Source organism: Sinosporangium siamense, assembly GCF_016863435.1.
Taxonomy (GTDB): Bacteria; Actinomycetota; Actinomycetes; order Streptosporangiales; family Streptosporangiaceae; genus Sinosporangium; species Sinosporangium siamense.
The window spans coordinates 172491-230161 of the sequence record NZ_BOOW01000008.1 but is presented as its reverse complement, the minus strand read 5'-3'; the positions used below and the strand labels follow the sequence as shown (position 1 = coordinate 230161).

43 protein-coding genes and 1 pseudogene (1 of these 44 only partly in view) are annotated in these 57671 nt (G+C 69.8%); 17 read left to right on the top strand and 27 right to left on the bottom strand.

Annotated elements, in window-relative coordinates; genetic code table 11:
- The first annotated feature begins 208 nt into the window (after positions 1–208).
- Positions 209–1840: a glycosyltransferase family 2 protein gene (locus tag Ssi02_RS07270; protein WP_204022470.1), complete on the top strand. Its 1632-nt coding sequence runs from the start codon at positions 209–211 to the stop codon at positions 1838–1840.
- Between the two features lie 213 nt (positions 1841–2053).
- On the opposite strand, the gene Ssi02_RS07265 is transcribed toward Ssi02_RS07270, so the two are convergent.
- Positions 2054–3406 (bottom strand): MFS transporter, encoded by a 1353-nt coding sequence (locus Ssi02_RS07265; RefSeq protein WP_204022468.1) that lies wholly within the window; start codon positions 3404–3406, stop codon positions 2054–2056.
- A gap of 118 nt (positions 3407–3524) precedes the next feature.
- Between Ssi02_RS07265 and Ssi02_RS07260 the strand changes: the two genes are divergently transcribed.
- The gene (locus Ssi02_RS07260) at positions 3525–4325 is read left to right on the top strand and encodes an SAM-dependent methyltransferase (protein WP_204022466.1); all 801 of its coding nucleotides are present in this window, start codon (positions 3525–3527) and stop codon (positions 4323–4325) included.
- Between the two features lie 53 nt (positions 4326–4378).
- On the opposite strand, the gene Ssi02_RS07255 is transcribed toward Ssi02_RS07260, so the two are convergent.
- The 9 genes and pseudogenes from Ssi02_RS07255 to Ssi02_RS07210 all read right to left on the bottom strand — a co-directional run bounded on the left by Ssi02_RS07255 (position 4379) and on the right by Ssi02_RS07210 (position 15958).
- On the bottom strand, positions 4379–6109 hold the full coding sequence (locus tag Ssi02_RS07255) for a glycosyltransferase family 2 protein (RefSeq protein ID WP_239128667.1): 1731 nt from the start codon (positions 6107–6109) through the stop codon (positions 4379–4381).
- Complete coding sequence (locus Ssi02_RS07250) at positions 6106–7212, bottom strand: glycosyltransferase family 2 protein (RefSeq protein ID WP_204022464.1); 1107 nt, start codon at positions 7210–7212, stop codon at positions 6106–6108. Before Ssi02_RS07250 ends, Ssi02_RS07255 begins: the two co-directional genes overlap by 4 nt.
- Positions 7213–7384: 172 nt before the next feature.
- Positions 7385–8680, bottom strand: coding sequence for a homoserine dehydrogenase (locus Ssi02_RS07245; protein ID WP_204022462.1), 1296 nt, complete (start codon positions 8678–8680; stop codon positions 7385–7387).
- Positions 8677–10059: a diaminopimelate decarboxylase gene (gene lysA / locus Ssi02_RS07240; protein ID WP_204022460.1), complete on the bottom strand. Its 1383-nt coding sequence runs from the start codon at positions 10057–10059 to the stop codon at positions 8677–8679. The genes Ssi02_RS07245 and lysA overlap by 4 nt, the downstream gene beginning before the upstream one ends.
- A 165-nt stretch (positions 10060–10224) precedes the next feature.
- A complete protein-coding gene (locus Ssi02_RS07235; protein WP_204022458.1) occupies positions 10225–10908 on the bottom strand; it encodes a DALR anticodon-binding domain-containing protein in 684 nt (227 codons plus the stop codon).
- 10 nt (positions 10909–10918) lie between these two features.
- Entirely contained in the window at positions 10919–11314 is a 396-nt protein-coding gene (locus tag Ssi02_RS07230; protein WP_204022455.1) for a hypothetical protein, read from the bottom strand.
- Between the two features lie 113 nt (positions 11315–11427).
- Positions 11428–12687 (bottom strand): hypothetical protein, encoded by a 1260-nt coding sequence (locus Ssi02_RS07225; RefSeq protein WP_204022452.1) that lies wholly within the window; start codon positions 12685–12687, stop codon positions 11428–11430.
- A 281-nt stretch (positions 12688–12968) separates the two neighbouring features.
- A pseudogene (locus tag Ssi02_RS38570) lies at positions 12969–13868 on the bottom strand (phosphotransferase family protein).
- Positions 13869–14050: 182 nt separating this feature from the next.
- Complete coding sequence (locus tag Ssi02_RS07210; protein WP_239128666.1) at positions 14051–15958, bottom strand: glycosyltransferase family protein; 1908 nt, start codon at positions 15956–15958, stop codon at positions 14051–14053.
- Positions 15959–15999: 41 nt separating this feature from the next.
- Here Ssi02_RS07210 and Ssi02_RS07205 point away from each other — a divergent pair, with 41 nt between their 5' ends.
- Entirely contained in the window at positions 16000–17679 is a 1680-nt protein-coding gene (locus Ssi02_RS07205) for an asparagine synthase-related protein (RefSeq protein ID WP_239128665.1), read from the top strand.
- Positions 17680–18017: 338 nt separating this feature from the next.
- Positions 18018–19709: a maltose alpha-D-glucosyltransferase gene (gene treS / locus Ssi02_RS07200; RefSeq protein WP_204022444.1), complete on the top strand. Its 1692-nt coding sequence runs from the start codon at positions 18018–18020 to the stop codon at positions 19707–19709.
- 54 nt (positions 19710–19763) lie between these two features.
- Here treS and Ssi02_RS07195 read toward each other — a convergent pair whose 3' ends face one another.
- From Ssi02_RS07195 to Ssi02_RS07185, 3 genes are read right to left on the bottom strand one after another with little or no spacing between them, the layout of a single operon-like run.
- A complete protein-coding gene (locus tag Ssi02_RS07195) occupies positions 19764–22220 on the bottom strand; it encodes an ABC transporter permease (RefSeq protein WP_204022441.1) in 2457 nt (818 codons plus the stop codon).
- Between the two features lie 4 nt (positions 22221–22224).
- Positions 22225–22971, bottom strand: coding sequence for an ABC transporter ATP-binding protein (locus tag Ssi02_RS07190; protein ID WP_204022437.1), 747 nt, complete (start codon positions 22969–22971; stop codon positions 22225–22227).
- 52 nt (positions 22972–23023) lie between these two features.
- On the bottom strand, positions 23024–23536 hold the full coding sequence (locus tag Ssi02_RS07185; RefSeq protein WP_239128664.1) for a PadR family transcriptional regulator: 513 nt from the start codon (positions 23534–23536) through the stop codon (positions 23024–23026).
- A 123-nt stretch (positions 23537–23659) separates the two neighbouring features.
- Here Ssi02_RS07185 and Ssi02_RS07180 point away from each other — a divergent pair, with 123 nt between their 5' ends.
- The 5 genes from Ssi02_RS07180 (at position 23660) to Ssi02_RS07160 (ending at position 29460) form a co-directional block, all read left to right on the top strand.
- On the top strand, positions 23660–24928 hold the full coding sequence (locus Ssi02_RS07180) for an ABC transporter substrate-binding protein (protein ID WP_204022431.1): 1269 nt from the start codon (positions 23660–23662) through the stop codon (positions 24926–24928).
- Between the two features lie 83 nt (positions 24929–25011).
- Positions 25012–26334 carry an ABC transporter substrate-binding protein gene (locus Ssi02_RS07175; RefSeq protein ID WP_204022429.1) on the top strand — a complete coding sequence of 441 codons (1323 nt, stop codon included), beginning with the start codon at positions 25012–25014 and terminating at the stop codon, positions 26332–26334.
- Between the two features lie 134 nt (positions 26335–26468).
- On the top strand, positions 26469–27683 hold the full coding sequence (locus Ssi02_RS07170) for a carbohydrate ABC transporter permease (RefSeq protein ID WP_204022537.1): 1215 nt from the start codon (positions 26469–26471) through the stop codon (positions 27681–27683).
- Complete coding sequence (locus Ssi02_RS07165; RefSeq protein ID WP_204022427.1) at positions 27680–28579, top strand: carbohydrate ABC transporter permease; 900 nt, start codon at positions 27680–27682, stop codon at positions 28577–28579. Before Ssi02_RS07170 ends, Ssi02_RS07165 begins: the two co-directional genes overlap by 4 nt.
- Positions 28580–28782: 203 nt before the next feature.
- Entirely contained in the window at positions 28783–29460 is a 678-nt protein-coding gene (locus Ssi02_RS07160) for a uracil-DNA glycosylase (protein WP_204022425.1), read from the top strand.
- Between the two features lie 90 nt (positions 29461–29550).
- On the opposite strand, the gene Ssi02_RS07155 is transcribed toward Ssi02_RS07160, so the two are convergent.
- Together Ssi02_RS07155 and Ssi02_RS07150 are read right to left on the bottom strand one after the other, a co-directional pair.
- The gene (locus Ssi02_RS07155; RefSeq protein ID WP_204022423.1) at positions 29551–30339 is read right to left on the bottom strand and encodes an SAM-dependent methyltransferase; all 789 of its coding nucleotides are present in this window, start codon (positions 30337–30339) and stop codon (positions 29551–29553) included.
- Between the two features lie 342 nt (positions 30340–30681).
- A complete protein-coding gene (locus tag Ssi02_RS07150; protein WP_204022421.1) occupies positions 30682–32082 on the bottom strand; it encodes a cryptochrome/photolyase family protein in 1401 nt (466 codons plus the stop codon).
- Positions 32083–32151: 69 nt separating this feature from the next.
- Here Ssi02_RS07150 and Ssi02_RS07145 point away from each other — a divergent pair, with 69 nt between their 5' ends.
- A complete protein-coding gene (locus Ssi02_RS07145) occupies positions 32152–33174 on the top strand; it encodes a MerR family transcriptional regulator (protein ID WP_204022419.1) in 1023 nt (340 codons plus the stop codon).
- 185 nt (positions 33175–33359) lie between these two features.
- Positions 33360–33878, top strand: coding sequence for an RNA polymerase sigma factor (locus Ssi02_RS07140; protein WP_204022417.1), 519 nt, complete (start codon positions 33360–33362; stop codon positions 33876–33878).
- Between the two features lie 123 nt (positions 33879–34001).
- On the opposite strand, the gene treZ is transcribed toward Ssi02_RS07140, so the two are convergent.
- The 6 genes from treZ to Ssi02_RS07110 all read right to left on the bottom strand — a co-directional run bounded on the left by treZ (position 34002) and on the right by Ssi02_RS07110 (position 42229).
- The gene (gene treZ, locus Ssi02_RS07135; RefSeq protein ID WP_204022414.1) at positions 34002–35729 is read right to left on the bottom strand and encodes a malto-oligosyltrehalose trehalohydrolase; all 1728 of its coding nucleotides are present in this window, start codon (positions 35727–35729) and stop codon (positions 34002–34004) included.
- The gene (treY, locus tag Ssi02_RS07130) at positions 35707–38001 is read right to left on the bottom strand and encodes a malto-oligosyltrehalose synthase (protein WP_239128663.1); all 2295 of its coding nucleotides are present in this window, start codon (positions 37999–38001) and stop codon (positions 35707–35709) included. The genes treZ and treY overlap by 23 nt, the downstream gene beginning before the upstream one ends.
- Entirely contained in the window at positions 37994–40099 is a 2106-nt protein-coding gene (gene glgX / locus Ssi02_RS07125) for a glycogen debranching protein GlgX (RefSeq protein ID WP_204022411.1), read from the bottom strand. Before glgX ends, treY begins: the two co-directional genes overlap by 8 nt.
- A gap of 119 nt (positions 40100–40218) precedes the next feature.
- Entirely contained in the window at positions 40219–40854 is a 636-nt protein-coding gene (locus Ssi02_RS07120; protein WP_239128662.1) for a DUF305 domain-containing protein, read from the bottom strand.
- A gap of 64 nt (positions 40855–40918) precedes the next feature.
- The gene (locus Ssi02_RS07115) at positions 40919–41398 is read right to left on the bottom strand and encodes a hypothetical protein (RefSeq protein ID WP_204022408.1); all 480 of its coding nucleotides are present in this window, start codon (positions 41396–41398) and stop codon (positions 40919–40921) included.
- Positions 41399–41665: 267 nt separating this feature from the next.
- Positions 41666–42229: a hypothetical protein gene (locus Ssi02_RS07110; RefSeq protein ID WP_204022405.1), complete on the bottom strand. Its 564-nt coding sequence runs from the start codon at positions 42227–42229 to the stop codon at positions 41666–41668.
- Positions 42230–42521: 292 nt separating this feature from the next.
- Between Ssi02_RS07110 and Ssi02_RS07105 the strand changes: the two genes are divergently transcribed.
- Both Ssi02_RS07105 and Ssi02_RS07100 read left to right on the top strand, forming a co-directional pair.
- Positions 42522–43160, top strand: a complete 639-nt coding sequence (locus Ssi02_RS07105) for a hypothetical protein (protein ID WP_204022402.1) — start codon at positions 42522–42524, stop codon at positions 43158–43160.
- A gap of 20 nt (positions 43161–43180) precedes the next feature.
- On the top strand, positions 43181–44074 hold the full coding sequence (locus tag Ssi02_RS07100) for a transporter substrate-binding domain-containing protein (protein ID WP_204022399.1): 894 nt from the start codon (positions 43181–43183) through the stop codon (positions 44072–44074).
- 292 nt (positions 44075–44366) lie between these two features.
- On the opposite strand, the gene Ssi02_RS07095 is transcribed toward Ssi02_RS07100, so the two are convergent.
- Positions 44367–46199, bottom strand: a complete 1833-nt coding sequence (locus tag Ssi02_RS07095) for a hypothetical protein (protein ID WP_204022396.1) — start codon at positions 46197–46199, stop codon at positions 44367–44369.
- Between the two features lie 416 nt (positions 46200–46615).
- Here Ssi02_RS07095 and Ssi02_RS07090 point away from each other — a divergent pair, with 416 nt between their 5' ends.
- Both Ssi02_RS07090 and Ssi02_RS07085 read left to right on the top strand, forming a co-directional pair.
- Positions 46616–49735 carry a DEAD/DEAH box helicase gene (locus Ssi02_RS07090; protein ID WP_204022393.1) on the top strand — a complete coding sequence of 1040 codons (3120 nt, stop codon included), beginning with the start codon at positions 46616–46618 and terminating at the stop codon, positions 49733–49735.
- Between the two features lie 14 nt (positions 49736–49749).
- On the top strand, positions 49750–50028 hold the full coding sequence (locus tag Ssi02_RS07085) for a hypothetical protein (protein ID WP_204022391.1): 279 nt from the start codon (positions 49750–49752) through the stop codon (positions 50026–50028).
- Between the two features lie 47 nt (positions 50029–50075).
- Here the strand turns inward: Ssi02_RS07085 and Ssi02_RS07080 are convergent, their stop codons facing one another.
- Both Ssi02_RS07080 and Ssi02_RS07075 read right to left on the bottom strand, forming a co-directional pair.
- Entirely contained in the window at positions 50076–50306 is a 231-nt protein-coding gene (locus tag Ssi02_RS07080; protein WP_373870092.1) for a DUF397 domain-containing protein, read from the bottom strand.
- 116 nt (positions 50307–50422) lie between these two features.
- Complete coding sequence (locus Ssi02_RS07075; protein WP_204022388.1) at positions 50423–51337, bottom strand: Sco1979 family transcriptional regulator; 915 nt, start codon at positions 51335–51337, stop codon at positions 50423–50425.
- Between the two features lie 180 nt (positions 51338–51517).
- On the opposite strand from Ssi02_RS07075, the gene Ssi02_RS07070 reads away from it, so the two are divergent.
- A complete protein-coding gene (locus Ssi02_RS07070; protein ID WP_204022385.1) occupies positions 51518–52096 on the top strand; it encodes an ATP-binding protein in 579 nt (192 codons plus the stop codon).
- Here Ssi02_RS07070 and Ssi02_RS07065 read toward each other — a convergent pair.
- Positions 52093–52695 carry a phosphatase PAP2 family protein gene (locus tag Ssi02_RS07065; protein WP_239128661.1) on the bottom strand — a complete coding sequence of 201 codons (603 nt, stop codon included), beginning with the start codon at positions 52693–52695 and terminating at the stop codon, positions 52093–52095. The two genes, Ssi02_RS07070 and Ssi02_RS07065, sit on opposite strands and share 4 nt — an antisense overlap.
- A 198-nt stretch (positions 52696–52893) precedes the next feature.
- Between Ssi02_RS07065 and Ssi02_RS07060 the strand changes: the two genes are divergently transcribed.
- A complete protein-coding gene (locus Ssi02_RS07060) occupies positions 52894–53553 on the top strand; it encodes a class I SAM-dependent methyltransferase (RefSeq protein ID WP_204022381.1) in 660 nt (219 codons plus the stop codon).
- Between the two features lie 5 nt (positions 53554–53558).
- Here the strand turns inward: Ssi02_RS07060 and Ssi02_RS07055 are convergent, their stop codons facing one another.
- Together Ssi02_RS07055 and Ssi02_RS07050 are read right to left on the bottom strand one after the other, a co-directional pair.
- Complete coding sequence (locus Ssi02_RS07055; protein WP_204022378.1) at positions 53559–55361, bottom strand: APC family permease; 1803 nt, start codon at positions 55359–55361, stop codon at positions 53559–53561.
- Between the two features lie 182 nt (positions 55362–55543).
- A protein-coding gene (locus Ssi02_RS07050; RefSeq protein ID WP_204022374.1) for a sensor histidine kinase crosses the window boundary here: on the bottom strand, positions 55544–57671 show its 3' portion. The gene runs 524 nt beyond the window's last position; only the last 2128 of its 2652 coding nucleotides appear in the window; the start codon falls outside the window, past its right edge; its stop codon occupies positions 55544–55546.

The window sequence follows — 57671 nt, the reverse complement described above, 5'->3', positions numbered from 1 at the left end:
GATGAATAGTCTTTGATCGTGAGCCATGTTCTACTCGACCGACGATCGACCGTCCGGCGCCACCGGCAGTGGCCGCCGCCGGTCGGATTCGCCGAGGCCGGCGCGACGCGCCAAGAGTGCGGGCCAGGCTCAGGCAACGATCAGTAACGATCAGCAGGGTCCAACGATCAATACGATCACCGGTGACTTTTAGGAGGAGTGTCTGACGATGACGGGTGGAGCGAGTCGCATCGCCGCGCCGGACTCTTCGCCGCCCGGCAGGCCGCAGGCTCCCCCGGGGCCGGGCACCCGCCGGGCCGGGCAGCCGCTGATCAGGCACAACGACTATTCGCCGATCTCGCCGCCGCCCCTGTCGGGCTGGACTCCCTCGCTCAGCGTCAGCGTCGTGGTGCCCGCCCACTGCAACCAGGAGGCGCTCGACCTCACACTCGCCGCGCTCGCCGCGCAGACCTACCCGGCGCATCTCATGGAGGTCGTGGTCGTCGACGACGGCAGCGCGCCGCCGCTGCGCCTCCCCGGGATCGCCCCCGAGCACACGCGTCTCGTCCGTCTCGGCCGCGAGGCCCGCGACGGCGAATGGGGCATCGCCCACGCGGTCAACATGGGGGTGCGCGCCGCCGAGGGCGAGCTGATCCAGCGCCTCGACGCCGACATGGTCACCTGCCGCGAGCACATCAAGGCCCTGGCCCGTTGGCACCACAAGGCCCACCACCTCGTGACCATCGGCATCAAACGGTTCACCGACGACGTGTCCCACTCACCGGGCGACGTGCACGACAAGGTGGCCATGGGCGCGTTCGAGGCGCTTTTCCCGGCGGAGTCCACCGTCCCCAGTTCGACGTCCGCGACCATCGCCCGCACCGACGGGCTACGTACCAGCCGCAATCCCTACCACGTGTGCACGGGTCCCACCCTGTCCCTGCGCAAGGAGACATTTCAGGCCGTGGGAGGGCTGGACACGCAGGTGCTCAGGGGGGAGGACACCGAGTTCGCCTACCGGCTCGCCATGCACGGGGTCGTGTTCATTCCCGACATGGCAGCCGACGCGGTCCATCTCGGGCTGCCCTCCCAGCGCCGCGAGCCCGGGCGGGCCGTCCGGGCCGTTGAGCCCTTCCTCGCGCACCGGGTGCCGCTCCGGCGCGATCTGCGCAAGGAGCCGGGGCGACACTGGCTTGTGCCGTACATCGAGATCGTCTTCGAGGTCGGCGGGGTGGCGCAGGAGGTCGTGCGCGAGGGGGTTGGCGCGGCGCTGAGCGGATCGTTGCAGGATGTGGTGGTGACGTTGATCGCACCGTGGTCGGCGCTGCCCGCGGGCCGCCGGCCGGTGCTGGAGGATCCGTCGTTCGACCTGCGCGCCCTGCGGGAGCACTACTCGCACGACGAGCGGGTGCGGCTGCGGGACGAGGTGGCGGTGAGCCCGTCGCCCGTGCCATACCGATATGTCGGGCCTGTCGACGTCCCGCTCGGGCGGCGGACCTTGGAGAAGATGGTGGAAACCGTCCAGCGGGAACGCCCGGGTGTGCTCGTGATCGACCTCCCCGGCGGACGCACCGCCACATTGGAGCGCACAGACGCCCTCAACCGCGCCCGCCTCCTCGCCGCCCCCGGCGACGACCTGCGGGAGATCGTCGACGCCACCCACGGCATACGGCGGAGCCAGGCGAGCGACTACTGGCCCGCGCCACGCCGTCCTGTGCCGGCCGCCGCCGAGTCCGCCGCCCCGGAGCGTGACGCAGCCAAACCCGCACCCTCCGGCGCCGCACAACCGCCTGCCGGGAAACGCGAGGCCCCCCCGGAGAGCTGGCTGGCCAAGATGCGCGACGCCCTTCAGCGCCGCTGACCCGCCGCCCTCCAGCGCCGCTGACTCGGCGCCGGACGGGGTGCGCCGATGCGGCCCCGCCGTACGGCTACCGCGAGGACGGGCGATCGCCGACGTCGACCGGCGGCGCGCGGTTTGGTCACCGGCGGTGCGCCGCACCCGCGCCGTGAGGACGGGCGATCGGCCACGTTATGGGATGGTCCGGCGAGTGCCCGGGGGTGGGCATCGCATTTCTTACGCCAGGCCGCTCGTCACAGGGGACGGCTGGGATTCGGGGAGGGGCCGGATGCGGCGGCGCACGATCAGGCCGAAGATCACGACGAGGAGGCCGAGGGTGCCTGAGACGACGAAGGGCGCGGCGGGACGCCACACGTCGTAGAGCAGGCCGCCGAGGGCCGAGACCGTGAGGATGCCGGCGGCGCCGCACAGGGTTTGCACGCCGAAGGCCGAGCCTCGCACGTCGGCGGGGGCCTGCTGGGCGAGGAGGGGGCCGGCGGTGACGATGCCGGCGATCTCCCCCAGGCCGACCAGCGCGGCGACGATCATCATGCCCGAGCCGAGGGGGTCGCTGATGAGCAGCGTGGACAGGTAGGAGACCGCCGCCACCGCCTGGGCCAGGATGACGACGTTCTGCCGCTGCATACGGTCGCCGAGCCAGCCGAACAGCGGCGCGGCGAGCAACGCCACGGTTTGAGCGATGCCGACGACGGCGCCGCCGCGGGCCAGGGCCTCGGCGGCCGACATGCCGCGCTCGTTGACCGCGTAGTCCTGCACCCAAAGCGTCATGAACCCCGCCACCACGGCGAGGTCGGCCCGGGCCACGAACGCGGCGGCGTAGGAGAGCGCGACGCCGGGGTCCTTGGCGAGGGCGACGCCCTCGGCGACCAGGCGGTGCAGGGGGACACGCGCGGCGGTGCGGCTGACCTGGGCCTTGGACATCGTCGACCACACCAGCGCGCCCACCGCCAGCACCCCGGCGGCGACGACGCCGAACGACAGGCGGGCGGCGGTCGCCGGGGCCATGCCGCCGGCTTCGAGCTGCTGCGGGATGCGCACGAGCACGAGGACGGCGACGAGCGCGCCGAGGCCGCTGAAGACCCCGATGAGGCCGTAGGACTTGCCGCGTGAGGAATCTCGCACGTAGTCGATGGCGACCGTGGACAACATGGTGGTGAGCGCGGCGACGCCGAGTGCGAACAGCACGCGCAGCCCCACCAGGACCGCCTCGTTGCCCGCGAAGGGGAACAGCGCCACCCCCGCGGCGCACAGGGTGAACCCGGCGATTACCACCGGCCTGCGCCCCACCCGGTCGGCGAGGGCGCCATACCACGCCAGGCTGGCGATCATGGCGATCTCCGCGGCCACCCCGAGCAGGCCGACCATGCGCCCCTTCTCCTCGGAGGACATACCGAGGAGCTCGGTGATCACGAAGGGCTGTGCCGCGGGCACGAAGGAGATCACCATCGTGGAGAACAAGGCCAGCGACAGACAGGCCGAGAGGTTGACTCGGCTGACCCCATCGGCCAAATCAAGCCCAAGAGCACGACGTGGTCGGACTTCGGGGGAATCGACGGTCTCGTCGGGCATGAAGGTGATCATTCCAGCTAAGAGTTCATATCTCCAGCCTCGATTTGATATCGCTCAAATCCCCACAAGCTATAAGATCCCGGGAAAGTAGGGACATCTACCGCCGAAGGGCAGGACTGTGGTCGAGCAGGGACCTCCTGGTGTCAACACGCGCATCCCCAACGTGGCGCGCATGTATGACTACTACCTGGGCGGCAAGGACAACTTCGCAGCGGACCGTGAAGCTGCGGAGAAGGTGCTCGCACTGGTGCCGGAGATCCGGTTCAGCACCCGGGAAAACCGCGCCTTCCTCGGCCGCGCCGTACGATTCATGGCGGATGCCGGGATCCATCAATTCCTGGACATCGGGGCAGGCCTGCCCACCTTGCAGAACGTGCACCAGGTCGCCAGGGCCGCCACCTCCGACTCGAAGGTCGTCTACGTCGACAACGACCCCGTCGTCGGCGTGCACGGCCGCGCGATCCTGGCCCGCGACGAGAACGTCTCCATGATCGAGGGCGACCTGCGCCGCCCCCGGGAGATCCTCGACAACCCCAAGGTGCGCGAGCTCATCGACTTCGACCGGCCGGTGGGCATCATGCTGCTGGCCATCTTGCACTTCATCGCCGACGAGGACGACCCCGCCGGCATCATCGCGACCTTGCGTGAGGCGATGGCCCCCGGAAGCTATCTGGTGCTCTCGCACGTCGCCATCGACGCGCGCCCCGCCGCCGCCCCCGGCGTGCGCCAGGTCTACAGCAAGGCGTCGACGCCCTTCATCACCCGTACGGAGGCCGAGATCGCCCGCTTCTTCGAGGGATTCGAGCTGGAGCCCCCAGGCATGGTGAACCTTCCGGAATGGCGTCCCGACGGCGGACACCCCGTGCTTTACCGGGGAATCGGCGCCTACTTCCTATGCGGCGTGGCCCGTCGCATCTGACCCGGCACGCCGATATGGCACGGCCCGCCACCCACCCGGCGGAAGACCAACGCTCACTTACGATCCAGACGTCCGTCACGCCGCAGCGCCCGCTTGACGGACGTCGCCAGCAACGCCCGCAGCCCCTTGTGCGCACGTTGCGCCGCACCCAGTTCGCGGCGCAGGGAGCCGACCTCACGCCGCAGCTCGACCGTGCTGCGGCGCCACTTGCCGGCCTCCTCACGCCAGCGCGCCACCTGCGCGCGCAGCCGTTCCACCTCTTTCACGCGCCGCGCGACCTCCGCCTCCGCCTCGACGCGCGCCCGGTAGGCGCTGCGCCTGCCGACGTACGGCGGCGCCCCCCCGGCGCGGTGGAACCCGCAAGACTCGGCGTCCACCCACATCACCCCGGCCACCTCGTCGACCACGTCGTCGAGCGGCTCCCCCTCGGCCCGCACCACCTCGGCCCTGGCGAAGGCCGACGTGCGCTCCAGCCTCGCGGCGTACACCTGCTCGTCGTCCTCGTCGAGCAGCACCGCGACCAGCCCGTATCCGCCCTCCCTCGCGACGTCGAGGAGCCCGGCCAGCCCGTCCTCCCCCGGCACCCACCCGGCGGGGATCCGCAGCCGGTACGGCGCCGCCGGCGGGGCCGATCCCCCGTCCGCCGGGGCCAGCCGTACTCTCCCCTCCGGCGCGTAGTGACCGCGCAGCAGCACGAGGTCGAGCCGGGGGTCGGTCAGGGGGGCGCGCCGCTCGGGTACGAGGTCGTCCCAGGGGCCGGTGAGCGCGACCGCCACGTCGGGTACGGTGCCCGCCAGCACGGCGTCGACGGTGGCGCGCACCTCGTCATAACCCGCCTCCTCGGCGTCCACGACCACCTCGACGTAGGGCACCTTCCACTGCCGGCCCGGATGGGAGCGCAACCAGCGGTAGGCCGGGATGCGGTCGGCGACGAGCGCGTGGCTGACGCGGTCGATGGGCGCCTTGCCGCGCATGCGCATAGTCGGCCCGAGGTGATAGCCGAGCGCCTCCGGTTCCGGCACGAAGACCGCGCCCGCCTGGGCGAGCCGGTAGCCGAGTTCGGTGTCCTGGCCGAGGATGAGGTCGGTGTCCATCGGCCCCGCGCCGCGCAGCAGGGCGGCGTTGACCGAGGTGGCGCCGCCGACGTGCAGGCTGAAGGCGCGGTGGGGGTCGCCGGTGAGGCCGTCGGTGCGGTCGATGAGGTCGACGAGCCAGGCGTGGGGTTCGGCCGGTTCGAACAGCGCGGCGAGGTCGGCGCCGGCGATCTCGCCGGGCGCGGGCAGCGCGGCCTCGGTGAAGCGCAGGTAGGCCGTGACGACCAGATAGGGCGCGAGGTGGTGCCACCGCATCTGGGCCTCGATGGCGCCGGGGGCGAGCACCACGTCGGAGTCCAGCCAGTGCACGACGTCCCCGGTGGCCTCGGTGAGCCCCGCGTTGCGGGCGTTGGCCCGGCCGGGCGCGCCGCACACGAGCAGGCGGGTGCCGCCGGGCTTGAGGTGCGGCAGGCGGAGCGGCGGCGAACTCCCGTTGTCCACGACCAGGACCTCGATCAGCTCGCTCGGGTAGGTCTGGGCGGCGAGCCCCGCCAGCACCAGATCGAGCTTGTCCTGTCCGCCGTAGGCCGGGATGACGACGCTCACCCGCAGCGACGGTGTCCACGTGCCGAGGCCGGGCGGATCGAGCACGGTGTATTCGTTGCCGGAGATCCGCGGGATCGCCGCGCCGCGCGGGCCGGGCACCGTGAGGGACCCGTTCCGATGTGCTGTGCCGGGTCGCTCCGTCACTGGACCTCCATGATCAGGCTTGGCCGGAATCCGTGCCACTGCCTGGTGCTCAGCCGCAGGAAATGAGCCAGCGGAAGCCGCCAGGTGTGATCGCCGAGCGCGCGTCTGAGGACGTAGCCGAGCCCGTGGGTGCGGTAGACGCGGCCTCCCGCGGCGCGCACGGCGGCGAGCAGTTTGGCGTCGACGCCGCGTGGCTCGGCCGCGAATCCCCCGACTTCGCGGAGAAGCGCGGTGTCGAGCAGGATGGTTCCGCCGGCGACGTGGTCGCTCCAGACCTCGCTCGAATAGTCGGTCCGCCTGATGGTCGTGGTGATGGGTTCGAGGTAGAAGAACTCCGGCGCGGTGCCGACGACCTCGCTTCCGGAATAGCGTCTGGCCATGAGCAGGTCGGACAGGTGCTCGGGGCCGTACCAGTCGTCGTCGTCCCATTTCGCGATCGTGTCGCAGCCGGCCCGCGCCGCCGTGCGGTTGAGCATCTCGCCGAATGGCACGTCCCGGCCGGCCTCGACCACCGTCACCGGCAGCGGGCTCGCCGCCACGGCCTGGCGCACCTCCTCGTGGTCGGCGCCGACGCCGTGCAGTCCGAGCAGCACCTCGACCTCGACGCCCCGCTGCGCGGCCATCTGGGCGAGGGCCGATCCGACCAGGTGCGGGCGCATGCTCGACATGACCACGCTGACCGGGGTCGTCGCCGGCCTCTCCCGGCGCGCCGCGTGCCGGCGGAGCCGTACGCTGTGCTCCTCGCGGCGCAGGTCGGTCACCGAGCGTGTGGAGGTGTCGGCGTGGCGGGCGGGATGCCAGGAGGTCAGCAGCGCGGCGAGGTCGCCGTCGCGCTCAACGGCCCATCGCGGCACCTCCGCGGAGAACATCGGCACCCCCGCCGAGGCCAGCGCCTCTAAAAGGGGAAACACCTCCGCGGGCCGCCCGGGCCACTCCACCCGCAGCCCCGCCGACTGCCGGAGTGGCGCCGTGTGCCCCGCCGTCAGGGGCTCCCGCAGCGGTTCACCCGCCAACATCGGCTGTCCGTGAGACCACCGCAACACCTCCGGTGGCCCGGTGGGTGTGCGCAGGTAACCCTGAGGAGTCGGGATGTTGTCGGTCACCTGACAGGATTCCTATATGGACTTGGCTACGAGGGGCAAAGTCCAACCTACCTTCAGTTGCTTGGAGGATCCTGAACATCACCATGCTGCATGGTCACAGTGTTAGCACCCGGTAAAAAAGCGATGCCGGAGGTGACGATCACCCCCGGCATCCGCGGTCGAACCCCCTTGATCAGGGTGTGTCGTCCCCCTCGACGCGCATGACGCCGACGACCGCCCGGACGATGTCCATGCCGCGGAGCGTGTCGATGGTGGCCGAGAGCGCCGCATCGGACGCCCGATGGCTCACGAGCACAAGCTGGGCGTCGTCCCCACGGCCCTCCTGACGCACGGTCTGGATGGACACGTCGTGATTGGCGAAGATCTCCGCGACCCGCGCGAGCACACCGGGCTTGTCCGCCACGTCGAGCGAGACGTGGTAGCGGGTGACGGTGTCGCCCATCGGGTGGACCGCGAGCTCGGCGTAGGTCGACTCGTCCGGCCCCCGCGTGCCGGCCAGCCGGTTGCGCGCCACCGCGACCAGGTCGCCGAGTACGGCGGAAGCCGTCGGAGCGCCACCCGCGCCCTTGCCGTAGAACATGAGCTGCCCGGCGGACTCGGCCTCCACGAACACCGCGTTGTAGGCCTCGCGCACACCGGCCAGCGGGTGGGTCCTCGGGATCATGGCGGGGTGCACCCGCACCCCCACCGAGCGGCCGTCGTCGGAACGCGCGCAGATGGCGAGCAGCTTGATCACATAGCCCATGGCCTTGGCGCTCGCGACGTCGGCAGCGGTGATCTCGGTGATGCCCTCGCGGTGCACGTCGGCCGCGGTGACCCGGGTGTGGAAGGCCAGACCGGCCAGGATGGCGGCCTTGGCCGCCGCGTCGAAGCCCTCGACGTCGGCGGTCGGGTCGGCCTCGGCGTAACCGAGCGCCTGCGCCTCCTCCAGCGCGTCGCTGAACGACGCTCCCGTGGAGTCCATCTTGTCGAGAATGTAGTTGGTCGTGCCGTTGACGATGCCGAGGACCCGCTGGACGTGGTCGCCGGCGAGCGATTCGCGCAGCGGGCGCAGCAGCGGGATGGCGCCCGCGACGCTGGCCTCGAAGTAAAGGTCGGCGCCGCCGGACTTGGCCGCCGCGTGGATGGTCGCGCCGTCCTCGGCCAGCAGGGCCTTGTTGGCCGACACGACCGACTTGCCCTTGGCCATGGCCGCGACGATCAGCGAACGGGCGGGCTCGATGCCGCCGATGACCTCGACCACGATGTCGACGTCGTCCCGCGTCACCAGGCTCTCGGCGTCGGTGGTGAACAGCGCCGGGTCGACGTCGGCGTCGCGTTTGCGGCCGAGGCGGCGCACCGCGATCCCGGCGAGCTCCAGCGGGGCGCCGACGCGGGCGGCGAGGTCGTCGGCCTGCTCCTGAAGCAGCCGCACCACCTGGGAGCCGACGACACCGCAACCGAGCAGTGCGACTTTCAGCGGTTTCACAGTTGTCCCCTCAGCAGGTCGTCCACGCTCTCACCACGCACGATGAGCCGGGAGATCCCGTCCTTGACCGCGACGACCGCGGGCTTCGGCAGATAGTTGTAGTTGCTGGCGAGCGACCGGCAGTAGGCGCCGGTCGCCGCGACCGCGAGCAGGTCGCCGGCGACGAGGTCGGCCGGCAGCCAGTGATCGCGCACGACGATGTCACCGCTTTCGCAGTGCTTGCCGACGATGCGCGAAAGCATCGGCGCGGCCTCGCTCTCGCGGGAGGCGAGCCGCGCGGTGTAATCCGCTCCGTAGAGCGCCGTGCGCACGTTGTCGCTCATGCCGCCGTCGACGCTGACGTAGGTCCGGAGCCCCTCGACGTCCTTGACCGTGCCCACCTCGTAGAGCGTCACGCCGCCGGGGCCGACGATCGACCGGCCGGGCTCGACGGTGAGCCGCGGGATCGGCAGTCCGGCGTTGGCGCACACCTTGGCCACGATCTCGCGCAGGCCGTCGGCGATCACCTTGATGTCGGGGGTCGTGTCGGCCTCGACGTAGGCGATGCCGTATCCCCCGCCGAGGTCGAGCTCGGGCAGGACCAGGCCGTGCCGTTCCCTGATCTCGACCAGCAGCACGGCCAGCCGCCGCGCCGCCACCTCGAACCCCGCGGTGTCGACGATCTGCGAGCCGATGTGGGAGTGCAGCCCGACCAGCTCAAGCCGGGGCTGGTCAAGCACGCGGCGCACACCCTCGGCGGCGGCGCCGCTGCTCAGCGACAGGCCGAACTTCTGATCGTCGTGCGCGGTCGCGATGAACTCGTGCGTGTGCGCCTCGACGCCGGTGGTGACCCGGATCAGGACCTTGGGCCGCACGTCCAGCCGCTCGGCGAGGGCGCCGAGGCGGGCGATCTCCTCGAAGGAGTCGAGGACGATGCGGCCGACCCCAGCGGCGAGGGCGCTCTCCAGCTCGGCGGCCGACTTGTTGTTGCCGTGCATCGTGATGCGCTCGGCGGGGAAGCCGACGCTGAGCGCCACGGCGAGTTCACCGCCGCTGCACACGTCGAGGCCGAGGCCCTCGTCGTCGATCCAGCGCACGAGCTCCTTGCAGAGGAACGCCTTGCCGGCGTAGTGCACGTCGCTGCCTTCGAAGGCCGCGCGGAAGTCGCGGCACCTGGACCTGACGTCTTCCTCGTCCAGCACGTAGAGTGGCGTGCCGTAGCGCTCGGCGAGCTCACGCACGTCGACCCCGCCGATCGTGACCGCTCCACTCGTGCGCGCGGCGGTCGCCGGCCAGATCGCCGGATGCAGCGTGTTGAGGTCGGAGGGCGGGCGAGGGGGGCGCTCCTGCGGCAGCATTTCCGCGTGCCGATCACCTGCGGGATGGACGAAACGACTCACCCGATCGAGGCTATCGGACGTGCAGATCCCCGTGGGACGGTTGCTCACCTGACGAGACACGAACGCGAGGGTTTTTCGTAATTTTTCATGCTCAAACGGCGGCTTGACGGAAGATCTTTCCTGTTGGCGTGCCTTCGCCGTGCGTTCGCGACCCCCTAGACAAGATCACATTCTGCCCGGAAGCGGCTCTCCCAGGCGCGACAACCCCTCCTCCAGAACCACCCGCACCGCCTCCGCCAGCCACAACCGCGCCGTGTGCAACTCAGTGCCCGTTTCATCCCCCTGTGGTACGGCGGAAGCCCCCTCATGAGCATCGTGATAAACCATCGCCAGCCGCTCCAGATAGGCGGCCCACCCCGGCTCACGGCTCACCCGCCGCCCCGCCACCTCCGCCAGCGCCCGCACCACCGCCCGATCACGCCGATCGACCAGCTCCTCCGCCCTGAACGGCTCCCGCCGTACTCCCAGATCGTGCGCCCAACGTTGTACGGCACAAGCCCGGAAGTAGGCATATCTCACGACGAAGCCAGGGTTCTCCCAGGTCCGCGGCAGATCCGACCATTGGCGGCGGCACACTTCGCTTTTGCCCCCCTGCGGCCCGCCGGCCACGATCTCCCGCACCACCTCCCCCGGCACCGTCACAACAATCTCCACAAACCCCGCCCCCCTGACCCGGACCTCCCCCACCCCTCGAAGCCCGCGAAGCCGAGCGGCCAGCCCCTCGCCCACCTCACGCGCCCGCCCCCCCGCCTTGAACGCCACGGCCGACACGTAGACCGCCTCATCCACCCAAGCCCCACGCGGCTCGGGCGGCTCCCCCAGCACCTCACTCAACTGCCCCGGTGTCATAGTCCGGACGTTAACGCAGGACGAGTGCGCGGGTGGAACAGGCGGGATAGACCATGAAGCCGCTCCGGCAGTCCAGGCCGGGGAACGAGGCCGGCGCCGCGGCGCAAAGCGCGTCGCCATGGCCGGCGATCATCATTACGGCCATCGCCCGCGCGCCGGTCCGGCCCCATCGCGGCCTGCCGTACACCTCGGAGAGGCGCACGGCGAGAAACGCCGTGGCCACGGCAGGGGCGCCGCCGTGGATAAGGATAGGAAACCAGCGGCTGGCCGCCTCGACCAGGCCGTTGGAAACGAGGTAAGGTCCGGGCGAAAAGCAATACACATACTGGCTGTTGAAATGGTCGTTCCCGCGCATCCCCAGGACGCGGTAATACATGGTCACGCAGAAGGGGATGGTGAAGGCCACCACTCACCAGAGGCGGGACCGCACCACCATGTTCGAACCCATGCCAAAAATCATGCTAAATTCCCACAAAACCAGACATGGCGGCCACCGCGCTGGATGTCGTCCCCCGGACACTAAATTCTAGTTCCGCCGCGTGCGGTCCGCAGCACGAGGGTCCGGGAGTCGCGGCCGGGATAGACGATGACAAGGAGTTGCTGAGGACGCCTGTCGTCGTTCTCCCAGTCGGGTTCCCGATAGTGGACGCGCACCCGGTAGTCGCCCTTGCCGCGGAAGGCCAGGTCGGGCAGCCCGTCGGCCCCGCCGTACATCGGGTCGCCGATGCGGATGCGGCCGGTGGGGCTGCGGTAGCCGACCTCCACGACCTGATCCCAGCCCGCGAGCTCCAGCGGCGGGCGGCGGGCGTAGGCCTCACCTGTCACGCAGATGACGTGGTCGGCGTGGACGTCCATCACGAGATGTCCGGGCTTGGCGGTGACCAGCCTGTCGTCCCCCAGGTCGTCGAGCAGATAGCCCGCACCCTCGGATCCCTCGTAAGACTCTAGAATGCCGTGGTCGGTCCACATCGGCTTGCTGTGGACGACGACCGGTTCGGCCCGCGGCCGGTGGCGGAAACGCCGGCACTTCTCGCGGTCCTCGTCGTCTTCGATGAGAAGTTCGAGACTCGATCGCAGAACACGGAACTGCGACATCGCCACCATGCCCGGACACATGCGTGGAAGTGCACCGTCAATCCTGGAAGAGCGGCGCACCGGCCCCTCCGCCGAGGTGCTTCTCAGGCAGCGGTGGCGGGCCTCGGCGAGGAGTTCCCTGTCCGCCATCCCGCCCTCGGCGGCAGCGCCCGGATAGCCCATCTCAATGGGGTCTTCCGCCCGAGAGTCCCCCGCGGCCTCCGCCCGCCGCACCTCGCAGAGGAAGGCCCGCTCACCGAAGTCCTTGACCTCGGCCAGCTGCAGGTCCAGCACATCGGTGCCGAAACCGCACTCCTGCGCCGAAGTGTGTTCACCGGGCGCCAGATCGGCCGTGGGCAGGAAGACGATCAGACAGAGCGGGACGAGGACGGCGGCGACCCGCCGCGGCTTCGCCGCACGCCGCCCGCCTCTTCGCGCAGTCGCGGCGAACAGCGCGGCGGCGGTCGCGCAGCCCGCGAGGTCGGGAAGGACCACGACCTGCACGCCCGTGGGACCACCCCAGAGCGAGAGGCAGTCGCCAGCCACCAGGTCCACCGCCAGCGCGACGGGTGAGATCCCATAAAAGGCGGTCATGAAGGCGGCGACCGACCTCGCGATCACACGGCCCTTCCCGGGAACGCCGGCCGCCTGGGCGGAGACCATCGCGACAAACCCCGTGACGACGCCGGCGAGACCATTGAACATCAGCAGGCGAATCCACCAGGCGGCCGTCCCGAGTAACGACGTGAACGCGGTGTGTAAGTTTTTTTGATGCACCCTGGGTTATTAATGTAGAGCGATGTGTAATAGCCGCTGCTGCGCGTCAGATAATACACAGTCGAGCACATCGGGATGGCGAAGGCGACCACCCACCAAACCCGTGACCGCCTTGTCATGCGACGACGCCTCGTTTTCATCCTGAACGGTCACTCACCGTGCGGAAAAGCAGGCCGGACGCCTATCCCAAGCCGACCGGGCAATGCACGTTAAAGAGTGTCGATAAGGCAGGCAATATAGTCTTCCAACCGTCGAGCCACAAGATCGTCGGCTAAATCCGTCCTGCCGACCTCACGCCACGGCCCCGTGACCTTCCCCGCGGCGGGTGCGAAAGCGAGGGCGTCGAGCAACCGCCAGTAAAGGTGGTCACCTTTGTCCTCGGTAAGCTCCCCTCCGGCGGCCCTGAAGGCGTCCGCGAAGGCCATGCCCGCCGACACGCCGTGGAGTAGGGCGAGACCGGTGGAGCAGTGGGCCACGTCCAGGTCGGGTGGCCCCCACGACGTCTCCACCCAGTCCACGACGCCGCTGATCCGCGGTGCACCCGCACCGGAGGACGTGAACAGCACGTTGCCGGGGTGGAAGTCGCGATGCAGGAAGCATCCCCGTTAGGCGGGAGGTTCGCGGCGGATCAGGTCGGACGCCCGCCGCCAGAGGTCGGGCCGGACTGTGTCGGCGGGGACGCGGACGGTGTCCGGCGAGGTCCACGCCTGGTAGGCCCGCGGGCGGGTGTGATCGTCGACCGGCACACGATGGATGCGGACGAGCATGTGGGCTAAAGCCTCGGCGGAGGCGGGGTCGTCCAGGCGGAGACGCCCGGGGAGCGACGTCATCAGCAGTGACGGGTGCTCGCAGTGCTCCCCCGCCGGATCGGCCGCCACCAGATCGGCGGCGGGCACTTCCGTGCCGGCGAGCAGGCGGAGAACTCCGGCCTCCCGCGAGAGCAGGCCGTGGGCGTGTTTGACGTAGAACGGCTTGACCAGGGAACGAAGGACCAGTTGGCGTGAGCCGTACGGCCCGGCGATGGTGAGCCGGCGCATCTCGGAGGTCCACCCGCCGCGCAGGCGCGAGGCGCCGGCGATCGATTCGCCCTCGCGCAGATGCCGCTCCACCCAGGCCCGTGTGGCGGCGGGGATCACGCCATTGCCGATCACGTGCCTACCCTACGGCCGCGCCCCGCCGAGCCCGATGCCCGCCATAACCGCGGGGCCCCTCCAGAGCCTCCGGCATCCCCGCGCACAGCTGCGGGATCACGGGCTGAGGGCCTCTCGAAGGGAGGCCCTCAGAGCCGGGGTCAGAGCAGGGCGTGTGGCTCCGCCGGGCCGTATTCGATGAGGTGGGCCGAGGACAGCAGCCCCGGGTCCTCGTCGCGGACGCAGACATACTCGAACCGGTCGGTCGAGAAGACCTTGATCCCGTCGGTGCGGCACTGCCGCATGAGCACCTCGTCCCACCCCTCGGTGAGATCGGGGAAGCCGAGCCCCCGCAACACCGTGCGGCGCGCGAGCAAGGTGCCGCCCGCGATCTCTGGCAGGTAGGCGTATTCCGCCTCGGGCTGCCGGAGCAGCGTGACACCCGCCTCGGCCAGGTGGGCGTAATATGCGGCCTTCCCCACAATGTCGGCGCTGCTGTAGAGGAAGGCCCGGCTGAGGTCGGTGAGGTAGTGGGGGCCGTACAGATCGCGGGGGTCCATGACCGCGACGAGGTCACCCTCGCAGAGGTCGAGGGCGCGGTTGAGCAGCGCGCCCGTGGTCGCGCCGGGGTCCGCGAGGCGCACTACCACGTCGATCCCCTTGGGCAGCAGCGGGTGGCCTTCGGCCTCCGCGGGCCCGATCACGACGAGCTGCCGCACGTCGCCCGTCTGGTGGGCGACCTGGGCGAGGGCCGCGTCGAGCTGAGCGGGATCCCGCACCGCGAGCACGATCGAGATCGTGAGCGTCGCACGGTGGGAGGGCAGGCCGACCCGGTCGAGGAGGGCGTCGACCCGCTCGGTCATCGTGCCCGCGGCGTACGTCTTGCGCAGCGTCTGGTGGGTGCGGCGGTCCTCGGAGACGGTGCCGATGGGCGTGCCGCACGCGGCGATCTCGGCGAGCCGCCAGGGCTCGGTGCCCGGCGGGCAGTCCACGGCCCGCGGCCAGCGATAGGACGTGAGCACATCGGGGTAGGCGAGGCTGCCGGGCAGCAGCTCCGCGAGCGTGAGCACCCGGTCGAAACGCCCCCCGGCGAGCGGGATCGGGTTGTGCACCCGGGGTTGTACGGCGAAGCCGAGAAGTTCGCCCTGTCCCACGACCTCGCGCCAGCGTGACAGGCTTCCCGCGTCGGCGGTGAAGACGCGCTCGAAGAGCTTGGCCGCCGCGGCGTAGTCCGCGACCTCGCCCTTGGTGTGCCAGAACACCGTGCGGATGCCGCGCTCGGCGCACCAGGCGAGCAGGGCGCGCAGCCCCTCGCCGGGCTCCCCCGCGACCTCCTCGGCCCAGGGCCCCTCGGTCACCGACTCCACGAGCAGCATGTGCGGGATCTCGGCGGGCAGCACCCGGTGGAAGTCGGCCGGGGTGAAGCCGGTGGTCTGCCGCCACTCGTAACGCAGGAGGGCCTCGGCGTGCGGGTCCACCACGGCGGCGACGGTGAGGTGCGGCCGGGTGTTGGGCCCGGTCGGCACGCGATACGGCTTCAGCTTGAACGACTTGCCCGCGACGACCCGCGTGGTGGAGGTGGCCTGGAAGGCCGCACCGGGCGCGGGGGCCGCCGCCGCCTTGGCGTCGGCCACGTTCTGGCGCTTCGGTGCGGCGGGGCGTTTGGCGGGCCTGGTGGCGCCGCGCAGACCCCTGGCGAGCCGCACCGGATTGCCCCTGCCGGTCTTGATGGCGTCGCCGAGGCGCGACCAGCGGGCCACCTTCATCGAGGTGAGCTTCCAGTTGGCGACCTCGGTCTGATAGCGCTGCTCGGCGAGGTCGCGGCGGAGCTTGGCGGCCTGGGTCCGCTCCGCGGCGAGCTGCTGTTCGGCAGCGGCGAGTTTTTCGCGTGCGGCGCGCAGTTCCTCGCCGAGTTGTTCGGCCTCGCTGAGGCGCGCCTGTGTGGCGTCGAGCGCTCTGGCCAGCTCGGCCGTGCGCTCGGCCTGGGCCAGCGCTTCACGCAGTGCTCGTCGCGTGCTGTCGAGTTCCCCGCCGGCCACGTTGTCCTCCGAAAGTCTTTGCGGTGCCAAAGGATACCCTTTGACCATTCACGAAATAGAGGAGTTGCACCGTGGGCGACGCGGCGGGCAGGGCTGAGTGGCCGTCTCATCCGGTACGGCCATATGTGTGTGGTGCCCTCGGCGACTTCGACCCCGAGAGGGTCGACATGCTGCTCGACGCCGGCCCCCGGGTGCGCCCGGCGTTGAAGACCTCGGTGGCCACCCTGTTCAGCTCGGGCCCGCTCCCGCCGTACCACCGCGAGGGGCGCATGTACGCCTTCGCCTGGGGCGAGCGCTCACCCCGGGAGCTCACGAGCTGGATCTCGGCCGCGGAGACCTATGAGACGCCCGGGCTGATCGACGACGGCGAGCAGATCACCCTGCACGCGGGCGGCCTCGGCCTGGTGGACGTCTTCTTCGTGCGGGAGGGCGACGCGGTCTACTTCTCCTCGCTGCTCGCCCCCCTCCTGCGCCTGGCCTCCGGTCCGCTGTCGGTCGACTGGGGCGCGTGGGCCTCGATCATCCAGGTCACCTTCCCCCTCGGCGAGGCCACGCCGTACACCAGTGTGCGCCGCCTTTCGGGGTCGAGCGCGCTCGTCTACGGCCGCAAGAGCGGCAGGATGACCGCCGAGCGGAGGCTGCCGCGCTGGCTCCGCACCGAGCCCTTCGAGGCGGGCCGGAGCGCCGGCGAGATCGTGGAGCTGCTGCACGAGGTCTACAAGGGCTTCGAGGACCGGCCGCTGCTGGTGCCGGTCAGCGGGGGTTACGACTCGCGCCTGCTGTGCTCGATCGCGGTGGCCCGCGGCGCCGACATCGAGTCGTGGACGACCAGTCCCGACGACGGCACCGACACCGACATCGCCTTCGCTCGCGCGATCACCCGCGAACTCGGGGTACGGCACCGCGTGGTCGAGCAGAACCCCGCCGACCATCCGGCCGACGTGCTCGCGGTGGCGCGGCGGCTGGAGTTCCTGACCCCGCACCACGCTTGGTACGCCCCCTTCGCCAGGGAGATCCACAAGTCGGGCCGCACGTTGATCGACGGCCTGGCCGGCGGTCCGCTGCTGAAGAACTTCATGGTCAGCGGTGACGCCATCCACGCCTCCTCCGAGGCGGAGCGCCAGGCGGCCCTGCTCTCATCCCTCTCGCTGGGCGCTCCTTCGGTCCCGTTCCTGTCCGAGGAGGCCTCGGCATGGATCGCGGGCGAGGTGCGCTCGGCGTTCGCCGAGGCGACGTCCATGCTGCGCGGTCACCGCGCCCAGCTGCCGCTGTCGGTGCTGCACACACGCACGGCCCGCGCCATCGCGCGTTCCCCGGTGAACCTCGTGGGGCCGGAGTCGTCGTTCATCGCGCCCTTCATCGACCCCGGCTTCTTCGACGCGGCCCTGTCGGTGGGCGTCGGCCGCAAGGACAAGGGCCGCTTCTACCGCGAGGTCCTGCACGCCGCGAACCCCCGGGTGGCGGCGCTGCCTTCGACCAACGTGGTCAAACAGCCGCTGCGCCGGGTCCCGCTGCGGTCGAGCGCCGCGCCCGCCCGCGCGCACGACCACCGCATGCTGACCCGGATCGCGGAGTCGGTGCCGGACCTGCTCTCCGATCACCTCCGGGGTGTCGTGGCCGAGGGTCCCGACGCGCTCACGAGGTTCACCGGCTGGAATGATCGATTCTGGGTGCGCGGTTTGGCGCTGTTTGGGGCCTGGCTGCACGATAAGGAGAATTCGCTGGGCGATCTGACGCCGCCCTGGCGCTGACGCACGGGACACGCCCAAGGTCTCTTCGGGACGTCGGCCCCTCATTTCCAGTGGAAGAACATCTGGTAACAGGGCTATTACGTGCACGTAGCACCAAGATCGCTCCCTGCGGCTGCGCGGCACTCACATAACACACTTCATCAGGCTCAACCTGCTGGTAGTGTTCGGCCCAGCAACGCCGCCGACAGTCCGTCTTCGCGGACCCCGATCCGACCCCGGACGGGCACGGAGCACGTAAGGGATGACGTCTCCGAGGCGGCGAGCTCATAACGAATCTCCACCGGCCCGGCAAACCGGTGATCTCGTTCTGCCCTTATCTAACTTGTGAGCGAACCATGATGAGTGCATCCCCCTGCCCGGATCCTGTCTCGGAGGCATTCGTCTCCGAGGATCCGCAGTGGTATAAGCGGGCTGTGTTCTACGAGGTGCTGGTCCGGGGGTTCAAGGACTCCAACGGGGACGGCACCGGTGACCTGCGCGGCCTCATAGAGAAGCTGGACTACACCGAGTGGCTCGGTGTGGACTGCCTCTGGCTGCTTCCGCTTTACGAGTCGCCTCTCCGCGACGGCGGCTACGACATTTCTGATTACATGAAGATTCTCCCGGATTTTGGCGATCTGGCGGACTTCGTGGAGTTGGTTGAGTCCGCTCACAAACGCGGCATCCGAATCATCACCGACCTGGTCATGAACCACACGAGTGACCAGCATCCCTGGTTCCAGGCCTCGCGACACGATCCTTCGGGGCCCTACGGCGACTTCTACGTCTGGTCCGACGACCCCACCGGGTATCCGGACGCACCGATCATTTTCATCGGCGCTGAAGACTCCAACTGGACATACGATCCGGTTCGCGGTCAGTACTACTGGCACAGGTTCTTTCACCACCAGCCAGATCTCAACTATGACAATCCAGCCGTTCAAGAAGCGATGCTGGAAGTCCTGCGTTTCTGGCTCGACCTCGGCATCGACGGTTTCCGCCTCGACGCGGTCCCCTACCTGTTCGAGCGCGAGGGTACCAACTGCTCCGGCCTGCCCGAGACCCATGCCTACCTGCGCAAGGTCCGCGCCGAGGTCGACCGCCTCTACCCCGACCGGGTGCTGCTCGCCGAGGCCAACGGCTGGCCCGAGGACGTCGTCGAATACTTCGGCGATCCCCTCGCGGGAGGTGACGAATGCCACATGTCCTTCCACTTCCCGCTGATGCCCCGCATCTTCATGGCCGTACGGCGAGGCAGTCGCGAGCCGATCTCCGAGATCATGTCGCGCACCCCCAAGCTTCCCGACAACGCTCAGTGGGGCATCTTCCTCCGTAACCACGACGAGCTGACCCTGGAGACGGTCACCGAAGAGGAGCGGGACTACATGCACGCCGAATACGCCAAGGACCCGCGCATGCGGGCCTACCTCGGCATCCGGCGCCGCCTGGCCCCCCTCCTCGAAAACGACCGCGACCAGATCGAGCTGTTCACCGCGCTGCTCCTGTCGCTGCCGGGCTCTCCGGTCATGTACTACGGCGACGAGATCGGCATGGGCGACAACATCTGGCTGGAGGACCGCGACGCGGTCCGCACCCCGATGCAGTGGAGCCCCGACCGCAACGCGGGGTTCTCCAAGGCCGACCCCGGCCGCCTCTACCTGCCGACCGTCATGGATCCGATCTACGGCTACCAGGCGGTCAACGTCGAGGCCCAGCTCAAGAGCGAGTCGTCGCTGCTGCACTTCACCCGGCGCATGTTGCAGATCCGCCGGCAGCACCCCGTCTTCGGCACCGGCTCCTACATCGAGCTGTGGTCGGACAACCCGGCCGTGCTCACCTACGTGCGCGAAGAGGGCGACGACCGCATGCTCTGCGTCAACAACCTCTCGAAGTATCCCCAGCCTGTGGAGCTCGACCTGCGGCGGTTCACCGGGGCGACCCCGGTGGAGTGCCGGGGTGAGATCCCCTTCCCGGTCATCGGCGACGCGCCCTACACGCTGACCCTGCCCGGGCACGGGTTCTACTGGTTCTCCCTGACCGACCGCCCCTAGGCCGATCAACCAGGCCGATCGAGCAGGCCGATCAAGACCGCGCGGGGCCATCCCTCACCGCGCGGTCACCGGCACTCTGGCGCGGGCGGCCCTGCGCGCCGGCAGCAGCGCCACGAGCAGCGCCGCACCCACCGCGATCGCCACCGTGGCGGCGAGGGTGAGCGGCGACGGCGTGCGCCCGATGCCGGCCCCCACCCCGCTGGTGTGGCCCTGCAGATCGATCAGCCACGCCGCGGAGAAGGCCCCGAGCAGCGTGCCCGCGAGCACGCCCACCACCACCATCAGCCCGGTCCCCGTCACCAGCGTGGCCATGACCTGCCTCGGCGTCAGCCCCATCGCCTTCAGCACCGCGAGGTCGACGGCGTGGTCGCGCAGCCCGAGCGCGCTCACCGTGAGCAGGTTGGCCAGGCCGACGAGGGCGAGCACCACGATCGACGCCACGATGATCAGCCGGATGACGGCCAGCCGCTCGGCCGGGTTGACGACGTGCAGCACCTCCAGCCTGCCGTCGCCCGCCGCCATCAGCCTGCCCCGCACGACGGCCGGATCGGCGCCCGGCTTCAGCACGAGGCTGTAGAACTCCGGCGGCTCCGCGTCCTTGACCGCCAGGCTGTCCAGCCCCACCGACAACACCTCGCCGTCGTGGTCGGGCTCGACCACCCGGCCGACGATCCGCACGATCAGCGGGGTGCCACCGACGGTGACCCGCGTCATGTCGCCGACCTTCGCCCCGAGCAGGTCGAGCATGCCCTGCCCGGCGACCGCCTCGCCGCGCGCCGCGAACGCGCGGCCCTCCACCACCGGGAACGGATAGGGGGCGCGCGAGGTGCCGAGCGCCCGGGTCACCACGGTCCTGGCCTGCCCCAGCACCAGCGCCTCGACCTCGGTGCCCGGATAGACCGCGGCCACCTGCGGGTCACTCCGCACGAGGCTCTCGGTCTCGTCCGGCGAAAGCTGGCCTTGCCGTACCTGGAGGGCGGCGGCCTGCCCCACCCGGGCGGGGTCGGCGAGGAAGGCGTCGAGGGTCGCCCAGCAGCCGAGGCCGATGACGATCAACATGGTGGGTACGGCGAGGCCGAGGGCGGTGAGCGCGGCGTGGGCCGGCCGGGTGAAGGCGTCGCGCACGCCCAGCACGAGCGCGGGCGGCAGGCGGAAGAGCAGCGCGAGGCGCGCGAGATGCGACAGGCGGCCCCGGGGCGGCGCGGCGGGCGCGGCCGGGATGGGCGGCGTGCGGCAGCCGCGCCAGGCGGGCACCCCCACCGCGATCAGCACGACGAGCGCGGCCCCGCCCGCGACCGCGGCGTTCATGGACGGCACGGGGGTGGTCTCCAGGGCGAACACCGTCACCAGGTGCCCGCTGACGGTGCCGAGCACGACGCCGAACAGGCCGAGCGCCCCGTGCTCGGCCATGAGGGTGAGGGCCACCTGGCCGCGAGTGAAGCCGAGCGACTTGAGCGTGGCGAGCTCCATCGACTGGGTGAGCACCCGCCCGCCCGCCGCGTTGGCGATGGCGAGGGCCGCGGCGACCAGGCCGACCGCGCCGAACAGGCCGAGCAGTAGCCCGAGCAGCCGGTTGTCGAGCTCCATCGACGCGCGGACGCGCTGCCAGGTGATGACCCGCCCCACCTCGTTGTCCAAGGCGATGGCCACCTGCTGGGTGAGGAGCCGGGTCGCGTCGGGGTCGGTGCCGGTCATGCGCAGGCCGACCGCGAACTCGCTGCGGCCGAGCGCGGGCTCGACCTTCTCCAGGGTCTCCGGCAGCACCCAGATCAGCCCCGGCCACTCCGGGTAGAAGCCCTGTTCCGCGGACTCGGCGACGCCGGTCACGACCAGGGAGTGCCGGGTGCCGTTCAGCGCGTTCACCACGAAGGGGGCACCCGGCGTGAGGCCGAGCGCACGGGCGAAGGACCGCTCCACCACGACGCCGTCGGGCACCCGCGCCGACAACCACCGCCCTTCGCGGACGAGCGGCCTGGCGACGGCGGGCGGCGCGGGCGTGCCGTGCCGGAGCACCGCCGCCATCCGCCGCCCGTCCCTGGTGATCGAGACCGGCGCCGTGCGGTACGGCCCCGCCACGGCGGACACGTGTTTGAGCTTGGCGAGGCGCTCCGCGTCGGGCGCGCTCGCGGTGTGGATCCACACGTGTGCCCCGCCCGACTCGGCGAACAGCCCGCGCCACGGGTTGGTGCCGTCTTCGAGCAGGGTGGCCGCCGCGATCAGCGCGGTGACGACGCCGGCGACCGCCAGGACGGCGAGGAGCGCCTGCCCCCACCGGGCGCGCAGGTCGGCCTTGACCCACCGGCGCACCGGCCCGCCGCCCACGATGTCGCCGATCCGCTCGCCTAACCCGCCCCGCGGCCTGTCCTTGCCGCTGCCCCCCGCCCCGTCCCCCACCGTGCCGTCCCCCACCGTGCCGTCCCCCACCGTGCCGTCTCCCACCGTGCCGTCCGCCGTGTCGCTCGTCGCCGTCCGGGCACAGGAGATCCACCCCGGAGGGCCCTCCTCGGCCATGCGCCTACCCTCGCAGTTCGATGACGTCGCCGGCGTTCCTGCGCGGGCCGCGCCGTGCGGCCGGGATGGGGGCGTCGTCGACGATCTGGCCGTCGAGCAGGGAGATCACGCGGTCGGCGCAGCTCGCGGCACGGTGATCGTGGGTGACCATGATGATGGTCTGCCCCTTCTTGTGCACCTGGCTGAGCAGCCGCAGGACATCGCGGGTGTTGCGGGTGTCGAGGTTGCCGGTGGGCTCGTCGGCGAGCAGCAGGCTTGGCTCGTGGGCCAGGGCCCTGGCGAGCGCCACCCGCTGCTGCTCTCCGCCGGCGAGCCGGGCCGGCGGATCGTCGGCCCGCGCGGCCAGGCCGAGCTCCCCGAGGAGGAACTCCCGCCGCTGCCTCGCCTCCCGGGGCGACGCGCCGGCCAGCAGGGCCGGCAGTTCGACGTTGTCGGCGACCGTCATGTTGCCGATCAGGTTGAAGAACTGGAAGACGAACCCGACGCCGCGCCGGCGCAGCAGCGCCCACTTGCTCTCCGACAGGGTGTCGGCCCGTTTGCCCGATATCCAGATCTCACCGCTGGTGCGCTGGTCGAGCCCGCCGAGCATGTGCACGAGTGTGGACTTGCCCGACCCCGACGGCCCCATCACCGCGACGAACTCTCCCGCCTCGACCTGCAAATCGACCCCGCGTACGGCGGGCACCGGCACATCCCCGTTCTGATAGATCTTGACCGGGTTGACGGTCTTCACCACGGGGTCTTCGCTCATGTCTACGCCTCGTTGGAGAAATGCTCAAAGGAGACAAGCGCTGATATGGAGATCATGTCAGCTCTTCGCGGCACCGCTCCAGCCAGTCAAGGTCGGCTTGCAGGTGAAGCATGGCGCCTTCGATCAGCAGGTGGGCATAGCGGTCGTCGGGCGAGGTGGTCTCGGAGAGATGGTGCAGTTCGCGCATGAGTCCGAGGAAGTGGCGCGTCTGCCTGTTGATCAGCGCGCCGCGGTCGGCGATGCCGGTCATCGGGGCGAGGACCAGCTTCATGAAGAACTCGTCGCGCAGCCGGGGGCCCTCCAGCGGGCCGTCGGCCCAGGCGATGAGCGCCTCCCGGCCTTGTTGGGTCAGGAAGTAGACCTTCTTGTTGGGACGGCTGGACTGTTCGACGGCCACAGCCCGGATCAGGCCGTCCTTCTCCAACCGGCCCAGGGTGACGTAGATCTGGCCGATGTTGGGTGAGGGATAGGCGGCACCGAAGGTTTGCTCCAATGCCTGCTTGAGCTCGTAGCCATGGGCAGGCTCCTTCGCGAGAAGAGCCAACAGCGGCAACCGCACACCCATCTCCTCTGTTACGGGAGCGTAATCACACTGTGTGTTGACGGTCACATTACCGCTATGGATAACATGCATGCATCTACCTACATACCTAACACGTATGCATCAGTCAGGACAGCGGAGGATTCCATGCCTCGCCTCGCGGTAGTGGTGACAGCGGTGATCCTGCTGCTCGCCTCCTGCACCGCGCCGGACGAGGAGGACTTACCCGAGCTGAGCGACGCCGGCGGCGTCGGCCCGTTCACGTTCGCGACGGGACGCGACACCACCGGTTACCTTCAGCCCCTGCTCGACGCGTGGAACCGCGAACATCCCGCCGAGCGGGTCACCCTGATCGAGTTGCCCGAGGCGGCGGACGAGCAGCGGGCGCAGGTGGTGGCGAACCTCCAGGCGCGAAGCGACGAATACGACGTCATCGGTCTGGACGTGGTGTGGACGGCTGAGTTCGCCGACGCCGGCTGGATCATCCCCCTGGAGCGGGAGCTCTTTCCGCTCAACAGGTTCCTGCCGACTGTCGTGGACACCGCCGTCTACCGGGACAGGCTGTGGGCTGTGCCGTACACGAGCAATGCCGGCCTGTTGTACTACCGGAAGGACCTGCTGGAGAAAGAAGGACTCTCTCCCCCCAAAACGTGGGCTGAGCTGCGGAAGCAGGCGACCAAACTCAGTGCGAAGTATGACATCGGGGGCTATGCCGGACAGTTCCTTGCCTATGAGGGGCTCACGGTCAACTTCGCGGAAGCCGTACACTCCGCTGGCGGGCAGATCCTCAGCCCGGACGGCACGCGAGTCACCATGAACGCCGATCGGGCCGTCGCGGGCCTCGACTTCCTCGTGCGCGGTCTGCGCGAGGGGTGGATCCCGCAGGAATCCCTCTCCTACAAGGAGGAGGAATCGCGGCTCGCCTTCCAGGAGGGGCGGCTCGCGTTCGCCCGCAACTGGCTGCACGGATATGGTCCGGCCACGTTGTCGCCGGTCGCCGGGAAGTTCGCGGTGACCCGGCTGCCCGGCCTCGACGGCCCCGGATCGAGTTCGCTCGGCGGTGTCAACCTCGGCATCAGCGCATATTCGAAACGGCAGAAGTCCGCGCTGGAGTTCATCCGGTATTTCACCGGCCTGGACAACCAGCGCAGAGTGCTCACCGAGGGGTCCTTCCCCCCGGTCTGGGCCGAACTCTATGACGCACCCGACCTCATCAAACGTTTCCCCTACCTCCCCGTCTTGAAGCAGAGCCTGCTCTCGGCCACGCCGAGGCCGGCCAGCGTCGACTACAACCAGGTCAGCCTGGTGATAGCCAACGCGGTCTCGCGTGCCCTCACTCCGCCCTTCGCCGAACCGAGCAGCGACGTAGTCGCCTCTCTGAAAGCCGGGCTCAGCGAGATCACGCGTCATCGATAACGCGACATCCCGATCGGCTCTTCTCGCCCTCCTCACCGTCACCCGCCCACTCAGTGACCAGCCCTCAGGGAGGCATAGCAGTCATGCGCACATATAAGGTCCTCGCCGTCGCCACCGGACTCACCCTCGCCGCCACCGCCTGCGGCGGAGGTACGCAGCAACCCCCCGCGTCCGGCGGAGGGAGCGCCAGTCCGTCGGCCGCCGCGAAGCCGCTGACAGGGGTCAAGATCGAGGTCGCGGCCAAGTGGACGGGGCAGGAGGCGGACAACTTCCAGAAAGTGCTCGACGCCTTCGAGGCGAAGACCGGCGCCGAGGTGACCTACGCCTCCACCGGCGAGGACACGGGAGCCTACCTCGGCCCCCGCATCCAGGGCGGCAGCCCGCCGGACATCGCGATCCTGCCGCAGCCCGGCCTGGTGCAGCAGTACGCCGACCAGAAGGCGCTGAAGCCGCTCAGCGCCGAGGTGCTGGCGCAGGTGGACCAGAACTACACGCCGTACTGGAAGGAACTGGGCTCGGCCGGCGGAACGCCTTACGGCGTGCTGGTGAAGGCGGCGCACAAGTCGCTGATCTGGTATCGCGGCGCGGCCTTCGAGGACGCCGGTGTGCAGCCGCCCAAGACCTGGGACGAGCTGATCACCGCCGCCCAGACCATCGCCGACTCCGGCACCCCGCCCTTCGCGCTCTGCGGGGCCTCCGGCTGGACGCTGACCGACCTGTTCGAGAACATCTACCTGTCCACGGCGGGGCCGGAGAACTACGACAAGTTGTCCAAGCACGAGATCCCCTGGACCGACGCCACGGTCACCACCGCCCTGGAGAAGATCGCGCAGATCGCCGGGAAGAAGGACCTCATGCTCGGCGGCAACTCGGGCGCGCTCGGCACCGACTTCCCGACCTGCGTGACCCAGGTGTACGGCCAGGACAAGGCCGCCATGGTCATCGAGGCCGACTTCGTGGCCGCCTCCGCGCTGGAGGCCGGGGCGAAGGTCGGCGAGGAGGCCAAGGTCTTCCCGTTCCCCAAGGCCGGGGACACCGACCCGGTGATCCTCGGCGGCGACACCGCGGTGGCGCTGAAGGACGGCAAGGGCGCGATGGCGCTGCTTGAGTTCCTGGCCTCCAAGGAGGGCGGCGAGGTCTGGGCGAAGCTGCCCGGCTACCTGTCGCCGAACCGCAACGTCGCCGCGACCACCTACCCCGACGACCTCACCCGGCAACTCGCTCAGACGATCATCTCGGCCGGCGAAGCCGTACGTTATGACATGTCGGACCTCGCGCCCAGCGCCTTCGGCGGCACCGAGGCCAAGGGTGAGTGGAAGCTCCTGCAGGACTTCCTGCGCAACCCCGCCGACGTCAAGGGCATCCAGCGCAAGCTCGAGGCCGAGGCCGTGAAGGCGTGGAAGTGACGGGGCAGTCGGCCGACAGCACGACAACCGGTGCCGCGGCGGGCAGCCCGCCCGCCGCGCGCCCGGTGCGCCTTGGTCCCTCCCCCAGACTGGCGCTCTGGTTCTTACTCCCCGCGCTGATCCTGCTCGGGGCGATGGTGATATATCCGATCGTCTACTCGATCTTCCGCAGCCTCTTCGACACGACGGGGACCACCTTCGTCGGAGTGGATAACTACGTCGCCATATTCACTGACTCCGGCATGCTCACCACGATCAGGAACAACCTGATCTGGGTGGCCGTCGCCCCTGCGCTGGTGACGGTCGTCGGATTGATATTCGCGGTGCTCACCGAGCGGATCCGATGGGCGACCGCCTTCAAACTGGTGGTGTTCATGCCGATGGCCGTGTCGCTCATGGCCTCGGGTGTCATCTTCAGGTTCGTATACGAGCAGGACCCCGACCGGGGGGTCGCGAACGCCGTCCTCACCTCCGTGCGCGATGTCTTCGCCTCGGGTGGCGGCTTCCCCGGTGCGCGCCCTCGTGAGAACGAGCGCACGCCCGTGGTCCTCTCGCAGGGCGCCGTGGTGACACGACAACCGGTCTCGCCGGGGCAGACCGTTCTCTTGCCACTCGTAGGACTGCGCCCGGACGCGCTTCCCGCCTCCGCCGCCGCCAAGACCCCCGGTCAGGGGACACCGGGGATCCATGGCACGGTGTGGCTCGACTTCACACCCGGTGGAGGCGGGGCGGCCGACGCGGTGGACGCCGGGGAGAAGGGCCTCCCCGGCGTCACCGTGGAGGCTTTGCGCAACGGCACGGTCGCGGCGACGACCACCACAGCGGCGGACGGCACCTTCTCTTTCCCCGGGCTGACGGGGGAACATGTCGTACGGCTGCCGCAGGACAACTTCGCCGCGCCCTTCAACGGCCTGGCCTGGCTCGGCCCCGCCCTGATCACCCCGGCCATCATCGGGGCGTTCATCTGGGTGTGGGCGGGGTTCGCCATGGTGCTCATCGCCGCGGGGCTCGCCGCCATCCCGCGCGACGCGCTGGAGGCCGCCCGCATCGACGGGGCGACCGAGTGGCAGGTGTTCCGCCGGATCACCATCCCGCTGCTCTCGCCCGTCCTGCTGGTCGTGTTCGTCACAATGATCATTAACACGCTCAAGGTCTTCGACCTGGTCTTCGTCATCGCCCCCGGGTCGGTGCAACCTCAGGCCAACGTGGTCGCGCTGGAGATGTGGCGGGTGTCGTTCGGCGGCGCCGGAGACCACGGACTCGGCAGCGCTCTGGCCATCTTCCTGCTCGTGCTGGTGCTGCCGTTCATGATCCTCAACATCCGGCGGTTCAGGAGGGATCAGTCGTGAAGACGCCGACCATCGAACGCCCCGCCGGCGATCGCAGCGGGGCGATCCGGCGCGGGCCGCTCGCCCGCGTCGTAGACCGGCTGGGCAGCGGCCTCCTGCAGGTCGTGCTGATCCTCATCGGCCTGTTCTGGCTGGTGCCCACCCTCGGCCTGTTCGCCGTCTCCCTGCGCGACCAGACCGCCAACACCTCCTCCGGGTGGTGGACACTCCTCACCGAGCCCGGCCAGATCGTCCTCGACAACTACGCCGACCTGCTGGCGACCGGCTTCACCGCCTCCTTCTGGAACACGATCCTCATCACGGTGCCCTCGACGGTGCTCGTCATCGGCATCGCCGCGATGGCCGCCTACGCCTTCGCGTGGATGGAGTTCCGCGGCAGGGACGCCCTGTTCCTCGTGGTGGTCGGTCTGCTGGTGGTGCCGATCCAGATCGCGCTCATCCCCATCGCCGGGTTGTACGGCACGCTCGGCATCTTCGGCTCCATCCCGGCCGTGGTGCTCTTCCACGTCGCCTTCGGCCTGCCGTTCGCCATCTTCCTGCTGCGCAACTTCTTCGCGGGCATCCCGAGGGAGCTGCTGGAGGCTGCGCGGATGGACGGCGCCGGCGAGTGGAAGATCTTCCGGACGGTGGTCTTCCCGCTGGCGAAGCCCGCCGTGGCCTCGCTCGGCATCTTCCAGTTCCTCTGGGTGTGGAACGACCTGCTGGTCGCCCTGGTGTTCGCCAACACGGAGAACCAGCCGATGACCAAGGCGCTTCAGTCACAGATGCGGCAGTTCGAGTCCAACGTCGACATCCTCGCGCCAGGCGCGTTCCTCTCACTAATCATCCCATTGGTGCTTTTCTTCGCATTCCAGCGCTACTTCGTACAAGGCATGATGGCCGGCTCCGTCAAGTGAACAGGCTTTCCCCGGGGCCCTCGCGGGGCGGGCCCCGGGGAGTCCCATTCCCCTCTGCCGGCCGGCCTCGAATCCGCTCTCGCACCGCAGGTCGCCCTAGAGGTCGCGCTTCTCCCGATCTTGGATCGGGTGCGCCAAATAGGGGGATTCGGAACTTCGAACCAGGCAACCGTACCCAGCAAACATGGCTAAAGTTAACGACCATGTCGGGTCGTCCGTTGAACGAAGTAGTCGAACCAGGATGGGCGCAGGCTCTCGCGCCCGTCGCCGAGCGCATCGCCGAGCTAGGGGACTTCCTCCGGAAGGAGGTGGCCGAGGGAAGGCAATATCTCCCGTCGGGGCCCAACGTCCTGCGCGCGTTCAACCAGCCCTTCGACGACGTCAAAGTGCTGATCGTGGGCCAGGACCCCTATCCCACCCCCGGTCACCCGATCGGCATGAGCTTCTCCGTCGCCGCCGACGTCAGCCCGCTGCCGGGTAGCCTCCGCAACATCTACCAAGAGCTCATGGCCGACATGGGCGTGCCCAAGCCGAGCAACGGCGACCTGACCCCGTGGACCGAGCAGGGCGTGCTGCTGCTCAACCGCGTGCTCACCGTCATGCCCGGCAAGCCCGCCTCCCACCGGGGCAAGGGCTGGGAAGAGGTCACCGAGCAGGCCATCCACGCTCTCGTCGACCGCGGCAAGCCGCTCGTCGCCGTCCTGTGGGGGAAGGACGCGCGTTCCCTCAAGCCGATGCTGGGATCGGTCCCGTGCGTGGAGTCGGCCCACCCGAGCCCGCTGTCCGCGCGCTATGGCTTCTTCGGCTCACGGCCCTTCAGCCGGGCCAACGAACTCCTGCTCACGCAGGGCGGCAGCCCGGTCGACTGGGCCCTTCCTTAACCTCCCCCGCGCCTGAGCCATGGGCGATGGCCTCGACCCTGTCAACACCGCCGGCCCCCGTATCAACCGGGGGCCTCTGTGTGGTGCCCGCTATGCCGTCTCCCCGGGATGTCCCTTGCGGGCCACCCCGCCCCAGCCGAGGGGGGCGAAACTCGCCAAGGCGTCCTCGCCGATGAACTCGCCGGGGTCGAGCGGCTCGAAGTCGCCGAAGAACCGCTGGACCTCCGCCAGGGTGCGCGGATAGAGCCCGGCGCTGGCACGCGAGTAGACCCCTGCGACGGCGTCGGTGTCGTGCCCTCGCTCCTCCGAACGCGTCATGTGGCTGACGACGAGGAAACTGCCGGGGGGCATCCACTCGCGCAGGGCCGCGACCGCCGCGTAGGGGTCGGGCAGGAAGTGGAGAATGGCCACGAGCAGCACGGCCATGGGTTCGTCGGGATTGATGAGGCCCGTCTTGAGCACCTTGGCCTTGAGGTCGCCGATCTCGCGCAGGTCGGCCTCGACCATCGCGACGGTCGGCGAGCCGGCCAGCAGGGCACGGCCGTGGGTGCAGACCACCCGGTCGTAGTCGACGTAGACCGTGCGGGCCTCCGGCGCGATGCCGCGCGCCACCTCGTGCACGTTGCTCTGAGTAGGCAGCCCCGCGCCGATGTCGACGAACTGCCGGATGCCCGCCTCGGCGACCAGGTGGTGCACCGCGTTGCCGAGGAACATGCGGTTCATCCGGACGCCTTCGCGCGACTCCGGGAACACTTTGAGTATCTGCGCCGCCGCCTCGCGGTCGGCGGCGAAGTTGTCCTTGCCACCCAGCATGTAGTCGTAGACCCGTGCGACGTTGGGTGTGTGGACGTCGATCCCCCGTGGGCCGAGCTCGCTCACTGGCTCTCCTCCCCGATGGGCGAGATCGTACCCCGCAGTAGGCCTCCGACGTCGCTGTTTCCCATAAGCCTTGACGAGGAACAGAGGTAAACAAAGTCCCCAGTAGTCCTGCCAAAAGCGGGAGGCGGCCCCGGGCCATCCGCACGAATGCGGGAGCGCACAGGCCACATGAAACCGCAGGTCAGCCCGTCAGGGCGGACGGAAGTACGGCACAAGCCCCCGGCACCGCCCGGCAGGACCTTGACCGCCATCGGTCTCGGCCCCCGCTGAGAGCCTGGGGATGGCACTGCGCCCGCCGGCCACTCGATGAGCGACGGGGACGCGCGGCCGAGCCGGCTGTGGTCAGGCCGCGGGCGGGGTGGTCAGCGGCTTGGGATAGTTCTTGATCGGCGAGGGCAACTTCCACGGCTCGTGCACCGCCCTGTCCGGCAGGTGCGAAAGCTCCGGCACATATCGGCGCACGTAGTCCCCCTCCGGATCGAACCTCTTGGCCTGCCGGATGGGGTTGAGCACCCGGTTGGGGCGGGTGTCGTTGCCGGTGCCGGCCACCCACTGCCAGTTGCCGGAGTTGTTGGCGATGTCGCCGTCCAGCAGGTAGTCGAAGAAGTGCTCCACCCCCGCCCGCCAGTCGAGCCTGAGGTGCCTGACGAGGTAGGAGGCGACGATCATGCGCGCCCGGTTGTGCATCCACCCCTCGCTCTTAAGCTGGCGCATGCCCGCGTCCACGATGGGGATGCCGGTCTGCCCCTCCCGCCAGGCGTCGAGCGCGTCCTTGTCCTCCCGCCACTCCTCCTTGCGCGGCCGGTAGTCAACCCGGTTGATCTGCGGAAAGGCGAAGGTCACCTGGTGGTAGAAGTCGCGCCAGCAGAGCTGCCTGACGAAGGGCTCCCCGCCCGCCTCGGCCTCGGCCCTCGTCACGACCTCCAGCGGTGAGACGCAGCCGAAACGCAGATAGGCGCTGAGCTTGGAGGTGCGGTCACCCGCCATGTCGTCGTGGCCGTCGTCGTAGTCCGCGACGCAGAGGCGCAACCAGGTCTCCAGGCGCTCCCTGGCCGCGGTTTCACCGCCAGCCGGCACACCGCGCGAACCGCCGTGACCGTTGAGTGAGGCCTGCGAACCGTCGACCGGGCGGATCCGCATGCCGGGAAAGCTGCTGGGGATGCGTCCTGGCTCGAGCCCCGGCACGGTCACCACCCGGGCGGGCGCAGGCAGCAGGGGGCGGCGCCGGGTGGAACTCCACACCCGCCAGTAAGGCGTGAAGACTCGATAGTGGTCGCCGCCGCCGTTCGGGGTGAGCTCGCCCGGCGGCACCACGGTCACCCCGGGAAAGGTGCGGAACTCCGTGTGGATGCGCTTGCACTCGGCGGCCAGCCGTTTTTCCCGGCTGCGGGCATATTCGCTGACGTCGGCGCTGGCCCACACCGCGTCGGCGGACAACTCGCCGGCCAGCCTGACCGTCTCGGCCACGACCTCGCCCTGCCGCACGATCAGGTCGCCGCCCAGCCGGCGCAGGGAGGCGCGCAGATCGGTGAGGCAGTCCAGCAGGAAACCGCCCCGGCGGCCGGACGGCAACCCGGGCTCCACGACGAAGAAGGGCACCACCCGGCGAGCCTCCTGGCAGGCGGCGGCGAGCGCGGGGTGGTCGTGCACCCGCAGATCCCTGTTGAACAGCACAATCACCGTGTCCACACCCACGTCTTCGGCGGCGGGCGGGGAACGGTTGCATCCGGCGGCGATCGCCATGCGAAAAAGAATGCGGGGGAGGATCTCGCTCCTCCCCATGGGGGTGGCAGGCTTGCACGCGGTGGATCCATGAACGAGCGCACTCGGGAGGCCGGCGCTCCGCGGGCCTTCGCTCCGGCGGCCGCGGGGCGCCGTCCTCCCGATCCCGAGGACCCGCCGGGTTACGGCATCGGCGCCGCGGCCCGGCGAGTCGGCGTGAGCGAGTTCACGCTCCGCAACTGGGACAACCGCTATCGCGTCTCCTCCAGCAGGCGCACCACCGGGGGGCACCGCCGTTTCAGCCCGGCCGACATCCGGCTGCTAGAGGACATCGTGCGGCTGGTCAAGAGCGGCGTGCCGCCGCAGGAGGCGGCCGAGGCGATGCTGCGCGAGCACGGGCGCACGGTCCCTGGCAGGAGCGGCGCCGCTCCCGCGGCACAGGCGGCGCGCCGCGAGGTGCAGGAGCAGCCCGCGCGCATTCCCCCAAGGCAGGAGGGACCGATGGCGGTGCCGTCGGCCGAGGAGATCACCCGGGCCGCCGCGGCGCTGGACACCCCCGCCGTGACCGACGCCCTCACCGTGGCGGCGGACCTGCGCGGAGTGTCGTGGACCTGGGAGAACCTCGTGCTCCCCGTGCTGGCCGCCATCGGCGGCATGCAGGCCGACACCGGCGGGTGCATCGGCGTCGAACACATGTTCTCAGAACGGGTGGCGACGCTGCTGGCCACGAGGAGCGGGCGGCCGAGACGCCCGGCGCACCCCGGCGTGATCCTGCTCGCCTGCGCGGAGGACGAGCAGCACAGCCTCCCGATCTACGCCCTGGCCGCCGCGCTGACCTCCGAATATCACCTGGAGACCAGGATTCTGGGCGCCCGCACCCCGTGCCCGGCCCTGTCGGAGTCGATCAACACCCTGAGGCCGGCCGTGGTGTTCGTCTGGTCGCAACTGGAGTCGACCGGTGACGCCTCCCGCCTGGCCTCCCTCCCCGGCCTCCTGCCGGGTGGCCGCGTCGTCGCGGGCGGGCCGGGCTGGCGCGGACCGATGCCCGCGGGGGTGATGAAGGTGGCTTCACTGCGCACGGCCATCGCGCTTGTTACCACATTCATCGCTTGACCTGGCGCTTCTCATGACCGAACCGGCTTGCGGGCCACCCCCTCGACCGCGTATGAATAGGTTTTGAATAGGTTTCCTCGCACGGTGGGTAGCGTCGGCATCACAATCGGTGAAGACCGGTCGGCGCCGGCCGTGCCGGCACCCGCCGTTGAACGGTTCTCTCCACAGCACGAGGGAGGCTCCCGATGGAAACGCTGGAAACCCGCCTGGCAGCCGGCGACGACGACGCGCTCGGCGAGTGCTATCGCACGCACGGCCCGCTGCTCCGCACCTATCTGCGCCGGCTCGTCCCGCCCCGCGACATCGACGACGTCCTGCAGGTCGTCTTCTCCGAGGTGTGGCGCTCGCGGCACAGATTCGACCCCGCGCGCAGCCTGCCCGCCTGGCTGATCGGCATCGCGCACAACCGCGCCATCGACCACCTGCGGGTGCGCACCCTGCCGACCGTCCCGCTGGACGTCATGGCCGATCCCCCGGGCCGCGAAGGCCTCGCCGAGGGCGACGGCATCGCCGACCGCGACGAGGTGCGCCGCGCCCTCGCCACGCTGCCCGAGCCGCAGCGCGAGGCCATCGAGCTGGCCTATTACGGCGAGCTGACCCAGCGTGAGATCGCCGAGCGGCTCGACGTGCCGCTGGGCACGATCAAGGCCCGCACCGCCCGCGGCCTGCGCCGCCTGTCCACCCTGCTGAGACCCGCCGCATGAGACGCCGGGCCCGCCGCGTGGTGACATGCCCCTCCGGCGGCGTCCACGCCTCAGCGCGCCCTCAGGCCGCCGGGAGGACCCCAGTACAAGGCCCACCCGGGCTGTGCCGTACTCCCCCCGCCCTCAGGGATCGAGCAGGCGCAGCACCGCGAGGCTGCGCCCCGGCAGACGCACCCCGCCCGGCCGCACTCGCGTGTCCTCGTCGGAGGCGAGCAGCACCTGGCCCGGCGGCATCGGCACGTCGCGCGGCTCCTCGCCGAGGTTGGCCGCGACCCGCAGGGTGCCGCGCCGCATGACCAGCCAGCGCTCATCCTCGTCGAAGTCCACGGCGACCCGGTCCAGCCGCGGGTCGAAGAGCTCGGGGAATGCCTTGCGCGTGGCGATCAGGTCGCGATACCAGTTCAGATGCGCCCGGTGGAGCTCATAGTCGATCTCGCGCCAGTCGAGTTTGGACCGCAGGAAGGTGCTCTCCGCCGACGGATCGGGCGCCTTCTCCGCCCAGTCGTCGTAGCCGAAGCCGACGAATTCCCGCCGCCGCCGATCGGCCTCCCCCTCCCGCAGATGCTCCTCGACGTGGTCGGTGAAGAACAGAAAGGGTGCCGTCGCCGCCCATTCCTCCCCCATGTACAACATGGGAGTGAACGGTGAGGTCAGCAGCAGCCCGGCGGCGAGCTTCAGCGACTCGTGGTCCATGCGATCGCCTTCGGCGCGGTTGCCGATCTGGTCGTGGTTCTGCACGCAGCAGACGAACCTGTGGCCGGGCACGCGTGTCCGGTCCACCGGACGGCCGTGCCTTCGCCCGCGGAAGGACGAGTAGGTCCCGTCGTGCAGAAAGGCCGAGGTCAGGGTCTTGGCGAGGGCCGCGAGCGACCCGAAGTCGCCGTAGTAGCCGTGGTCTTCCCCGGTCACGGCGGCGTGCAGCGCATGGTGCACGTCGTCGTTCCACTGCGCGGTCAGCCCATATCCGCCGGCCTCGCGGGAGGTGACGAGCCGGGGGTCGTTCAGATCGGATTCGGCGATCAGCGTCAACGGCCTGCCGAGGGCGCCTGACAGGGTGTCGACCTCGGTGGCCAGCTCCTCCAGGAAGTGGGTGGCCCGCTTGTCCACCAGCGCGTGCACGGCGTCGAGACGCAGGCCGTCGAGGTGATAGTCGCGCAGCCACTGCGTCGCGTTGCCGATGAAATAGGCGCGCACCTCGTCCGACCACGGCCCGTCGAGGTTGACGGCGCGGCCCCAGAAGGACGCGGCGGACTCGTGGAAGTAGGGGCCGAACTCCGCGAGGAAGTTCCCCGAGGGCCCCAGGTGGTTGTAGACGACGTCCAGCAGGACCCCAAGCCCCGCGTTGTGGCAGGCGTCGGCGAAGATCTTGAGGCCGTCGGGCCCGCCGTACTCCTCGTTGACGGCCCACAGGTCGACACCGTCGTACCCCCAGTTGCGCCGCCCCGGCACCGGCGGCACCGGCATGATCTCCACCAGGTCCACCCCGAGGCGCACCAGGTGGTCGAGTTTGGTGACCGCCGCCGCGAAGGTGCCCTCGGGGGTGAAGGTGCCGATGTGCAGCTCGTAGATCACCGCTCCGCGCAGGTCGCGTCCCCGCCAGTCGTGATCGCTCCAGGTGAACCTGCCGTGGTCGTAGACGCGGCTGGGCCCGAAGATGCCGTACGGCTGGCGCCGCGTGCGCGGATCGGGCAGCGGTGGGCCGCCGTCGATCCGGAACGCGTAGTCAGTGCCGTGCCCCGCGCCCGGCACCTCGGCCCTCCACCACCCCCTCGGCCCCGCCACCATGGGGTGCCGCGCCCCACCGACCTCGACCTCGACCGACGCCGCATCAGGCGCCCATACTTCGAACATCTCTCTCCAGGACCGCGACGGGACAACGGGCGAGCAGATGAGCCATGGGGATCCGGCCGGTGTGGGCCTGGCCGGTGAGGAGGTCACGCCAGTCTCCCGGCGGCAGCGTCAGCGTCGTGGCGCCCCAGCCGCCCCGGTTGGCCAGCCGCACCGGGAGGCGGGTCGCCACCGCCACCACGTCGCCGCCGCGGGCGAAGGCGACGGCGTGCTCGGCGGCCTCACCCTCGGCGCGCAGGGGCGTGTGCGCCGCGCCCGCGGCGAGCCGCCGCCGTGCCGCGAGTGCGCTTACGGTGACCTGCAGCTTGGCGCCGTCCCACGTGATGAGGTCGGGCCCGGCGGCCATGGCGACGGCGCGGGCGGTGAAGTCGACCGGCCGCCGGTTGTCCGGATCGACCAGGGAGAAGTCGGTGAACTCGCTGCCCTGGTAGACGTCGGGCACACCGGGCATGAGGAGCTGCACGACCTTCTGGCCGAGCGAGTTGATCTGAGCGTATCGGTCGACGCGGGTGGCGAACGCCGCCACCGAGGGCCCGCACTCACCGATGGCCCGCGCCGCGAAGTCGCGCAGGGACCGCTCGTAGCGCGCGTCCGGGGTGGCCCACGAGATGGAGGTCTTGGCCTCGCGAGCCGCCTTGAGCAGATAGTCGGTGAACCTCTCCACGCTGATGGGCCAGGCCGCCATGAGGTTCTGCCAGGCCAGGTAGTCGAGTGCGGGGTCGCACCAGACCCGCTCGGCCCAGCCGGCGACGGCCTCCGCCCACTCGTGCGGCATCTCCGAGAGCACGGCGAGGCGCGCCCGCACGTCCTCCGACCGTTTGGTGTCGTGCGTCGACAACGTCGTCATCGAGGTCGGCGTCATCGACTGGCAGAACCGGTGGAACTCCTCCACCTCCAGGCAGAACTCCCCCGGCTCGCCGCCGACCTCGTTGAGGCAGCTCAACGGGTAGTAGCGGTAAAGCGCGGTGTCCTCCACCCCCTTGGCCATCACCGGCCCGCAGGTCTGCTGGAAACGCACCACCACCTCGGCCGGGCCGTCCAGCACCTGGCCGGCCACCGCCGCTACCGTCTCCGGGTCGGCCCGCTCGGCGGCGACCCGCGCGGCCTCCTCCACGATCTCGCGCGAGTGAGCCGGCACCGGCTCGCCCGGCACCGCATAAGCCCGGTAGACCGGCATGGCGACGAGCAGCTCCACCACGGCCCCGCGCAGCCGGGCGGGATCGGCGCCTAGGGCGCGGGCGAGCGCGCCGGTCAGCCGGTCGGTCTCGCCGCGCAGGAACTCGGCGATCACCTGCCGCTTGGAGTCGGCCACGATCGTGGGGTAGTCGGCCGAGGCGTGCGTCCGCCGTACGAACAGGTCGGTGAGCGGTTTCTCGCCCGCCGGGTCGACGAAGAGGCGCAACACGCGGTTGAGCGCGTCATAGCCGGTCGTGCCGTCGCACGGCCAGTCGGCGGGCAGCCGCTCGTCGCCGATGAGGATCTTCTCCGCGACCGTCCACACCCCGCCGGAGCGGCGGCGCAGCCGCTCGAAGTAACCGCGCGGGTCGGTCAGCCCGTCCGGATGGTCCACCCGCAGCCCGTGCACCAGCCCCTCGGCCACGAGGTCCAGCATGACGGCGTGGGTGGCCTCGAAGACCCGCTCGTCCTCGGCGCGCAGCCCGATCAGGGACGAGACATCGAAGAACCTGCGATATCCCGGCGGGTCGGTGAACCGCACCAGCCGATAGTGGTCGGCGGGCAGTGGGAACACGTGGTCGCCGTAGCGCAGCACGTCACCGTCGACATGGGGCTCGTTGGTGTCCGAGAGCACCGGCAGGTCGATCTTGCCGTCGCGGTATTCGACGTCGAACCAGTGCGAGTACGGCGAAGCCTCCCCGTCCTTCAGCACCGACCAGAACGCGGCGTTGGCCGACTCGGGCGGGGCGACCGTCATGTGGTTGGGCACGAGGTCGGCCACGATCCCGATGCCGCGATCGGCGAGGTGCCGCGCCATGGCACGGAAGCCGCCGGCCCCGCCGAACTCGGCGCGTATGCGGGAGTGGTCGGTCACGTCGTAGCCGTGCCGGGAGGCGGGGACCGCCTGCAGGATCGGCGACAGGTAGACGTGGCTGACGCCGAGGCCGGCGAGGTAGTCGCCCAGGGCGGCCACCTCGGCGAACCCGAAGTCCGGGGTGAGCTGGACCCGGTAGGTCGCCCTCGGCGCCCGGGCCGCGCGGCCTTCACTGCTTTCGCTCCCGTCCGGGACGGCTGCCTCGGACACGGTTTCCTCAGACACGGCGCAACACCCTCACCGAACGGCCGGCTACCGGCACACCCTCGCCCGCCTGGCAGAGCCGTGTCTCCACGATGATCGGCGCGGCGGTGTCGACCTCGGTCGACCACATGACCCCGTAGTCCTTGGGGATGGTGAACGTGATGGTCTCGTGGTGCGCGTTGAACAGCAGCAGAAACGAGTCGTCGCTGATGTGTCTCCCCCTGCGGTCGGGCTCGGTGATGGCGTCCCCGTTCAGGAACACCGCCAGCGAACGGGCATGGCCGACGTTCCAGTCGGCGTCCGTCATCTCCTCACCGGCCGGGGTCAACCATGCGATGTCACTCAGCTCATCGTGGGATCCCCGTACCGGACGGCCGTAGAAGAAGCGGCGGCGGCGGAACACCGGGTGGTCGCGGCGGAGCTTCGCCAGCCGTTTGGTGAAGTCGAGCAGCAGCCAGCTCTCCCGCGCGTCGCTCCAGTCGACCCAGCTGATCTCGTTGTCCTGGCAGTAGGCGTTGTTGTTGCCGTGCTGGGTGCGGCCGAGCTCGTCGCCGTGGAGGATCATCGGCACGCCCTGGGAGAGGAAGAGGGTCGTCAGCATGTTGCGCTTCTGCCGGTCGCGCAGCACCTCGACGGCCCCGCCCGCGGGTCCCTCCACCCCGCAGTTCCACGAGCGGTTGTCGTCGGTGCCGTCCCTGTTGTCCTCGCCGTTGGCCTCGTTGTGCTTGTGGTCGTACGACACGAGGTCCTGCAACGTGAAGCCGTCGTGGCAGGTCACGAAGTTGATCGAGGCGGCGGGGCGGCGGCTGTCGTCCTGGTAGAGGTCGCTGGAGCCGGTGAGCCGCGACCCGAACTCCGGCAGCGCGGCCGGCTGGCCCCGCCACAGGTCGCGGATGACGTCGCGGTATAGCCCGTTCCACTCGGTCCAGCGGGCGGGGAAGTTGCCCACCTGGTAGCCGCCCGGGCCCACGTCCCAGGGTTCGGCGATGAGTTTGACCTGGCTGAGCACGGGGTCCTGCTGGACGAGGTCGAAGAAGGCCGACAGGCGGTCCACCTCGTGCAGCTCCCTGGCCAGGGTGGCGGCCAGGTCGAAGCGGAAGCCGTCGACGTGCATCTCGGTGACCCAGTAGCGCAACGAGTCCATGATGAGCTGCAGCACCTGCGGCGACCGCATGAACAGGCTGTTGCCGGTGCCCGTGGTGTCCAGGTAATAGCGCCGGTCGCCGTCGACGAGGCGATAGTAGCTGGGGTTGTCGATGCCGCGCATGCTGAGGGTGGGCCCCATGTGGTTGCCCTCCGCGGTGTGGTTGTAGACCACATCCAAAATCACCTCGATGCCGGCCTCGTGCAGGGCGCGCACCATCGCCTTGAACTCCAGCACCTGCCCGCCGCGCTGCCCCGTGGAGGAGTAGGCGTTGTGCGGGGCGAAGAAGCCGATGGTGTTGTAACCCCAGTAGTTGGTCAGTCCCCTCTCCTCAAGCAGGTGATCGGTGACGAACTGGTGCACAGGCATCAGCTCGATCGCGGTGACCCCGAGCCCGGTGAGGTGGTCGATGATCTCCGGGTGGCCGAGAGCCGCGTAGGTGCCGCGGATGCGCTCGGGGATCTTGGGGTGGGCGATCGTCAGGCCGCGCACGTGGGCCTCGTAGATCACGGTGTCGTGGTAGGGCGTGCTCGGCGGCCTGTCGTGCCCCCAGCCGAAGAACGGGTTGATCACCACCGCGCGGGGCACGTAGGCCGCGGAGTCGGCGTCGTTGCGGACCTCCGGCGTGCCGAAGCGATAGCCGTACACCGCCTCGTTCCAGCGCACGTCGCCCTCGACGGCCTTGGCGTAGGGGTCGAGCAGCAGCTTGGACGGGTTGCAGCGCAGGCCGTGGGCGGGGTCGTAGGGGCCGTGCACGCGATAGCCGTACCTCTGGCCGGGGCCGACCCCCGGAAGGTAGCCATGCCAGATATATCCGTCACATTCGCTGAAGGCCACCCTGGTCTCGGCGTCGTCATCGTCGAACAGGCAGAGTTCGACCATCTGCGCAGCCTCGGAGAACAGCGCGAAATTGGTGCCCGCCCCGTCATAGGTGGCCCCCAGTGGATAGGGGTCACCCGGCCATATCTCGGTCATCTCACCGCCCCTCAGACGGTGAAGGGAATGCCCACTCTGACGAAGGACATGCCTCCCCGGACGGACTCAGTGCCGGGGCCGTACGGCGAAGCCGCCGCGTGGCCCCGGCACCGCCGGGTCTAGAGCTTCTTCAGCAGTTCGCGCATCGTGTCGATCTCGGCCTGCTGAGTGTCGACGATGGTCTTCGCCATGGCCTTGGCCTCGGCGAACGCCCCCTGCTCGACCTCCGTCCGCGCCATCGTGATCGCGCCCTCATGGTGGCGGATCATGAGCTCGGCGAACATCTTGTCGAACTTCGCCCCCTTGGCCTTCCCGAGGTCGGCCATCTCGTCGCCGGTCATCATGCCGTCCATCGTGTGCCCCTCGGGCATGGGGCCCTTGCCCCAGTCCTTCAGCCACCCGGTCAAGGTGGCGATCTCCGGGCCCTGCGCCGCCTTGATCTCCGCGGCCAGCTTCTTGATCTCGGCGTCGGCGGCTCGGGTCTCCGCCAGTTCGGACATCTCGATGGCCTGCCGGTGGTGCGGGATCATCATCTGGGCGAACATCACATCGGCGTCGTTGAACGCCGCGGCGGGCGCCGTGCCGGCCGCCGTCGCCGGCGCGGACGAGGACGCTGTGGCGCCGTGCCCGCCCGAGTGGTCCCCGGATCCGGCCGAGGTGTCCCCTCCCCCGCCGGCACATCCGGCGAGTACGGCGGAAGCCGCCGCGGCCACGGCCAGTATCCGGAACTTGGACATCGAGAAAAACGCGGACATGCGTGTAGTGCCTTTCATGGTGGTTTCTGCCGTGCTTGAAGGGATCTGCGGGGTGCAGATCGACCTAAATACGGAGAACCGAAAGGCGAGCCAGCAGTGGACGCCCCGCGAGCGGCGGCCCCCGGGCGGCGACCCAGGACACCTGGGCGGCGCCGTACGGCCTTGCCGGGGCCTGCCGCCACCCGAGCAGCACGAAGGCGGCCAGCAAGGCCACGAGGCCGGTCAGGACGGCCAGGCAGACGGCGGTGGGGTCGAGGTGGCCCGGCGCTCCGCCGCCGCGGGCGAACACGTGCGGGTTCGGCGGCCCGGAGCCGGCCGCGGTGACCGGCTCGGGGACGGATGCACTGGAGCCGTGGAGGGCGGCCGGCCCGGCCTTCGCCGGGCCCTGCGGGGGATCCGGCGAGGTCGCCCCCGCCGCACTCGATCCGTGACCGCCGGGAGGCGCCGAGGCGTGGGCGGGGCCGCATCCCTGCATGGACACGTGTCCCAGGGTGTGCATCGCCGCCACGCCGAGCGCCACGACGAGGGTCAGCAACACGGCCATGCCATGCCTGACCATCGCACTCACGTGGCCGCCCATCTCGCCTTTCCCCCGGATACCCATGCCAGGTAATGCAGCGTACCCCTGCGGGAACGGTTCCGCGCCAGATCCTCGGCCCCCCGGACCACGGCCGAAGGCCTCTTGTCACCCCCCGCCCCGCCCCGATTCGGTGCTCAGGAACCTCGTCCGGAGTGGCACCCTTTGAGCAGAAGTCCCCCCGCCCTTATCGGCGACCACACTGGCTTGCGAGCGGGCGTCCCACCCCAGGGTCTAGGAGCCGGCGCCGCTCCTGCCGCTTCCCTCGTCGAAGTCTTCATCGTCGTCCGAAAAGCCGAAACCGCCCCGAATAATTCGTCCGGTGCGGCTAATCTCGTCACCACTGCGCGTGGACACCCACACATCCTTGGGCGGCCGTTTAATCTTCCCCTTGGAGACCAATCCCTTCACCATCTTGCCGCCGTAGTACCACATGAAGGCGGTGTGCTTTCCGGCCCTGTCGCAATGCTTATCTGCTACCACACGATACGTGCCCATTTTCACCCGTAATCGCCGCACACAGTGCGCAACTACATCGTCACCCTCGTCCTCGCCGAAGTCCTCATCCCCGTCGTCTTCCTCGACATAGGGGGAAGGGACGTCCTGCCAGACCGGAGCGTCGTCGGGCTCGGCATTACGCCAGTGAACATCGGTCGCGCACGAGCTCAGCACCATTGCCGACAGAGTCGCGACCGCGCCGATCGTGATGGTGCGGGAGGAGAGGCGTCCCCCGCTCCGTTCCCGACCGGGCGACCTTTGCCTGTCGTCGACTCTCTGAGGGGCGGAGGGTAGTGCCATCGGACTCCTAGTCGCTTATACAGCCGGCTCCCAACCACGTACCGATCACTTGCAACGAATATGTTAAGAGTGCGGTTCCCCGCAGGTCAGCGCAGACGTGGCTTTATCCCCCTTCTGGGCATAGCCATAGTTTTGTGGATAGTTTTAAGCCGTGGCCAGCAACAGACGACAGGCCGGACCGGACAACGTGCCGGCACACCCCAAACCACATAACGACACACCCCATAATCCGGAATTAGGGTCACCCCTAAGTCGCGTCAGATGGTGGCTGATCCTGACGTGGTTCCTGCTGTTGATCTTCATCGGCACCCTGTTCCTCACCTACCAGCTCGTCACCTTGGGTGCCAAGGGCGCGGAGATCGCCAACATCCTGGCGCTCCCCATCGGGATCTTCACCGGCTTCGGCGGCTTGATGGTCGGCCTCTTCGGCCTGTTCCGGCATCACGTGCCACCGGCGGACTTGTCCGCCCCACCTGTCATGCGCAGACGACGCCCCCGCCTGTGGGCGTCGATCGTCACCGTGGCTCTGGCGATCGGCTTGGCCACGACTTACTGGTTCGGCATCCACAAACCCGACATCACTCTCGGAGCCGTCGCCGTGGAGAACGGAGGCGAGATGAGAGGCGGCACCCAGGCGAGCATCGCGATCCCCATGTCACCCACGACACGTGACTATCTGGCGCTCACGGTGGACATCAGAAACACGTCCCCCACCGGAGCATGCGTCGACCCCGCGCGCATGGACTTCCTCCCCATCCTCGACGGACAGGCGAAACGCCCTCTCGCGATCGAGAACGTCGCCTCCGGCCAGGAAGTCCGGCTACGGCTCGGGGACACGACACGCGAGGCGGTGATCTCGCTGGTCCTCCACCAGCCCGACCCCGCCTGCGTCGTCAGCCTCACCGTGTCGGAAGCCGTGCTCTACAACTAGGGATGTTGAGGGATATAACTGTGCCAGCCAAAGTCCGCCGCCACGTCAGCCTCCTCGCCGCGGCCCTGCTCCTCCTCTCCGCGTGCACGACGCCGTCCACCCCCGCCTCACCGCCCGGCAAGAAGGCCGCGACCGCCGCGTTCACGAAAGGAAACCGGGTCACCATCGGCGTGCTGACCGACCAGCCCGGCATGGGGTATCTGGAGGTCGGGGGCAACAAACGCGACGGTTTCGATCTCGGCCTCGCCAACTGGCTCGCCGCGGAACTCGGGTTCGAGACCCGTTTCGTGGATCTGACGATCGGGGAACGCATGTCGGCCCTCACCGAGGAGCCGCATTTGACCCAGGCGGTCCTCGCCAGCTTCTCCATCACCGACGACCGCAGGGAAAGCATCGACTTCGCCGGCCCCTACCTGGTGAACAAGAAGGGGGTGATGACCCTCGCGGACAACAAGGAGATCAAAAGCATCGCGGACCTGGAGGGCAAGACGATCTGCACAATGGGCGGCTCGACCTCCCTGCAGGAACTGGACCTGCGAAACCTCCACGTCTCCGTGGAGGACGGCATCACCCAGTGCATCGACAACCTGAAGAAAAAATCCGTCGACGCCGTCTCGGCCGACCAGCTGATCCTCTACGGAAGCGCGGCCCAGGACAAGAAGGTGCAGGTCGTCGACGACCTTTCCTTCGGCCATTTCGAGTATTACGGCATCGGCCTGCCGAACAACAGCTTCACCGACTGCCAAACCCTCACCGGCAAAATCAGAGACTTCATTCGCAGCGGCTCCTGGGAAACCTTCTTCCGGCAGAACTTCCCCGGCATCCCCTCCAACGCCTTCAAACCCAAGCCAGAATCCCTCTTCACCTGCGAAAACCCCTCCTCCGACGCAGACAACCCCCCGAAGGGCCCCTGACCCAACCGAACCGGAAGCCCCCGCCTCGAGGGGCCGGGACGACCGCGACCAGAAGAAGGACACCCACCACCCACTGCGCCCCCGGCAACAGACAACCTCACCGCTGATAAACCGGCACCGCGTCCCCCGACGCGGTCTCCGCACCGACAGACACATCGCGGACGGGAATATCACCGCCCACCGGACCCCGAATCGCCGCGAAGCCGCCGAAAGCCGTGCGCTCGGCGGCACCCGAATCCCTCTTCACCAGCGAAAACCCATCCTCCACCGCAAACAACCCCCCGACCCCGGCTCACCGCTGATAAACCGGCACCGCGTCCCCCGACTCAGTCTCCGCACCGACAGGCACATCGCGGACGGGAGTATCACCGCCCACCGGACCCTGGATCGCGGCGAAGCCGCCGGGAGCCGTGCGTTCGGGGGCGCCGGGTGGGGAGAGGCGGAGGCGGGTGACGCTGCCGGCCGCGGCGGCGAGGTAGTGCCAGCGGCCGGAGGGGCCTTTCCACCACGTGCCGGCGGCGATGTCGCGTCTTAGGTGACTGCAATCCCAGGTGTCGCGGCGGCGGCCGGTCGGGAGGGGACTGGTGTGCCCTTGGGAGGTCACGAGCAGCACCGCGCGGGTGATGCTGTGCCCGTTGACACCGGCGAAGCGGGCGCAGAGCCACCTGCCGTGGGCCCCCTCGGGGAGCCTGCCGGCCCAGAACTCCCACGCGGTGGCCGACCGCACCTCGCCGCCGGGGCGGGTGAAGGCGCACCCGAGGTGGGTCCAGGCGGCGGTGCCCGCCGGGATCTCGCCGACGTCGCGGGCGACGCCGTCGCCGCCCGCCGACACGGCCTGCGCGTAGGCGAGGCGAGCGAGCGTCAGGCGGCCCATGTCCATCACGGTGTACGGCAGGCCCGCGCCGACCTCCGGAGCGCGAAGGCGCAGGACGGGCCCTCGCCAGCAGCGCCGCCGGCGCTCGGCGGGGATGGGGGCGGTCACCCCGGCCCTCACGGCGACGGGCCGCCACCGGGCGGGGGCGGTGTCGAGCGGCGCGGCGGAGACCTCGGCGACCCAGGGCGGCAGGAGGTAGTGCGCTCCCGAGCGCGAGGTGAGGAGCTTGAGCGGGGTCGCCCCGTCGCCCTCGCCCCGGGGTTCGGGGAACACCTGCAGGGTGGGGCCGGAGGCCTCCTCGGCGTATCGGGCGACCCGCCCGGGGTCGCGCAACAGCACGACGCGCACCCCGTGGAGCAGCCCGGCGTAAAGCAACTGGGGGTCGGCCGCGGGAGGGCGGGCCGACACCCGGTGGAACACCCGCGCCGGCACACGCTCAGGTGCGAGCCAGGCGGCGAGCGCCCGCCCGATCAGGGCGTTGTCGTCGGTCAGCCCGCCTCGCGGCTCCCACGCGGTCAGGTCGAGGTCGGTGGTCGTGCGCCAGGCGCCACTCGGCGCACGCGCGATCACGGGCCCGGAGACGGCGGGCCCGCCGCCCCCGTCGCCGTGCGCCGCGCCGCGCTCACCGGACAGCCCCCACCAGAGCGGCACCGTCGCCGCCGCGGCGAGCGACGCGAGCACGACCCCCGCGATCAGCAGCCGGGGGGCACGGCAGGAGGAGACGCGCCCGTAGACGCGGGCGATCGTGGGATCGGTGGACGGCCGGTGGGCGACGGCGCAGTCGGGCCCGAAGTCCGTCTCCAGAGCGGCGACGGCGGCGAGCGCCGCCCCCGGATCACCGACCCCGGCGGAGGCGAGCACCCCTCGCACGGCGGACGGCGAGAGCCCTTCCAGCCTGAGCAGCCCGTAAGCCGCGCGGGCCGACGCGGGCAGCCTGTCGAGCGCCTCGGTGAAGGCGACGTCGGTGCCCCGAGTCACCGCCGGAACGACATCGACAGAGGTGGACCAGGCCGGCGTCGGCAACACCCGCCGGCTCAGCGCACGGCGCAGCACCTCACGCCTGAGCCGAGGATAGACATCGGCCCCGGCCCAAGGCCGCCTGCCGACGACCCGCGCCACCAGCCGATGCGCGAAGACAAGCCGCCGCTCCCCCTGCCCCCCGCCGCCGACCGGCAACGCGAGATAGGCCAGCCACACAAGGTCGCGATAGGGCCGGGCCAACGCCCGGTCATGTCGAATGGATCGCCCCACGGAACGCCCCTTCACATCAACCACGATCGGTAACCGAGTGCCCGCATAGCGTGAGGCCACATCGTACGGTTCCCCACGTCAACGCCGCGCTGGATGCCAGAAAGACGTCCGACTGGTCCGGGAATAGCCGCCCACCCCACCTGGTTGAGCATCCCAGCAGACAGGCATTCCGTTCCCTGACGACCTGGCGGCCGGGCGCACCGCGCCCGGCCCGACTGTCGGCTGGGAGTGGTTCGACGGCTGGGCGCCGGGGCCGTTTTCCCAGGTGATTCGGGACGGGGGGTGACCTTGTATGACCGTTCAGTGGTCATTTGTTCGGCATAGAACCATTCAGTGTCACCCGTCAGCGGGAGCGGGTACCTTGCATGGGCGGCAATTCAGGCCAAGGGAATTCGGCGACATTCGGGGGTATTTGCGTGCTCTTGCTTCATGGCGGCTGGACGGCCGGGAAACTAGTCATCTGGGCTGAGGACACCGCCCGCACAGCCCCCGCCGCACCGCCGCTCGATTCATCCCCCCAGCCCCACCCCTTCGCCGCCGACCCGCTCACCCTCCGCACGACGCTCGACGATCTCCTCCGGACCGAGCGAGCGGAGCGACCCGCCACCGCCGAGCCCACCACTGCCGAGACGCCGGCCGCCGAGCTGCCCGTGGTGCTGCCGGGCTCCGCCCGGGGTGGCCCGCTTCCTTCTCCCGAGTCGGGGCTGCCCGCCCCGCCGCACGGGCGGCGGCTCGCCGCCTATACGGTCCCCGCTGTCCTGATGGCCCCTGACCAGGCACTCGACCTGCTCGCCCTGGTCTGGGGGGCGGGTGAGGAAAGCGAAGCGCCCCCGTTCAAGCCGGCCGCCTCGCTCCGCTATCTCGCGGTGGTGGCCGACGCGGCGCGGAGTCTGGCCCGCCGCGGCCGGGTGCTGCCTCAACTCGTGGCAGAGGGAACCGGCCACGCCGCCCGCTGGGTGCCGGTGCTGACCGGAGCGGACGCCACCGCGTTCGCCGAACTGGCCGCCGCCATGCCCCCGGTGTGCCGAGCCGCGAACACGAACGGCGAAGCCACCGGCAAAGAGCACGAAGAGCAGCAGACGACCACGGACGCCGGTCACAGGACACAGCCGGCCATCGACGCGAGCGACACCCTGCGCGAGGTTCTCGGCGGGCTGGTCGACGCGGCGGTGCGGCGGAGGTTGCCTGAGCGGCTGCTCGTGGGGCAGCGGCCCGGACTCAAGGCGCCGCTCCCCGACAGGTGGTTGCTGGCGCTCACCGGGGACGACGCGGAGCTCCCGCAGGCCAAGCCCAAGGACGCGGAGCGGCTCGACGGTGCGCTGCGCAAGTGGCTGGAGGCGGCCCACGAACTGGACGGCCCCTGGCGGGTGCACTTCCACCTGGTCGAGCCGGTCGACGACGACGTGTGGCGGGTGGAGTTCGCGCTTCAGTCGGCGGAGGACTCCGAGCTGCTGATGCCGGCGGAGCGGATCTGGGCGGGTGAGCGGGAGGCGTGGTCGCCCGAGCGCCCGGAGGCGGAGCTCGAGGCCGGGCTGCGCCGTGCCGTACGCCTCTGGCCCGATCTGCATACGGCCCTCCGCGCGCCGCGGCCGACGAGCCTGATGGTGGAGACCGCGTGGGCGTTTCGTTTCCTGCGGAACGCGGCGCCGCTGCTGCGGGCGGCGGGTTATGGGGTGCGGCTGCCCGCCTGGGCCGGACGGCAGGGGCTCGGCCTGCGGCTGCGTGCCGCCGGGGGTGCCGAGGGCTCGTTCGGGTTGGACACGCGGCTCGATTTCCGGATGGACCTCGCGATCGGCGATCACACGATCACCGAGGAGGAGCTCGACGAGCTGGCCAGGCTCAAGATCCCGCTGGCCCGGGTGCGCGGCCAGTGGGTCGAGCTGGACGACAGGCAGCTCAAGGCCGCCCTGCGGGTGGTCGAGCGCGGCCGGGACGGCTCGACCACGGTGGGCGAGCTGATCCGGCAGGTCGTGGAGGGCGGCGAGGTCGATCTGCCCCTCGTCGGGGTGGACGCCGAGGGACCGCTCGGGGCGTTGTTGTCGGGTCAGGCGGATCGCCGTCTGACGCCTGTGCCGACGCCCGCCGACTTCCAGGGCTCGCTCCGGCCTTATCAGGAGCGTGGTCTGTCGTGGTTGAGCTTCCTGTCGGGGCTCGGGCTCGGCGGCATTCTCGCCGACGACATGGGACTCGGGAAGACCGCGCAGACATTGGCGCTGATGCTCGACGAGCGAGTGCCGCGCGACGGCGGCGCCCCGCCGGGACCGACGCTGCTCATCTGCCCGATGTCGCTGGTGGGCAACTGGCACAGGGAGGCCGGGCGGTTCGCGCCTTCGTTGCGCGTCTACATTCACCACGGGGGCGGGCGCACGCGCGGGGCGGAGTTCGACGCCGCGGCGGGCGAGGCCGATCTGGTGGTCACGACGTACGGCACAGCACTGCGTGACCTCGACATGCTGGCCGGAGTGGTGTGGGGCCGGGTGGTGTGCGACGAGGCTCAGGCCATCAAGAACAGCGCGGCCAGGCAGGCTCGCGCCGTACGCGCGATTCCGGCGCGGTCGCGGCTCGCGTTGACGGGCACGCCGGTGGAGAACCACCTGGCGGAGCTGTGGTCGATCATGGAGTTCTGCAATCCGGGGCTTCTCGGGTCGGCGCAGCGGTTCCGGGAGCGCTACCAGGTGCCGATCGAGGTGCGGGGGGACGACGAGGCGGCGCGGGCGTTGCGCCAGGCCACCGGACCGTTCGTGTTGCGACGCCTCAAGACGGATAAGTCGATCATCTCCGACCTGCCGGAGAAGCTGGAGATGAAGGTCTGGTGCACGCTCACGCCTGAGCAGGCGGAGCTGTACAAGGCCGTCGCCGACGAGATGATGGGCCGGATCGAGGGCAGCCGGGGCATCGAACGGCGGGGCAACATCATGGCCGCCATGACCAGGCTCAAGCAGATCTGCAATCACCCCGCCCACATGCTGAAGGACGGCTCGCGCCTGACGGGCCGGTCGGGCAAGCTCGCCCGGCTGGAGGAGCTGGCGGAGGAGATCATGGAGGAGGGGGAGAAGGTGCTGGTCTTCACGCAATATGCGGAGTTCGGCACGATGCTCCAACCCTACTTGGCCATGCGTCTCGACCGTCCGGTGCTGTGGCTTCACGGGGGGCTGAGCAAACGCAGGCGGGACGAGCTGATCGAGCGGTTCCAGAACGACCCCGAGCCCATGGTCTTCCTGCTCTCCTTGAAGGCCGCCGGCACCGGGCTCAACCTGACCGCGGCGAGCCATGTGATCCACGTGGACCGCTGGTGGAACCCCGCCGTCGAAGATCAGGCGACCGACCGCGCCTTCCGTATCGGGCAGACGAAGAATGTGCAGGTCAGGAAGTTCATCTGTGTCGGCACGCTGGAGGAGAGGATCGACGAGATGGTGGAGCGGAAGAAGGCGCTGGCCGACAGGGTGGTCGGCACGGGCGAGGAGTGGATCACCGACCTGTCCACCGAGCAGCTGCGCGAGCTGTTCCGCCTCGACCCCGAGGCGGTGAGCGGATGAGCCCGGACCCGGGAGTGAACGACTTGCCCGCCGACGCTGTCACGACCAACCCCATGCCCGCCGAGGACACCGTGCCCACTGAGGATCAAGTGCCGGCCGCTGAGCCGTTCGACGACTTCTACGCCCCCGCGGTGTCGTTGAACCGGCTCAGGGCCCGGGTGGGTGTGCCTGCCGCCGCACCGCCCGACCTGCTGCTGCGCGCTCTTGAGCCCCCCGAGGTCAAGGTGCGCCACATCCCGCTGCTCGACATCCTGAGGTCGGCCTATCGCGGTCTGGAAAGTGAGGAGCGCTGACGCCAGTGGTGGGCCCGCCCGCTCGCCGGGCGGGCCCAGCGATCCCTTCACGCGATCAGGTCGTCGAACTCTCCGCCCTTGGCTCCCTGAATAAACGCCGACATCTCCGCCGGTGTGTAGACCAGTGCTGGTCCGCCGGGGTCGCGCGAGTTGCGGACAGCTATGTCACCGCCGGCCAGGCGAGCCAACTCAACGCAGTTGCCACTGGGATTGCTGTACGTGCTTTTCCGCCAGCGCACGTCTAGGCGCGTGGCGGGTATGCCGTTGTAGATCTCCATGATGATCCGCCCCGAAATCTCTCATATCCGGCTGATGCATTGCTTTGGTGCTTGCATCCGCAAGATAGGGGATCCGAGCCAGCCATATGATAGAAAAACCAGCATTGGACCGCGTTTCAGGGCAACAATTCGTCGCGGAGCCCCTCCAGGATGCTCCGGCTCTCTTCCGGAGGTTGCGCCTCCAGACAGAGCTGCTCCATCACGTGCATGTAGTGCTCGGCCTCTTCGCGTTTGTCGATGTAGAGCGCACTGGTGAGCTGCTCCAGATAGACGACGTCCGGCAACTCGGGCTCGGCGAACCGCAGAATGCTGAACGGCCCTCCGGCGGCGGCGTGGCCGCCACTGCTGAGCGGCATGATCTGCATGATCACATGGGAGGCGTCGACCATCTCGATGAGGTGCTCGATCTGCGCGCGCAGCACCTCGCGCCCGCCGAGGGGACGCCGCAGGGCCGCCTCGTCGAGCACCGCCCAGAGTTTCGGCGCGCCGGGCCGCCGCATGCGGGCCTGCCGGGCGGCGCGCAGCGCGATGCGCCGCTCGATCTCGATGGGCGGCGCGGTTCCGTGGCCCAGCATGATCACGGCCTTGGCGTAGTCGCGGGTCTGGAGCAGGCCGGGCACGAACTGGATCTCGTAGGTGCGGATCACGTGGGCCGCCTCTTCCAGCCCGACATAGACCTCGAACCAGTTGGGCAGCACGTCCCCGTATTTGTGCCACCAGCCCTGCGCCTTGGCCTGACCCACCAAAGACAGAAGCGCATGGCGCTCGTGCGGGTCGGTCACGCCGTAGAGCGTCAGCAAATCGGCGACGTCACGCTCTTTGAAACTGACGCGGCCAAGCTCAAGGCGGCTGATTTTCGCATGTGAACCGCGGATCGCCTCACCTGCGGCTTCGCGGCTGATTCCACTCTCGATGCGGAGACGACGCAACTGCGCGCCCAGCAAAATGCGTAAGACAGTGGGGCCACCGCCAGAAGGAAACCCCACCACGCGGCCGCCACGCGAGGGATCGTCCGCATGTGAAGTGATCATCGGTGCCTCCGGAGGACCAGTGAATCAGTACTCAGCTTTTCACGTTCGACCGCGTTGTGCAGTCCTCGTAGCGGAATGCACGTGCATCTGTTCTTGCATCTGTACGCAACAAACCGAAAGAATGGCTGTCGCACGACTTGCCCGGACCGCGTGATCCACATGTTGCCCGTGGGGACCTTCATGACCGCAAACCTGGCACGCCGGCAAGCCGCTACGGGGACGGCGCCTGACTGGCTGCTCAAGGCGATCGGTGACACCGATCCGGCCGTAGCTTCGGCCGAACTCGATACCGGCCATACCTCCGCCAAGGACGCCAGAGATTTCACGTCCGAGGTCCTGCACGACTGGGGACTTCTGGATATGTGCTTCGAGGTGCGCCTTGTCGTCTCCGAGCTGGTGACCAACGCCCTGAGACACGCGGGCGGCGCGCACCGGCTCTATGTGCTTCGCCGTACGACCGATGTGCTCTGCGCCGTGCTTGACGCCGCCGCGGCCCCGCCGGCCGCCAAGGAGACCACCGACGAGTTCACCGAGAGCGGGCGTGGCCTGCACCTGGTGACGGCGCTCAGTTCGCAGTGGAACTGGGCGCTCACACCGTTCGGCGGCAAGCTCGTGTGGGCGGTCTTTCCCGTTGAGTCGCCCCCCTTTCCGGAGACTCCCACCTCCACGCTCATCCACCTGGGCGCGGAGACGGCCGGGGAGGAGGACATCGAGATGGGAGCGGAACCGTCCGCCGTGCGGGAGACGACCCAGACCTAGATCAGCGAGCGCAGCACCTCCTTGCCTCGCATCACCTTGATCACGGGGGTCACCGCCCCCACCAGGAGGAGCAGCAGCACGGGGGCCACGACAATGCCGATGATGAATCCCACCATGACGTCGTGCGGATAGTGCACCCCGACGAAGACCCGCGAGAACGCCATCCCGACCGCGAGCGGGATCACCACGAACCTGGTCACCCGCCAGACGATCGCCAGCACCCCCGCCGAGGCCGCCGCGATGGTCGCGTGGTTGCTCGGGAACGAATAGTCCCCCGGCGAGGGACAGTCGGCGATCATCGTCACCGTCCGGCCCCAGCAGGGCCGATCCTGCTGTATGAGGGTCTTGGCGATCTCACTGACGAGATAGGCGCCCGTGACCGCGACCGGCCCGACTAGGGCGAGGGCCATGCGGCGGGGCTCGCCTCCCCGCGCGAGCCACCAGTTGACCAGGAAGAGCACCACGAACAGCACGATGCCGGCGTCTGTGCCGAACAGGGCAAGGGCCTGCAGCCAGCCGGGGAATCCCTCGGCGAAGGCGACAATCGCGCCGTACAGGTCCGTGCTGATCTCCGGCACACTCAAGTTGATCATGTCCATTCGGCGTACGGCTCGTTAACGTCGGACCAACACGATAGAGACCCCGGGCGGACGGTCGCACATCAAACTCAGCCGCCCCACAGCTCGGCGTCAAGAAAGCGTCAGGATTCGCCCCGAGCGTGTTGAGATCCGGTCAGGATCGGAGCGCCCCTCGCGCTGATCGCCCGATAGTTGGAGATGCCGAGGTCAGGAGGAGACATGGCGGCACTCAGCATCGACGAGGACAGGCCCCCCGACGCCGGTGAGCACTGGGGCAGCGGCATGGAGCAGTTCCACCACCCGCGGCCCGTGCGCGACCGCAGGACCCTCGTCCCCACCCCGCAGCGGGCCGACCTGCTGTCCGGCCTCACCGGCACCGTGCTGGAGATCGGCTCGGGCGACGGGGTCAAGGCGCTCTGCTACCCGCCCGGGGTCGGCGAGATCATCCTGGTCGAGCCGGACCCCTATGTCCTGGACATCGCCCGCCACACCTGCGAGACGGATTGCGCGAGGGCCCGCGTAGTCGGCGGCGACCTCCCCGCCCTGCCCGTCGCCGACGGCGCCTGCGACGCCGTGGTGTGCTCCCTCGTGCTGTGCCGGGCGTCGAGCCTGCCGGAGGCCCTGGCGGAGATCGTCCGTGTGCTGCGCCCGGGTGGGCTGCTCCGCTTCTATGAGCACGTCGTGTCGGCCAACGCGGTGACCGCCCTCGCCACCTCCCTGGTGACGCCCCTTTGGCGGCGGGCCGGCGGCGGTTGCCGCCCCGACCGCGACGCGGTGGGCGAGATCCGGCGGGCCGGATTCGACCTGGAGCGCCTGGAGCGGTTCTCCTTCGACCGGGTGAGCCACGTGCTCGGCAGCGCGCGTTCCCCTCTTCTGTGACTCCCTCAGTCCTCCGGTGAGCCGATGCGAAAACGCATCCGGCACACCACGACGCGCGTCCGGCGCAGCGTGGCGGCGAGCACGGCCCCCCGCTGGTTCTTCAGCAGCCTCTGCAAAAAGTGCTCGGGCTCGGTCTCCGCGATCAGCACGAAGACATGGAGCTCCCTCAGCCCCTCCAGGAAGGTGATGATCGGCTCCGCGATCCGATAGTGCGGGTCGTAGATCTGCACGAGTTCCACCTCCGGATCCCATTCCTCCCACCGCCGCACGAACGCGTGGGCCTCCCCCTCGTCCTCGGGGTGGGCGACGTTCACCGCCACGACCCGGTCGCCGAGAGAGAGCGCGGAGGCCAGGGCGTCGCAGGTCAAGCGGTCGACGGTGTGCACGGGCACCACCACCACCGAACGGCGGGGCCGGGGCGGCGGGGGCAGCTCCTCCGGCTTCAGCCGCTCGTTGAAGCGGGCATACGACCGGTTGACGCACTCCATCGCGAACACCATGAACGGCAGCGCGACGACGATCAGCCAGCCGCCCTCGCCGACCTTGGTGACCGTGATCACGATGGCCGCCACCATGGTGAGGAATCCGCCGAAACCGTTGAGCGCCGCCTTCGCCCGCCACCCGCGCGGACGCTCCCGCCACCAGTGCCGCACCATGCCGAACTGCGACAACGTGAACCCGATGAACACCCCGATCGCGAACAGCGGCACGAGGTGGTTCATCTCCCCCTCGACGGCGATCAGCAGCAGCGCCGCGGTGATGGCCAGGAAGGCTATGCCGTATCTATGCACTTGGCGCTCGGCGCGCATCGCGAACAGGTGCGGCAGATTGTTGTCCTTGGCCAGCAGGTGCGCGAGCACCGGCAACCCGCCGAAGGAGGTGTTGGCGGCCAGCGCCAGCAGCACGACGGTGGAGAACTGCACGAGATAGTACAGCGGGCCGTCGCCCAGCGACGCCTCGGTGACCTGGGACAACACGGTGACGCCCGGCACCGGGCCGACGGAGAACTTCCCGATCAGCACCGCCACGCCGATCAGCATGACCCCGAGCAGCGCGCCGAGCGCGATCTCCGCGCGCTGGGCGTGCTTCACCCTCGGATCCTTGAAGGACGGCACCGAGTTGGCGATGGCCTCCACCCCGGTGAGGGCGACGCACCCGTTGGCGAACGCGCGCAGCAGCAGGAAGAGGCCGACCGTCTCGACCGCCTCCGCGTGCGCCGGCGGATGCGGCACGGCGGGCGAACTCCTGATCAGCCCCACGACGATCACCAGCATGATCGCCCCGATATAGACGACGGTGGGCCCGATGAACGTCCGCGCGCTGTGCGCGATGCCCCGGTAGTTGACCGCCGTGATCAAGCCCAGCACCACCAGGCACAACACCGTGCGGTACGGCAGAAGCCCGGGAAACGCCGACGCCAGCGCGGCCACGCCCGCGGCCACCGACACGGCCACGTTCAGCACATAGTCGATGATCAGGCTGGACCCCGCGACCAGGCTCGCGGTCCGCCCGAGGTGGGTCTTGGCCACGCCGTACGCCCCGCCGCCGGTGGGGAAGGCGGCGATGACCTGCCGGTAGGACCAGGTGAGCACGGTCAGCAGGAGCACGATGGCGAGCGAGATGGGAAGGGTGAATCGCAGCGCCGACACGCCCGCGAGGGCCAGGACCAAGACGATGGCCTCGGGCCCGTAGGCGATCGAGGCCATCGCGTCGAGCGAGAGCGCGGCCAGCCCGCCGACGACGCCGAGCCGGTCGCGCTCGCTCCGCTTGCGGCGGCCCGCACCGTGGGGCGTGGTGGACCTGGGCACCCGGTCATTCCATCGGACCGGCGCCCGTCACCTCCGCTTCCCCGCACCTGCGGCGGGTCGTACACCTAGGCCGACAAACCCCGGCACTTCCCGCAAAGTGCCCGGGTTCGCGGCGATCCCCGCGCGCTGCCCGGCGGCGGGAGGGGACGACGATGAGGGGGATGAAGAGGTGGTCATCCGGCTCATTCCGGCTGATCGGGGCCAGGTAGGTCCGCTTCCCGCCGCGTCTGCGGCGGGACGGTGAGAGCAGCGGGTGCGTGGCCGAGGGGCTCGGTGGGGGACTGAGCGGCTGCGGTCGGCACGGCGGGGATGTGGATCGGCAGAGTGAGGATCATGGTGAGGCCGCCACCCGGGGTGTCGTCGGGGGTCAGCGTGCCGCCCATGGCCTCGGCGAGGCCGCGCGACAGGGCGAGCCCGAGTCCCACCCCCGTGTGGTTGTCCCGGTCGCCGAGCCGCTGGAAGGGCAGGAAGACCCGGTCGTGTTCCTCGCGTGGGATGCCGCTTCCGCGGTCGATGACGCGGATCTCGACCCGCTCGCGGTAACCGCTCGCGGTGACCAGCACCTTGCCGTCCGCCGGGCTGTAGCGCACGGCGTTGGAGACGAGGTTGACCAGGATGCGTTCCAGCAGCGCCGGGTCGGCCACGACCTGCGGGATCTCCGGGGAGATGCCCGCGCGCACCCGTTCGCCCAGCGGGCCGAGGTCGTCGATGGCGCGCGGCACGACGTCCTCCAGCGCGACCGGCTGGGTGTCCAGCCCGAGCACCCCCGCCTGGAGCCGGCTCATGTCGAGCAGGTTGGAGACCAGGCGGGCGAGCTTGACGAGCGACTCGTCCGCCGTGGCGAGGAGTTCCTCCTCGTCCTCGGCCGACCAGGTGACGTCGGTGGCGCGCAGGCTCTCGATGGCGGCCTTGGCGGAGGCCAGCGGGGTGCGCAGATCGTGGCTGACCGCGGCCAGCAGCGCCGTGCGCATCTTGTCCGCCTCGGCCAGCGGGCGGGCGCGTTCGGCCTGTTCTGCGAGGCGCTGCTGGCGCAGCGCGACCGCCGCCTCGGCGGCGAACGCCTCCAGCACCCGCCGGTCCGCCGCGTCGAGCAGGCGGCCCCGCAGCGCGAGGATCAGCTCCTCGTCGATGACCATCTCGGTGTCGGCCGCCCCCGGGCATGTGCAGGGGGTGCCGCCCGAGGTGGCGACGATGCGCCAGGCGCCGGGGTCGGACTGGTCGCTCGGGCTCGGCACGGTGCCTGGCAGCCGTTCGAGCAGCGTCACCGAGCTGAGCACGAAGGTCTCGCGCAGGCGGCCGAGCAGCGAGTTGAGCGCGTGCTCACCGCGCAGCACGTGCCCGGCGAGCGTCGACAGCACCTCGGCGTCGGCGCTCGCCCGCGCCGCCTCGCGGGTGCGTCTGGCCGCGAGGTCCACGACGGCGCTGACCATGACGGCGATCAGCACGTAGACGATGAGCGCGAGCAGGTTCTGCGGATCGGAGACGGTGAACTGGTCGAGCGGCGGGGTGAAGTAGTAGTTGAGCAGCAGGAAGCCGAAGACCGCGGCGGTCACCGCCGGCCACATGCCGCCCACCAAGGACACGATGACGACGACCAGCAGGAACAGCAGGATCTCGACGGGCAGTCCTGCGTCCTCGCGGAACCGGTAGAGCGCCGCCGTGAGCGCGGGCTGCGCCAGCGCGGCGAGGGCCCACCCCGCCTGGAGCCTGGTCCGGGTGAGCACGGCGCGTGAGCGGGAGCGGCTGCGGCGGCTCACCTGCTCGTGGGTGATCATGTGGACGTCGATCGACCCGGACAGCGCCGTCGTCGTCACCCCCACCCCGCGTGAGAGCAACTGCGCGAACCGCCCGCGCCGGGAGGCCCCGAGCACGAGCTGCGTGGCGTTCACCCCGCGGGCGAAGTCGAGCAGCCCGCGCGGCACGTCGTGGGCGACCACCTGGTGGTAGGACCCGCCGAGGCTCTCCACAAGCGAGCGCTGCCGCTTCAGGTTGGCCGGATCGACCCGGGTCAGCCCGTCGGAGGAGGTGACGTGGACGGCGAGCAGGTCGGCGCCCTTGGTGCGGGCGGCGATGCGGGCGGCACGCCGGATCAGCGTGTCGCCCTCGGGCCCGCCGGTGAGCGCCACCACCACTCGTTCACGCGCCTCCCACGTGCCCGCGATCCCGTGTTCCGCACGGTAGCGGTCGAGTTGCTCATCGACTTTTCCCGCGACCCACAGCAGCGCCAGCTCCCTCAGGGCGGTCAGGTTGCCCTCGCGAAAGTAGTTCGACAGGGCGGCGTCGATCTTCTCCGGCGGGTAGACGTTGCCG

Bases quoted from the DNA above. Each gene is read 5' to 3' on its own strand.
- Ssi02_RS07065 (WP_239128661.1), bottom strand. From the start codon at position 52,695: ATGGACATGATCAACTTGAGTGTGCCGGAGATCAGCACGGACCTGTAC.
- Ssi02_RS07150 (WP_204022421.1), bottom strand. From the start codon at position 32,082: ATGGCGATCGCCGCCGGATGCAACCGTTCCCCGCCCGCCGCCGAAGAC.
- Ssi02_RS07070 (WP_204022385.1), top strand. From the start codon at position 51,518: ATGACCGCAAACCTGGCACGCCGGCAAGCCGCTACGGGGACGGCGCCT.
- Ssi02_RS07235 (WP_204022458.1), bottom strand. From the start codon at position 10,908: ATGACACCGGGGCAGTTGAGTGAGGTGCTGGGGGAGCCGCCCGAGCCG.
- Ssi02_RS07195 (WP_204022441.1), bottom strand. From the start codon at position 22,220: ATGGCCGAGGAGGGCCCTCCGGGGTGGATCTCCTGTGCCCGGACGGCG.
- treZ (WP_204022414.1), bottom strand. From the start codon at position 35,729: ATGTTCGAAGTATGGGCGCCTGATGCGGCGTCGGTCGAGGTCGAGGTC.
- Ssi02_RS07265 (WP_204022468.1), bottom strand. From the start codon at position 3,406: ATGCCCGACGAGACCGTCGATTCCCCCGAAGTCCGACCACGTCGTGCT.
- Ssi02_RS07060 (WP_204022381.1), top strand. From the start codon at position 52,894: ATGGCGGCACTCAGCATCGACGAGGACAGGCCCCCCGACGCCGGTGAG.
- glgX (WP_204022411.1), bottom strand. From the start codon at position 40,099: ATGACCGAGATATGGCCGGGTGACCCCTATCCACTGGGGGCCACCTAT.
- Ssi02_RS07160 (WP_204022425.1), top strand. From the start codon at position 28,783: ATGTCGGGTCGTCCGTTGAACGAAGTAGTCGAACCAGGATGGGCGCAG.
- Ssi02_RS07185 (WP_239128664.1), bottom strand. From the start codon at position 23,536: ATGGGTGTGCGGTTGCCGCTGTTGGCTCTTCTCGCGAAGGAGCCTGCC.
- Ssi02_RS07225 (WP_204022452.1), bottom strand. From the start codon at position 12,687: ATGTTCAATGGTCTCGCCGGCGTCGTCACGGGGTTTGTCGCGATGGTC.
- Ssi02_RS07145 (WP_204022419.1), top strand. From the start codon at position 32,152: ATGAACGAGCGCACTCGGGAGGCCGGCGCTCCGCGGGCCTTCGCTCCG.
- Ssi02_RS07075 (WP_204022388.1), bottom strand. From the start codon at position 51,337: ATGATCACTTCACATGCGGACGATCCCTCGCGTGGCGGCCGCGTGGTG.
- treS (WP_204022444.1), top strand. From the start codon at position 18,018: ATGAGTGCATCCCCCTGCCCGGATCCTGTCTCGGAGGCATTCGTCTCC.
- Ssi02_RS07270 (WP_204022470.1), top strand. From the start codon at position 209: ATGACGGGTGGAGCGAGTCGCATCGCCGCGCCGGACTCTTCGCCGCCC.
- Ssi02_RS07170 (WP_204022537.1), top strand. From the start codon at position 26,469: ATGGTGATATATCCGATCGTCTACTCGATCTTCCGCAGCCTCTTCGAC.
- Ssi02_RS07190 (WP_204022437.1), bottom strand. From the start codon at position 22,971: ATGAGCGAAGACCCCGTGGTGAAGACCGTCAACCCGGTCAAGATCTAT.
- Ssi02_RS07120 (WP_239128662.1), bottom strand. From the start codon at position 40,854: ATGTCCGCGTTTTTCTCGATGTCCAAGTTCCGGATACTGGCCGTGGCC.
- Ssi02_RS07140 (WP_204022417.1), top strand. From the start codon at position 33,360: ATGGAAACGCTGGAAACCCGCCTGGCAGCCGGCGACGACGACGCGCTC.
- Ssi02_RS07180 (WP_204022431.1), top strand. From the start codon at position 23,660: ATGCCTCGCCTCGCGGTAGTGGTGACAGCGGTGATCCTGCTGCTCGCC.
- Ssi02_RS07080 (WP_373870092.1), bottom strand. From the start codon at position 50,306: ATGGAGATCTACAACGGCATACCCGCCACGCGCCTAGACGTGCGCTGG.
- Ssi02_RS07110 (WP_204022405.1), bottom strand. From the start codon at position 42,229: ATGGCACTACCCTCCGCCCCTCAGAGAGTCGACGACAGGCAAAGGTCG.
- Ssi02_RS07115 (WP_204022408.1), bottom strand. From the start codon at position 41,398: ATGGCCGTGTTGCTGACCCTCGTCGTGGCGCTCGGCGTGGCGGCGATG.
- Ssi02_RS07175 (WP_204022429.1), top strand. From the start codon at position 25,012: ATGCGCACATATAAGGTCCTCGCCGTCGCCACCGGACTCACCCTCGCC.